The sequence below is a fragment of the Glycomyces terrestris genome, from assembly GCF_003933745.1.
Taxonomy (GTDB): Bacteria; Actinomycetota; Actinomycetes; order Mycobacteriales; family Micromonosporaceae; genus Glycomyces; species Glycomyces terrestris.
This window is the reverse complement of sequence record NZ_RSEB01000009.1, coordinates 55,939-109,372: the sequence shown is the minus strand read 5'-3', so window position 1 is coordinate 109,372 and position 53,434 is coordinate 55,939. Positions and strand designations below refer to the sequence as shown.

Below are 53,434 nucleotides of genomic sequence, written 5' to 3'. Positions count from 1 at the left end.
ACGCCGCCAGCGTTCGTCCTGAGCCAGGATCAAACTCTCCAACAAAAACTTGTCGCGCACCACCCCCATAACGGGAACAGTGACTCACAGTATGTGTCGAAGCATGTCCTGACCGATTTTCACGAGGCACCTCATCAGTGCCCCAAGGAAAAGACAGTCAAAAACAGTACCAACCGAACCATCCAGCGACCTAGCGCCAGACACTCCAGCCAGCCCACACGCTGACCATCCAAACACCCTGTTGAGTTCTCAAACAACACGCACTAATCAGATCTGAAACTTCTTGGAAGTTCCTCTCCGACCGGAGCGGCTCCAGTAACTTACCAGACCGGTTTTCGGGCCGTTTTGGCCCCCCGATCGATTCGTTCGGAGATTTGCCCTTTTGGTTTTCGTCCAGGTCCTTTCGGCTTTCCTGTCCGTTTCCCCCGCGGGCAAGAACAAATTTACGCGACCCTGAACCGGGGTTTGCAAGGGGGGTGCGTGCTCGGCGCCACACCCTTGCAAACCCCGTGTTCTCGCAGGTCAGTGCGCAAATGGGGCCTAGCCGCGGCGGCTCTTGCCCCTCGCTTCCTTCTCTTTGGCGACTCGCTCGAGCAGTTCGGCGCGGCGCTCCTTGCGTTCAGCGAGGCGTTCGTCGGCGCCCTTGCGGTCGCTGACTTCGAAGCGGGCGTCGGTGCCGCGGGGGCCGACGGTCGCGACGATGTTCGGGTCGGTCGGCTGCCACTCGAATTCGTGATCGGCGATCTTGACGATCGAGCCGGGGACCGCGCCCTGTTTGACGAGTGCGTCCTCGACGCCGAGGTTCGCGAGTCGGTCGGCGAGGTAGCCGACGGCCTCTTCGTTCTCGAAGTTGGTCTGGCCGATCCAGCGCTCGGGCTTGGCGCCGGTGACGACGAATTCGACGTCGCCCTCGTAGGCCGGCACCAGCTTCTTGATCTCGAAGCCGGAGTCGTCGACCGCGGCAGGGCGGATGATCGCGCGGGTCGCCTCGACCGGGGGCTGCGCGGCGCGGAACTCCCGCACCTCTCTTGCGAAGGCGAAGTTGAGCTCCTTCAGCCCTTCGTGGCTGACGGCGCTCACGAGGTAGACGGGCCACCCGTACTTCTCGAGGTCCTTGCGCACGTACTCGGCGAGCTCGCGGCCGTCGGGGACGTCGATCTTGTTGAGGACGATGATGCGCGGCCGGTCGGCGAGTCCGCCGTACTCGGCGAGTTCGTGCTCGAGGGCGTCGATGTCGGAGGCCGGGTCGCGGTCCGACTCGAGGTTGGCGCAGTCGACCACGTGGGCGAGGACCGCGCAGCGCTCGATGTGCCGCAGGAACTCGAGCCCGAGGCCCTTGCCGGCGGCGGCGCCCGGGATGAGGCCTGGGACGTCGGCGATGGTGTAGGTCGTCTCACCCGCGGAGACGACTCCGAGGTTCGGGGTCAGCGTGGTGAACGGGTAGTCGGCGATCTTCGGCCGGGCGGCCGACATCGCGGCGATGAGGGAGGACTTGCCCGCGGAGGGGAAGCCCACCAGGCCGACGTCGGCGACGCTCTTGAGTTCGAGGACCACCTCGAGCTCGTCGCCGGGTTCGCCGAGTTCGGCGAAGCCGGGGACCTTCCGCTTGGAGCTGACGAGCGCGCGGTTGCCGCGGCCGCCGCGGCCGCCCTTCGCGACCGTGACCTCGGTGCCGGCGCCGGTGAGGTCGGCGATGACCTCGCCGCCGGAGTAGATGACGGTGCCGTTGGGGACGGAAACCCTGACGGACTCGCCCGTGGCGCCGTCGCGGTTGGAGCCCTGGCCGTGCTTGCCGTTGCCTCCCTGGAGGCGCGTCTGGAAGTGGAAGTCCAGCAGGGTGTGCACGTTGGGGTCGACGACGAAGACCACGTCACCCCCGTGGCCGCCGTTGCCGCCGTCGGGGCCGCCGAGCGGCTTGAACTTCTCGCGGTGGACCGACACGCAGCCGTTGCCACCTTTACCGGCAATGACCTGGAGATTCACGCGGTCTACGAAACTTGTCACCGCTCAAGGGTAGCCACCCCGGGGACCCCTGGAGACGGAGCCCGAAGCACATGCTAAAGTTTCTCCTCGTGCGAGGGACACCGGCGCAAACCGCCGCTGGAACTCAATCACCAAGCGCCGCTAGCTCAACTGGCAGAGCAGCTGACTCTTAATCAGCGGGTTCGGGGTTCGAGTCCCTGGCGGCGCACCACACAGAGGTCCTGGTCACAGGGCCTCTTTTGGTTTTCACGGGAGAAGTTCCCGGCCCTGGCGACGCGGCGCCCCGGCGGCCGAGCGGCCGCCGGGGCGCTCGGTCACTGCTGGTCGACGAAGAGCGCGTCGCCCTGCGCGGCGATCTCGCCCATGCCGGCGAGCACCGATTCGAAGTCGGTCTCGGTGGCGTCGTAGGAGACCCAGAGGGCGATCTCGAGGCTGCCGGTCGCGATCCGCAGGTCGGTCGTCTGGTACGACGGGTCGGAGGCGTCGGTGTAGTGGAACCCGTCGTCCCCGAGCTCGGTGTAGTCGCCGCTCTCGTACTCGGAGTCGGAACCGTAGGTGTCGCGGTAGTAGTCGATCGAGGACTGGGCCTCTTCGGCGGTGTCGTAGTCGTTGAACGTCGCGTTCAGGTAGATGAACTTGTCCGTCGTGTAGAAGGTGCAGTTCACGTACCCGGACGACGAGGAGTTCGAGGTCATGCTGTCGTCGATGGTGTCCCCGACCTCGTCGGCGAAGGCCGAGGGGTCGAACTGGGCGCAGGCGGTGCCGTCGAACGGCGCGGCCTCCATCTCGGTGTAACCGCCGTCGCCGTCGCCGCCGTCACCGCTGCCGCCGTCGGCGGAGTCGTTGTTCTGGGTCTGCTGGACCACCAGCAGGATGACCGTCATGAGGATGATGAGCACCAGGATGATCGATCCGCCGATGAGCCACAGGCTGCTCTGCTGGCGGCCTGGGGGCAGCTGCTGCTGGCCGTACGGGCTCGGGTAGCCGGGCTGCGAGGGGTACGTCATCTGGGTCCGCTCCCTGGGGATCGATCGTGCTTGGGACTCACTCTAACGCCGGTCGTCCAAGGGGGTGCGTCCGGCGTTTGCGTGCGACGCCGGGCGCCACGCGCGCGGCACCCTGCCTCTAGACTGAGACTGCCCGCGACGCGGCTCGCGTCCATCTCTCCGAACCGCGATTGGTCGATCATGTCGAACCCGTTCCACCAGCACCTGGACGAGCTCAATGCGCTGCTGGTCGACATGGCGCGCCGTGTCGGCGCCGCGATCGAGCAGGCCACGGCGGCGCTCCTCGAAGGGGACACGGCGGCGGCCGAGGCGATCGTCGCCGAGGACGAGCTGGTCAACGCGCTCCAGTTCCAGATCGACGACCGGATCATCGAGCTCATGACCCAGTACGACGCGGTGGCCTCGGACCTGCGGTTCGTCCTCGGCGCCGTCCGGATCTCCGTCGACCTCGAGCGGATGGGCGACCTCGCCAAGCACGTGGCGAAGTCGGTGCTCCTGCGCGCGCCGGCCGCGGTCATCCCCGACTCGCTGCGGCTCGACTTCGCCGCCATGGGGGCCGCCGCGGCGCGGATCTCCGAGAAGCTCGTGGGCATCCTGGCCGAGCAGGACTACCTCCAGGCGACGCAGATGAGCCTCGACGACGACGAGCTCGACGCGGTGCAGGACCGCATCCACGCGCAGCTGCCGAACCTCGGGTACGGCTCCGAGACCGCCGGCGACGTGGTGCTCCTCGCCCGGTTCTACGAGCGCTTCGGGGACCACGCCGTGCGCGTCGCCCACCAGGTCGCCTACGCGGTGACGGGCGACATCCACCTCGACCGTTCATAACGGTCCGGTCACGAGGGGGCCGAGACCCGGTTAAACTCCCAGGTCAGCGGCCCGCGTTTTTCGTCTCTTCGACGCTGTTGCGAATCGCGCTCAGTCGTTCACTTCGAATTCAACTCCAAGTCAGCGGGTGAACACCGGCTCTGGGTTTGATGGCTGCGGACAGTGAATAAGCGACCCGGGACTGTTCCGGGAGACGGAGTAGAGACCAGCTGTGAACATGAAACTGAACCGCCGGACCATTTTCGGCACCCTGACCGCGGGTGCGCTTGCGATGAGCATGGCGGCTTGCGGCGGCAGCAGCGATGACGAGGGCGGCGCCGACGGCGAGATGGTGTCCGGCGAGATCACCGGCTCGGGCGCTTCTTTCCCGGACGCGTACTACGCGGCGGCCATCGAGGCCTACGCCGAGGTGAACCCCGACCTCGTCGTCACCTACAGCGCCGACGGCTCCTCCGCCGGCAAGGAGGCGTTCGGCCAGAACCTGAACGACTTCGCGGGCACCGACTCCCTGGTCGGCGACGGCGACGGCCCCGAGCCCGGCTCGTTCCAGTACATCCCCACCGTTGCGGCCCCGATCACGATCTCCTACAACCTGCCGGGTGTCGAAGGTCTCCAGATCGACCAGGAGACGCTGGCCAACATCTTCCAGGGCACCATCACCAACTGGAACGACCCGGCGATCGCCGCGACCAACGCGGACGCGACCCTGCCCGACCTGCCGATCACCATCGCCCGCCGCTCCGACGGCTCCGGCACCACCAAGAACTTCTCGACCTTCCTCGACGAGGCCACCGACGCGTGGACCCTCGGCGCCTCCGACGAGATCGAGTGGCCCGCCAGCTCGGTCGGCGGTGAGAAGAACACCGGTGTCGCCACCATCATCACCCAGACCGAGGGCGCGATCGGCTACGTCGACCTCGCCGACGCCTCCGAGCTCGGCCTCGTGACCGCCTCGATCGAGAACGCCGACGGCCAGTTCGTGCAGCCGACCCTCGACGCCGCGACCGCCGCCCTCGCCGGCGCCGAGGTCGCCGACGACCTCTCCTACAACCCGCTCGACGCCGCCGGCGCCGAGGCCTACCCGATCACCGCGCCGACCTACATCCTGATCCGCACCGAGTACGACGACGAGAACGTCGCCGCCGGTGTCAAGGAGTTCGTGAACTACCTGCTCACGGACGGCCAGGACATCGCCGCTGAGAACAACTACGCCGCCCTGCCGGACGAGCTCCGCCAGCAGGCGATCGACGCCCTGAACGAGACGATTGCCTAGGACCACGGCTCCGACGACCCCAACGGCTGCGACGCCGCTGGGGTCTTCGGCCGTTCCGCTCACGAAACCGGAGACACTCTCTTGACCACTACGGCAACTCCTGAATCGCCCCCGCAGGTGGACCTCGGCGGGGAGGCCCGCTCCCGCCGGACCGACAAGGGCTTCACCGGTCTGGTGACCTTCGCCGGCCTCACCGTGCTCATCGTCCTCGGACTGATCCTGGCCACCACGTCCGTCCAGGCGTGGCCCGCGATCGCGCAGGATCCGGTCCAGTTCGTCACGGGCTCGCGCTGGTCCCCGAGCGACGAGGTGTTCGGGACGCTCTCGTTCCTGTACGGCACGCTGGTGACCTCGGTCATCGGCATGATCATCGCGGTGCCGGTGTCGATCGGGATCGCGCTGTTCATCACCGAGGTGGCGCACCGCCGCAGCCGGAAGTACATCGTCACGGTCATCGACCTGCTCGCCACCGTGCCCTCGGTGGTCTTCGGCCTGGTCGGCAGCCTGGTCGTGGTCCCCTGGATCACCCCCGCGTACCAGTGGTTCGCGGACCTGGTGGAGCCGATCCCGGGCCTGTCGACGGTGTTCGACCAGACCAACACCGGCCGCAACTACTTCACGGCCGGCCTGATCCTCGCCGTCATGTGCATCCCGATCATCACCTCGATCTCCCGCGAGGTCTTCGCGACCGTGCCCGAGATCGACAAGCAGGGCGCGTACGCGCTCGGCGCCACCCGCTGGGAGATGATCAAGGGCGCGATCCTGCCCCACTCCTTCGGCGGCCTGGTCGGCGCGTCGATGCTCGGCCTGGGCCGGGCCATGGGCGAGACGATCGCCGTGTCGCTGGTCATCGGCGGCGCGGTCGGCATGAGCGCCAACGTCTTCGCCCCCGGCAACACCATGGCCGCGGTCATCGCCCAGCAGTGGGGCGAGGCCGGCGACCTCCACCGCGACGCCCTGATCGGCATCGGCGTGCTGCTGTTCGCGATCACCGTCCTGATCAACTTCCTCGCCCGCGTCGTGGTCCGCCGGGCGGAGATCCAGATGAAGGGTGCCCACTCATGACGGCCCTCCACAGCCAGACCCCGCCGGACCTGTCCGGCCGCAACCTGTCGTTCGGGCGCGCGCTCGCCAACCGCACCGCGACGATCGCGATCGGCCTGTGCGTGGTCATCGCCGCCCTGCCGCTGGCGCTGGTCGTGTGGCAGGTCGTCTCCAAGGGCGCCTCGGCGTGGAGCCTCGAGTGGTTCACCGCCGAGATCCCGCGGAACTACCGCACCGAGGGCCCGGGCATGGGCCCGGCGATCGTGGGCACGCTCGCGATCACCGGCATGGCCGCGCTCCTGTCGATCCCGGTCGGCGTGCTCGGCGCGGTGTACCTGAACGAGTACGGCAAGAACAAGCCGCTGGCGCGGTTCATCCGCACCATGTCCGACGTCATGACCGGCGTCCCGTCGATCATGATGGGCCTGTTCATCTACGTCGGCTACGTCATCGTGATCGACGACCAGAACGGCTTCGCCGGGGCGCTCGCCCTCGCCTGCCTGATGCTGCCGATCGTCATCCGCTCCACCGAGGAGATGCTGCGGCTGGTCCCCGACGAGCTGCGGCAGGCGTCCTCGGGCCTGGGCGCGCGCAAGTGGCGCACGACCATGGGCGTGGTGCTCCCGGCGGCCTCGTCGGGCATCACCTCGGGCTCGCTGCTGGCCGTCGCCCGCGCCGCCGGCGAGACCGCGCCGATCATCATCGTGGTGGGCCTGTTCTACGGGTACCGCCCGGACCTGTTCGACGGCTCCAACACCACGCTCGCGGCGCAGATCTTCCGCAACGCGAGCCAGCCGTTCGCGGCCTCGCAGGAGCGCGCCTGGGGCGCGGCCCTGACCCTGATCGCCATCGTCTTCGTGTTCACCATCCTGTCCCGGATCGTCGCGGCGCGCTTCGCCATCGACAAGCGCTAGCGCCCCGCGAGCCTGGTCTCGCACGAACGAAGGGCCCCGCCGATCCGGCGGGGCCCTTCCTCGTTCGCGCCGCGGATCAGCCGAAGCGGCCGGTGACGTAGTTCTCGGTGCGCTCGTCCGAGGGGGTGGTGAAGATGCGCTGGGTGTCGTCGAACTCGACGAGGACGCCGGTGCGGGTGTCGCTGACCTCGTTGACCTCGGTCGAGAAGAACGCGGTCTTGTCGGAGACGCGGGCGGCCTGCTGCATGTTGTGCGTGACGATCACGATCGTGAACTGGCGGGCCAGGTCGACCATGAGCTCCTCGATGCGCGCGGTCGCGATCGGGTCGAGGGCCGAGCAGGGCTCGTCCATGAGGACGACCTCGGGCGAGAGCGCGATCGTGCGGGCGATGCACAGGCGCTGCTGCTGGCCGCCGGAGAGCGCCAGCGCGGACTGCTTGAGCTTGTCCTTGACCTCGTCCCAGAGGGCGGCCTTGCGGAGGGAGTCCTCGACGATGCCGGGGAGGTCGGTGCGCTTGACGCCGTGGATGCGGGGGCCGTAGGCGACGTTGTCGAAGATGGACTTCGGGAAGGGGTTCGCCTTCTGGAAGACCATGCCGATGCGGCGGCGGACCTCGACGGCGTCGACGTCCTGGTCGTAGATGTTCTTGCCGTGGTAGGAGACGGCGCCTTCGACGCGGGCCCCGGGGATGAGGTCGTTCATGCGGTTGAGGGACCGCAGGAGGGTCGACTTGCCGCAGCCGGAGGGGCCGATGAGCGCGGTGATCTCGTTGCGCGCCACGGTGAAGTTGACGTTCTTGACGGCCTTGAAGGAGCCGTAGAAGACGTTGACGTCCTTGATGTCGAAGACGGTGGCGCCCGGGGCGCCGGCGGGGGTGCGCTGGCCGGCGGGCTGGGGCACCGCGCTCAGTCGCCGCGGGTCGACGGTGGGGCGGGCCGCGGGCAGTGCCGGGTCGCTCATGGTTTCTCCTTCTGCAGGGACGCAGGTACGGAAGCACAGCAGGGCTGGGGCGAGCGTAGGCCGGTCGGGTGGCGGCGGCCTCACTCTGCGGTGAACCGGGGGTGAACGGGCGGGCCCGGATTCGAATCGGCGGAAACTGGACGGCGGGGCGCGGCGGCGGCGATACTGGCGGCTATGTTGCGCTTTCTCGTGCGCCTGGTCCTGACGGCGCTGGCCCTGTGGCTGGCGACGGCGGTCGTGGGCGGCATCAACCTGTACGGCGACTCGGCGGGGGCGAAGTTCGTGTCGCTGCTGCTGGTGGCGTTGATCTTCACGCTGGTGAACACGCTGGTGAAGCCGATCGTGATGATGGTCGGCTGCGCCTTGTACGTGCTGACGCTGGGCCTGTTCGGCCTGGTGGTGAACGCGCTGATGTTCTGGTTGACCGGCTGGGTGTCGGAGCGGCTGTCGCTGGGGTTCTTCGTGGACGGCTTCTGGCCGGCGTTCTGGGGCGCGATCATCGTGTCGATCGCGATGTGGGTCATGGACCTGCTGACGCCGCGGCGGGAGGTCGAGGCGCAGCGGTGAGAGGGGCGGCGCGGTGCCGCCCCTCGCCCGGTGCGCGTCTCAGAAGGGCAGTCCGGTGGACGGCCCGGTCGCGACGTCGCGGATGTTGTCGTCGCGCTTGGCCGTCTTGGCGCCCGCGTTGAACGGGATGGGCCCTTGGGGCCCGGGGGCCTTGCCGAGGCGGCGGCGCATGATGTTCAGGTTGTGGAGTCCGGCGAGCGCGTAGGTTCGGACGCGCTCGAACTGCTTGGTCTTCTTGGCGGTCTTGAGTCGCTGGACGGCGCCGTAGTGGAGCTTGCGGGCGCGGTCGAGGGCCGTGGCGGCCTCGGTGTCGCCCACGGAGGCCGGGGCGATCTGGAGCTGCTTCCCGAGGAGCTCGGTCCAGGCCTCGGCGTCCGTCTTGGCCCGGAGCTTTCGGCGGCGTCTGGTCTCGACGAAGGACCGCAGTCCGAGGACCGCTGCGAAGATGAGGACGATCGCGACGATTGCGGCGAACGCGATGGTCGAGGTTTCAATGGCGTCTTTCATCGTCACCCCCCGTGACCAGTGATTGTGGTGTTGGTTTGAATATTATTCCATTCCTGCCCTGCAATTGTGAAAGTCCCCCTGGTTCGGCGATTCCGTGAATTCTCGGGAAAATGCGGCGGAACCGGAGGTCGGTGGAGGCTTCCCCGGAGGCGGCCGGGGTAACCACCGGGGGGTACGGCGGGCGGCGGGGCGGCCGCGGCCGTCGCACTCGATGGAGTGAAAGGGGTTCGCGCCCTTGGAGTGTCGACTTCGGTCGCGCGATTCGCGGCGGCGGGGTCGGTCGCTTCGGGGGTTTCGAAGCCCGGCGGCGTCGGGAGGCGCGGCGGCGCGCTGCGGGTGCTGGGAGAACGGCGGGGCTCCGGGATCGGGTGCGTCCTATTCGATCCGGCGAGTGCGGGGCGGGGTGGGCCGGCGCCGCATCCGCCGACTGGCCGCGCGACTGTCCAAAACCTGATAGTGACGGATAGTCGACGTTTCGCTTGCCATGCGGCGGCTATGGTAAAGCCGTCCTGGGGACTCGAAGGCTCCTTGGAAGGAGGAGATCCATGTTGACCCACACATGGAGGAAGAGCAGCAGGTCAGGTCCGAACGGGGCCTGTGTGGAGGCCAGGCTCGGCGATGAGGGCGTGGAGATCAGGGACACCAAGCTGACGGTGAGCCCGATCCTGCGCGCGAGTCGGGCCGACTGGGCCTCGCTGCTGCGGACATCCGGCAGGTAGGGACGGAGTGAGGGGGCGGCCGCCGGTCTTGGCGGCTGCCCCCTCGCGTGCCGCTAGAGCGACTTCAGGTGGTGGGCCTGGCGCTCGATGAACTCGAGGCTGCGGCCGGGGTCGAGGGCGGCCGAGCGGAGGAAGCCGAAGATCTCGTGGAAGGGCTCGACGTCCTCGCCCTCCTCGTAGACGTCGCCGTTGTGGCCTTCGATGTAGACGACGTCGGGGTGGCGGTAGCCGGGGTCGACCTCGCCGTCGAGCTCCCCGAAGCCGAGGATGGTGAACGAGGAGAGCATGCCGGGGTAGGCGCCGCCTTCGAACGGGAGCACCTGGAGGTGCACGTTCGGGAGCGCGCCGAGTTCGAGGAGGTTCTGGAGCTGGTCGATCATGACCTTGGGGCCGCCGAGGACGCGGCGGATGGCGGCCTCGTCGATGACGTTCCAGATCTTGAGGTCGCCGCGCAGCCGCTGCTGGCGCTCCATGCGCAGGTCGATGCGCTGGTCCATGTAGCGGAGGGAGCGTTCGGGGACCATGCTGAACGTGTGCCGGGCGTACTCGCGCGTCTGGAGGAGGCCGTTGATGATGAGGCCGTCGTAGACGTTCAGGCTGGAGGCGTCCTGCTCGAGGCCGACGTAGGTCGCGTAGGGCGGCGAGATGGTGTCGGAGTAGCGGGCCCACCAGCCGCGCTTGCGGCCGTCGCGGGCCAGGCGCACGAGTTCGTCGACGAGTTCGGCGTCCTGGACGCCGTAGACCTCGACGAGGGCCTGGACGTCGCGGGGCTTGATGCCGACGCGCCCGAGTTCCATCCGGTAGATGGTGGAGCTGGTGACCTCGAGCGCGGCCGCGGCGTCGTCGGCGCCCTTGCCGGACTTCTCGCGGAGGTCGCGCAGGATCCGGCCGGCGCGGCGGCGGCGGACGGTGGGGCTGCCGCTCGAAGGCATCGCCTTGCCTCCCAACTTCTTCGGCAGATCGCTGTCAGCGTTGTCGTTCGATGTGACCATTTGACACCCTGATCTCTCCGGATTCGGTGAGGACGCACCGGCTGGGGAGGACTTCTGGCCGCTCGACCGGTGCGGACTGCTGGGGGGAGGAATCGCCACCCGATCCGGTTATACCTCTTGCATCCAAAATCTGCATGTGCAATTCTACTGTACGGAGGGGCTACCCGCCTCCCCTGACTGTACCGATTCGACACCGCACCTCGGCGACGACCAGGGCACACTGCGGTTCCCCGAGCCCGATCACGCAGGGCCACAAGGGATCCGCCCAGATCCGAAGACCTGAAAGGCAGCCTGCGTTGCGCAGTCCGTACACACTCCAGAATCCCCCGCCGGACGAGCCGCCCAGCGAGGTGCTGGTGCCGAGCCTCTGGCGCGTGCAGGCGCGCTGGTGGAAGCGCCACACCCCCGCGCTCGACCAGCAGGGCGCGAAGCACCCCGTGTGCGGGCACTGCGCCCAGTCCTGGCCGTGCCACTCCTGGGCCTGCTGGGACGGCCAGCTCGGCCAGGCCGTGCACCAGTCCCCGACCCCGGCGCCGGACGCCGACGAGGCCCGCGTGAGCGCCGCGTCCCCGGCCGCCGCCTACGGCGACGCGCTCGCCGCCGGACTCTCCCGGAGCTGAACCCGGCCCGCGGCGCCGCCTCCGGGCGGCGCCGCTTCCCTTCCCCCGGCGCGAAACGCGACGAATCCGAAGATCGCCCGATCCAGTGCGTAGCCTCAGCGGCCTCCGGTCGTTAGACCCCGGAGAGTTCATCCGACGCCCGGCGCGTTTACGGCCCGTGAGCGTCGCCGAGGGGGTGGAGCGCGGTTGGCAGGCTTCGCCGAGGAGGGGAAAGCCGCCCGATGCTGAGCACGCGCAACCTCAAGGCCGGCGATGTCCTGGACGGGCGCTACCGGCTCGAACGCCGCATCGGCGGCGGCGGCATGGGCGACGTCTGGGAGGGCACCGACACGATCCTCTGGCGCACCGTCGCCGTCAAGGTGCTCCTGGCCGACCTCGTCGACGACCGCGGCTTCCGCGAGCGCTTCCGCCGCGAGGCCCGCGCCATCGCCGTCATGCAGGGGCCCGGGGTCGTCGAGGTCTACGACTACGGCGAGATCGAGGACGAGGACGCCCAGCTCGCGTACCTGATCATGGAGTACGTCGACGGCAAGCCGCTCTCGAAGCTGCTCGGCCTGTGGGGCAAGCTCGGCACCGCCGAAACGCTCCAGGTCGTCGGCGGCGTCGCCGAAGCGCTCCAGGTCGCGCACGCCGCCGGGATCGTCCACCGCGACATCAAGCCCGGCAACATCCTCGTCCGCGGCGACGGCTCGGTCGTCCTGGTGGACTTCGGGATCGCCCGCGCCAGCCACAACCTCACGCTCACCACCACCGGGGTGGTCCTGGGCACCGTCACGTACATGTCGCCCGAGCAGGCCGCCGGCGAGAACCTCACGCCCGCATCGGATCTGTACTCGCTCGGGGTCGTCGCGCACCAGTGCCTGGCGGGCGCGCCGCCGTTCCGCGCCGACACGCCGCTCGGGGTGCTCTCGGCACACCTGCGCAACGCCCCGCCGCCGCTGCCGTCCGACGTGCCCTACGAGGTCGCCGAGATCGTGCGGCGCTCGCTCCAGAAGGAGCCGTCGGCGCGCTGGCCCGACGCCGCCGCGCTCGCCGCGGCCTGCCGCGAGACCCGCGGCGCGCTGCTGGCCCAGCGGAACGCGCCCGCGCGCACCCGCGTCATGGACCAGCGCGACATGAACGAGCAGCCGCCGGCGCCGCCGGCCGGGCCCCGCACCGGGGCCCACCGCCGCCCCACGGGCGCGGCCGCCCGCGCGGCCACCGGCCAGCACGCCGCGTACGGCACCGGGCCCCAGTCGCCGTACGTGTCCGGGCAGCACCCGCGCTACGACACCGGCCAGTCGCTGCCGCCGGTCACCGGCGCGCAGCGCGCGGCCCAGCCGCCGACCGGGCCGGCCGCCGCGGCGCCGGCCCCGGTCGAGGAGCGGCCGCAGCGGCGGCGCCTGTGGATCGCGCTCGCCGCGGCGGTCGCCGCGATCGCCGCCGCGGGCCTGCTCATCACGACCGAGCCGTGGCGCGAGGCGAGCGGCGACGGCGCCACGCTCGCGAACGAGTCCGGGGCCGAGGACGCCGAGCTCCAGGGCCAGGACGGCGACGACGGCTTCTGGGTCGGCGGGGACGGCGAGGAGGAGGGCGCGTCCACCCCCGATCCGAGCGAGTCCGCCACGGCCGTACGCGAATCGGACCCGTCCGGCGACCCGGCCTCGCCGGGGCCGTCGCTGAGTCCGACGGGCTCGGCGAGCCCGACCGAGAGCAGCTCCCCCACGCCGCCCGCGAAGGCCACGGTGCCCGGCGTCGTCGGCATGTCCGAGGCCGACGCGCGCGTCCGCACCGAGGAGTCGGGCCTGAGCCCCTCGGTCGACTACGAGGGCGAAGGGGAGGCGAAGTGCGGCGTGGTGCGCCAGTCCCCCGGAGCCGGCACCGAGGTCGATCCCGGCTCCACCGTGCAGATCACGGTCCGGCGGGCCGCCGACGCCGAGGCGTGCAAGTCCGAGTCCGAGGAGTCCGAGCCGCCCGGCGACGGGCAGTAGACGCGACAGCGCCCGGCGGCCATGCGGCCGCCGGGCGCTGCTGTGTCCGCTTCCGTTACTGCCCTGCGGCTTCGCGGGCGGCCGCGAGCTGGTCGAGCGCGGCGAGGAGGTCGTCGAGCGCGCGGCCCTGCTCCTCGTTCGTGCCCGACGCCTGGGCCGCCTCGTACGCCTCCTGGGCGGCGATGACGTTGTCGATCGCGGCCTCGACCTCCGGCGGGTCGGCGGTCGCCGGGGCCTCGGTCGTGGGCGCCTCGCTGGGCGTCTCCGTGGGCGTCTCGGTCTCGCCCTCCTCGCCCTCGGTCTGCTCGGCCTCACTGGGGGCGCCCGAGACGTACTTCTCGACCACCATCGCCACGGCCTCCTCGAACGTCGGCGCGAAGCCGACGTAGCCGCCGTAGCTGATCGCGACGTTCGTCAGCCGCGGCAGGTCCTCGCCCTGGCCGCCCGCCTGCCGGCGCAGGTACATGGGCTCGAGGTAGAGGATGCCGTCGCCGACCGGCAGCGCGAGCAGGTTGCCCCACTCGACGGTGGTGCCCGCCTGGGTCGCGTCGCGCAGCGTCGTCACGACCTCCGAAGTGGACGTGATGATCTGGTGGATCTGCCTGACCGACTGGTCCTCGCCGCCGACGACGTCGTAGACCTTCAGCTGCGGGTCGCCGTTCTCGTCGTAGTAGCCCGACATGAGCGACGCGAGCGCGTTCGGCCGGTTCCGCGGCGTGAAGCTCGAGGTGAGCTGGAAGTACGCCTGGCCCGACTGGTCCGGGTAGGTCGCGTAGACGTAGTACGCCGGCTGGGTGACCTCGGTCGTCTGCGACGGGTCCGAGGGGGTCGCCCAGGCCTCGCCGCCCTCGATGAAGGTGCGGGACTCGTCGACGTGGTAGCGCTGGAGCAGGTTCCGCTGGATCTTGAACAGGTCCTGCGGGTAGCGGAAGTGCGCCTCGAGCGCCTCGGGGGTCTCGTCCTTGGGGATGATGAGGTCGCCGCCGTAGATCGTGTTCCACGCCTGGAGGATCGGGTCCTCCTCGTCGAACTCGTACAGCTGCACCGAGCCGTCGTAGGCGTTCACGACCGCCTTGACCGAGGAGCGGATGTAGTTGATCTCCTCGGACGACTGGTTCGCGACGCCCTGGCCCGAGTAGGTGTCGTTCGTCGCGTCGGCCAGGTTGACCCGGTCGGAGTACGGGAAGTCGTTCGTCGTCGTGTAGCCGTCGACGATCCACACGATCTGGCCGTCGACGACCGCCGGGTACGGGTCGGCCTCCACGGTCAGGAACGGGGCGACCATCTGGACCCGCTCGCGGATGTTGCGGTTGTAGAGGAGCTGCGACTCCTCGTTGATCTGGTCGGAGAGCAGGAAGCGCGGCTCCTGGAACTCCCACGCGTACAGCAGCCGGTTCCCGATCGAGCCGATGTCGACGCCGCCGTCGCCCTCGTAGGTGGTGTAGCGGTCGTCGCCGATCTCCTCGGCGGGCGCGTCGCCGTCGTCCTCGTCGCTGACGGTGACGTCGGTGGGCCGGTCGTACTCGCGGGGCGTCTCGTCCTCGGGGACGCCGACGATCGCGTACTCGTTGTTGAGCAGGCCGTAGTAGATCTGCGGGCGCTCGACGTCGATGATGTCGTTGCTGATCTGGCAGGCGCCGGGGTCGTCGGAGAGGACGCCGGAGGTGAAGCACGGCGCGCCGTTGTCGCTCTCGGTGGTCGAGGCCGAGACGAAGCCCCAGCCGTGCGTGTACACGGTGTGGGCGACGGTCCAGTCCTGCTGCTCGTCGGTGAGCTGGCTCGGGTTGAGCTCGCGCAGGCCCACCACGAAGTCCTGGGTGACCTCGTTGCCGTTCTCGTCGGTGTACGTGTAGCGGTCGACGTCGAGCTTCTCGTTGAAGTCGTAGAAGCTGCGCGGCTGCTGCGCCTGGGTGAAGGCGTCGGAGACGACGAACGGGTCGATGAGGCGGACGTTGCCGATCGTGGGGTTGTCGTCGTTGGGGACCACCGGGTTCTCCGCGGTCGGGTCCGCGAGGCTGTCCGGGTCCGCGAGCTGGGTCGCGTCGGGCTGCGAGGCGACCTGGTACGTGGTCGTCTCCAGGTCCTCCATGCCGTAGGCGTACCTGGTGCCGTCGATCGTGTGCTGGGCGTACTCGCCTTCGCGCTGGGGGCGGTTGGGCTCGACCTGGAAGTTCCGCACCACCGCGGGGTAGATGCCGCCCGCGGCGATCGCGGTGACGACGACGAGGCCGAGGGCCGCGGCCGGCAGCGCGAGCGACCGGGTGAAGCCCCACGAGAAGACGAGGATGACGATCGCCGCGATGACCGAGACCCAGATGAGCGCGTTCTTGGCGTTCATGAGGGCCGTCATCTCGGTGTAGCCGCCGCCGACGATGTCGGTGACCTGGTTCTCCTGGGTGGTGAAGTCGAAGCGGTCGAAGTAGTACGCGACGGCCTTGAGCCCCAGGAAGAGCGCGACGAGGACGGAGAGGTGGATCCGCGCGACGTTGGTCATGCGGTCGCCCTGGCCGGAGAAGCGCAGCGCCCCGTACAGGTAGTAGGCGCTCAGGGAGGCGAGGAGGCCGACGACGATCGCGGCGAACCCGAAGCCGATGAGGAACTGCCAGAACGGGAGCCGGAAGACGTAGAAGCCGGCGTTCATGCCCAGGACCGGGTCGGTCCAGTCGAACTGCCCGCCCTCCCGGAACAGCAGCCAGGTCTCCCAGCGGCTCTGCGCCGACATGCCGGCGAAGACGCCGACGACGATCGCGACGCCGGCGATCCACCAGCCGGCCTTCGGGGAGATGAGCTCGCGGTAGCGCTCCAGGCCCTCCTGCTCGCTGGTCGCCGGCCACGTGTCGGGCCGGAACCGGTAGGCGAGGTAGAGGTTGAGGCCGCACCAGGCGGCCATCGCGAGGGTGAAGACGCCGAACATGCCCAGGCGGGTCCACATCATCGTCGAGAACACCGAGGTGTACCCGACCGACTGGTACCAGAGGTAGTCGGTGCGCAGGCTGACCAGCCAGCCGAGCACCGAGAGCAGGACTATGGCGCCCACGAGGAGGATCAGGACGTAGCGTCCTCGTCGGCTCATCCGTGGTGGGGTGGGCGTCCGGTTCGCCACTGGAGCAACTCCTTCATGTCACGTGGTGCGGCCGGTCTCGGCGGTGCGTCGAGCCGTGGGTTGGCTGGGTCAGCAGGTCGTGACTTCCCCGCCGGCCGCTAGGGACTCGAGCGCCGAGACCGCGTCTGCGAGCGTCTCGACTCTGACAATAGTCATGCCGTCGTGCGGAACGGTGACGGCGTCCGAACAGTTCGCGTCCGGGGAGAGGAAGACGTCGGCCCCGAGTTCGACCGAGGCGGTCACCTTCTGCTGGACCCCGCCGATCGCGCCGACGTTGCCCTCCGGGTCGATCTCGCCGGTGCCCGCGACGACCATGCCGCCGGTGAGGTCGCCCTCGGTGACCCGGTCGACGATGCCGAGCGCGAAGATCAGGCCCGCGGAGGGGCCGCCGATGTCGAGGGCCTCGGTGTCGATCTCGATCCCGTACGGGTCGTCGTGGACGGACTGGAGGTCGGCCTCGCCGAGGACGACGCCGGGCACCTCGACCGGCGCGCCCGCGCGCGTCACGGTGACCGTGGTTTCGCTGTCGGCGTAATCCTCGAGGGCGCTCAGGGAGGTGACGGCGGTCCCGTCCACCGCCGTGACGACGTCCCCGGCGAGGAGGCCGGCGGAGTCGGCCACGACGGAGATGACGGCGGGCTCGCCCAGGTGCGCGAGCGCGGCCTGCTCGGCGTTCGACTGGGACTCGACCCAGTCCGCCTCCTGCTCCTCGGCGATGTCCTCCTCGGACTCGCCGGGCGGGTAGATCAGGTCGCGCGGGACGATGGCGTACTCATTGGACACCCAGAAGCGGAGGGCCTCGGCGAGGGTCACGGACTGGAGGACGCGCACGGTGGTGAGGCGCAGCTGGCCCTCGGAGGGGTACTCGGTCTCGGCGCTGATGATCTGGTGCTCGACGCCGTCGACCTCCTCGGAGCCGAGCACGTCCTCGGTGGGGCCGGGGCTGAAGACCACGTAGGCGACGTCCATCGACAGCGCCTGCCACGTCATCAGGGCCACCAGCACCGCGCCCAACAGGACGGTGATTCCTCGCCTTCGCATGCGGGGAAGCCTACATGCGCACGCCCACGCGCGCTTTCGGCCCGCAGCGAACGGGGGCGCCCCAGATCGCCCAGCCGTGGCCCGCTCCCCCTCCTCTGACGTACGGTTGGCGCATGGGCTCCGACATTCCATTCGGCTTCGGCAACCTGGGCGGCGACCTGCCCGACCCCAACGACCCGCGGGTGCAGCAGATGATGCAGCAGCTGCAGCAGATGATGGCGCAGTCGCTGTCGTCCGGTCCGGTCAACTGGCAGCTCGCCCGGCAGCTCGCCGAGTCCGAGCTGGAGGCCGAGAACACGGTCGGCCCGGCCGACCAGGCGCAGGTCTCCGAGGCGATGCGCCTGGCCGACCTGTGGCTCGACTCGGTCGTGAACTGGCCCTCCGGGGTCACCGCGACCGACGCGTGGACCCGCAAGCAGTGGATCGCGCGCACCGAGGACTCGTGGAAGCAGCTCGCCGAGCCCCTCGCGGCCCAGATGGGCGAGGCGATGCAGACGCTCGTCCCCGAGGAGATGGCCGGGATGCTCGGCCCGATGGCCGACCTCATGAAGGGGGTCGGCTCGGCGCTGTTCGGCGCCCAGATGGGCCAGGCCCTCGCCAAGCTCGCCGGGGAGGTGCTGTCCTCCACGGAGGTCAGCCTGCCGCTCGGGCGCACCGGCGTCGCGGCGCTCCTGCCCGGGAACATCACCGCCTACGCCGAGGGCCTGGAGCTCCCGGTGGAGGAGGTGCGGCTGTTCGTGGCGCTGCGCGAGGCCGCGGCGCACCGGCTCTTCACGCACGCGTCGTGGCTGCGCTCGCACCTGCTGGGCGCGCTGGAGGCGTACGCGCGGGAGATCCGCATCGACGAGGCCGCCATCGAGGAGGCCATGTCGGAGATCGACCCGACCGACCCCGAGGCCGCGGCCACGCTCGACCTCAGCGAGGTGTTCAAGCCCGAGGACACCGAGCAGCAGAAGGCGGCGCTGGCGCGGCTGGCGACGACCCTGGCGCTCATCGCCGGGTGGATCAACACGGTGGTGGCCGAGGCGGTCGGCGAGCGGCTGCCGACGATGGACCGGCTCATGGAGTCCGCGCGGCGGCGCCGCGCCTCCGGCGGGCCGGTGGAGCAGACGTTCGAGGCGCTGGTCGGCCTCCAGCTCGACCAGGCGAAGGTGCGGGCGGCGGAGCGGCTGTGGCAGTCGCTGGCCGAGGCGCGCGGGATCGAGGGGCGCGAGGCGGTGTGGGCGCACCCGGACCTGATGCCGAGCGCGGCCGATCTGGAACACCCGGAGACGTTCGCGACGGTCTCCGAGGCCCTGGAGGACCTGGACCTGTCGATGTTCGACCAGCTCGCGGTCAACGATCCGAAGGACGACGACGAGGAGCCGGGAGAGAAGTAGCGCTCCGGTAGGCGGGAGCGGGCAGGACCGGGCGCCCGGCCGCCGCGGCGGTCGGTCCGGCGGGTCTCGCTAGCGCGGGTCGCTGGCCTCGGCGTCGGCGATGCCCTCGAGGTAGCCGCGGGCGCGCTCGGCCTTGGAGTAGCGGCCGACCATGTCCCAGAACGGCCGCGAGTGGTCGGGGTGGACCAGGTGCGCGAGCTCGTGGAGCAGGACGTAGTCGATGACCCACGACGGCATCATGGTGAGCCGGCGCGAGAGCCGGATCGAGCCGTCGGACGGGGTGCACGAGCCCCAGCGGCGGTGCTGGTTGTCGACCCAGCGGACGCTCTCGGGGGCGGCGCACGCGGGGTGGTCGGGGTAGTAGCGGCGGGCGAGCCTGACGGCCCGGTCCCGCAGGGCGGCGTCAGAGGCGCGGCCGTCTCTGGCCTCGCGCTTCTGGAGCCTCGCGAGCATGTGGTCGATCCATTCGCGCTCCTCGGTCTCGGAGAAGGCGTCGGGGATCATGACGACCACGCGGCCTCGTTCTTCGTAGGCCGCTACGGTGGCACGGCGCCGGGGAGAGCGCCGCACTTCAACGGGGGGATGCACTTTGCGCGCCATGAACGCACACTAATCCGCGGGGGTGACAATCGCCTAACGCAGATGTCTCGATTGCGTCTTGCGTGGTGCTATGCCATGAAAATCCCCTCGCCGATCTCCCGCATCGTGGGATCAAGCGAGGGGCGGGACCGTGCGGTCAGCGATCACGTGGCCTTGCCGAGGATCCGATTCATCTTCGTGCCGCACACCGGGCACGTCCCCTTGGCCATCCGGCGGCCCGAGTCCGAGACCACGACGGTGCCCTCGAAGTCGCGCTTCTCGCGACACTTGACGCAGTACCCGTTGTACGTCTCCGTAGCTGTAGCCACTGGTACCCCCCATGTAGCGGCGGTCACACTCTGCGACCTTTCAGCCTCAGAATGCCACAGATTTCACGCGTGTAAGCCCCGCCGCGCCGCTTCACTCCTGCGGGTGACGCCTGCGCGCGGTCGCGCCGCAGGTGGGGCGGCGTGCGCGCTCGGACTCCGCGAACGCGCCGGTCCGTGAGAGCATTGGGAACGTGAGCGACAGGCATGGACCCGCCCATTCGGGTGACGACCTCCCCCGCCGGGCGATCGTGCGGGGCATGAAGCTCGCCTCGCTCCCGCTGGGGCTGGCGGGCCGGGCGACGGTGGGACTCGGCAAGCGCGTGACCGGGCTGGCCGACGAGATCCTCAGCGAGCAGGCGCAGCGGCGCACCGCCGAGCACGTCTTCAGCGTGCTGGGCCAGCTCAAGGGCGGCGCGATGAAGCTCGGCCAGGCCCTCTCGATCTTCGAGGCGGCCCTGCCCGAGCACCTGGCCGCGCCGTACCGGCAGGCGCTGACGCGGCTCCAGAACGCCGCTCCCCCGCTGCCGGTGGCGAGCGTCCACGGCGTCCTCGAACGGCAGCTCGGCGCGGACTGGCGCGACCGCTTCGCCGAGTTCGACGACGCGCCGGCCGCGGCCGCGAGCATCGGCCAGGTGCACCGCGCGGTGTGGGCCGACGGGCGGCCGGTCGCCGTCAAGATCCAGTACCCGGGCGCGGGCGACGCGCTCCGCTCGGACCTCCGCCACCTCTCGCGCATCGCCCCGATGTTCAAGGTGCTGCAACCGAACTTCGACGTCAAGAGGATCACCGTCGAGCTGCGCGAGCGGCTGCTGGAGGAGCTCGACTACGAGCTGGAGGCGGCGACGCAGCGGCAGTTCGCCGAGGCGTTCGCCGGGGACCCGCTCATCTCGGTCCCCGCGGTCGTCCACGCCAGCCCCGAGGTGCTCGTCACCGAGTGGATCGCCGGGCGGCCGCTGGCCGACGTCATCGCGAACGGCACCCAGGCCGAGCGGGACGCGGCCGGGCTGCGCCTGTGCACCCTGCACTTCTCGGCGCCCAGGCGCGCCGGGCTCCTGCACGCCGATCCGCACCCGGGGAACTTCGCGATCGGCGAGGACGGGCGGCTCGTCGTCTACGACTTCGGGGCGGCCGCGCGGCTGCCCGGCGGGATGCCGGTGCAGGTCGGGCGGCTCACTAGGCTGACGCTCGACGGGCGGGCCGACGAGGTCGTGGCGGGGCTGCGCGGCGAGGGCTTCGTGCCGCCGGACCTGGAGATCGACGCGAAGGCGATGCTCGACCTGCTGGTGCCGATGCTCGAACCGATCGCGGGCGCGGAGTTCCGGTTCTCGCGCGAGTGGCTGCGCAAGGAGAGCACCCGCCTGACCGGCCAGGGCTCGGAGGCCGCGAAGCTGAACAAGCAGCTGAGCTTCCCGCCCGCGTACCTGCTCATCCACCGCGTGACGATGGGCTCGATCGGCGTCCTGTGCCAGCTCGGCGCGGAGGCGAACTGGCGCGAGATCCTCATCGAATGGCTGCCGGGCTTCGCCGACCCCGAGGGGACCGACCCGAACCGTCGGAGCTGAACCGGCAGCGCTCTACCGGCAGCGCTGAACCGCACCGGGCGGCCCTGTCGCACCAGTGCGGCACTGTTGATCCGGGGGCGGCTCCGGATGTCCGCTATGCGACGACCCTCCGCGACACACCCGTTTCACATTCCTTGCGGCGCAACGGAAAGGGCCCGTCCCCCCGATCGGGGGGACGGGCCCTTTCAGCCAACGCGGTCACTGCGCGGTCAATGCCTGCGGCGGCGGTGCTTTCCGCCCTTGAGCACGACTCGCTGGTAACCGGCTTCGGTCCAGAGGCTCCGCATGCGGAGTCGTCCGAACATCTCGGTCGTCGGCGCCAGCGGCCGGACCGCCTCGACCTCCTCCGTCAGGGAGGGTCCGAGGTCTTGAACGCCGACGTCACGCTTCAGGTGGCGGCTCAGGTAGTCGACGGTCATGACACCGCCACCCCCGCGAGGGCCAGTTCCCTCGTGCGCGCGGCGAGCTCCGCCTGCGCGGCCTGCTCGATGAGCGCGGCGTCCTTCCGGGGGCGGCCGCGGGGCCGCTTGCGGGCCACGACGTTCCCCTTCTCGAAGATCTCGCCGCCCCAGACGCCCCAGGGCTCGTGGCGCTCGAGGGCGCCGGTGAGGCACTCCAGGCGCACCGGGCAGTCGGCGCACAGGGACTTGGCGAACTCGAGTTCGGTGGGCTGCTCCGAGAACCACAGGTCCGCGTCGTACTCGCGGCAGGGGAGGTCGCTGCCGATCTGGGCGGCCTGCTCGCGCAGCTCAGGCCCGATGAGGGTGTCGGTCATGGACTCGGTCTCCTCTCTCATGTCGATGGTCGGTCGCATCAGTGCTGTCTGAGGACTCAATTGCTTCGCAATCTGTCTCGTCTGTTCTTCTACTGACGGGCCGCGACCTGGCGTTTCACGCCAAACAAAAAGGCCGCGATCCCGGTTGCGGGATTCGCGGCCTCGAGAGTTCCGAGTCGGGCTTTCTCCTGTAAGCCCAACCGGTGGTGATCTCGAGGCGGTCTCCCGCGGGTGGCGCCGTGACGCTTCTTGGAGCCGGAAACCGGCTGCCAACCGAGGCCGGCGACTGCACGGCCACGTCCGCGAAGGGTCTCGGCGCCCATATCGGTGGTGTTGTCAATCGTGTTGACGGTGCTCGGAGCCGTGGTCGTCAGGACGGCAACGGGCAGAGTGGTGCCACGGAGCTGGGCGAAGACGGGCGCGATGTGCCGATACACGGCGATAGCCGACTCACGCGTGGTCGCGCCGAGGTCGGTCTGCGTGGATTCGCTGAGCAGCAACATCGTCTACCCCTCCTTTCCAGGTTCCATGGGTGCCATTGATCTTCATCTCCTACGGGCCGGGGGTCTGAGGCGCACACCTCTCCCGGCTTGAGCAACGCTACGCCCGTCCTCCATGGGAGCGCAACGTATTTTCCGGGGGTTTTGAAAGAAAGTTTTTGCGGTCGGTCGGAGAAGTCAGGAGCCCTCGGTGCACATCGCCACCGCGTCCTCGACGGCACCGCCGTTGACCAGGTGCAACACCGCCGGCCCGTACTTGTCGAGCTTGGACTTCCCGATGCCGTGGAGGGACGCCAGTTCGCTGTCGGATGCCGGACAGCGCTCCGCGATGGCGATGAGCGTCACATCCGTGAAGACGGTGAAGGCGGGCTTGGCGTCGTGCTTGGCGACGCCGATGCGCCATTCGCGGAGCCGCTCGAACAGCTCTTCGTCCATAGTGGCCGGGCAGTCGGGGCAGTGGCCCAGCTTGCGGTCGCGGGCGTCGGTGAGCGGCTTGCCGCAGCCGGAGCAGTCGAGGACCTTCGCGGTCTTCTTCGACGAGCGTGGCCTGCCGGCGCTCGGCTCGGGGGCCTTCGGGAAGCCGCCGAGGCCGAGCGGCGCGAGGAAGCGGCACAGGCGCCGCTCGCGGCCGCCGGAGGTGCGGGCGAGGCCGTAGGAGAGCTGGAGCCGCTCGCGGGCGCGGGTGATGCCGACGTAGAGCAGGCGCCGCTCCTCTTCGAGCGCGGCCTCGGTGCGCGCGAACGTGGTCGGGAGCGTGCCGTCGGCGAGGCCGACGAGGAACACGGCGTCCCATTCGAGGCCCTTGGCCGCGTGCAGGCTCGCGAGGGTGACGCCTTCGACGGCCGGCGCGTGCTGCTCGGCGGCGCGGCGGCCGAGCTCGGCGCAGAACGCCTCGAGGTCGGGATCGGGCCCGTCCCGGTCGGGGTCGGCCCGGTGGTGGTCCAGGAACTGCTCGGACAGCGCCACGAGCGCGGCCACCGCCTCCCACGCTTCGCGCTGGGCCCCACCGGAAGGCGGGGCGTCGGCGCGCCAGCCGACGGCGTCGAGCGCGGTGGGCACGGCCTCGGCGAGCGGCAGCCGGCCGATGTCGGTCTTCGCGGCCGAGCGCATCGCGATCACGGCCTGGCGCACCTCGGGCCGGTCGAAGAAGCGGGCCGCGCCGGTGACGACCGTGGGCACGCCGTAGGAGGCGAGCGCCTCCTCGTACGCCTGCGACTGGGCGTTGGTGCGGTAGAGGACCGCGATCTCGGAGGCGCTGGTGCCGTCGGCGATGAGCTGGCGGCAGCGGCGGGCGATCATGTCGGCCTCCTCCGCCTCGTCGGCGAAGACCTCGGCGGTGACCTCGGGGCCGCTGGGACGCTGCCCGACGAGCTCGAGGCGCATCTTCGCCTCGCGCCCCTTGGACTCGCCGATGATCTGGTTGGCGAGGCCGACGACCTGCGGGGTGGAGCGGTAGTCGCGCACGAGGCGCACGAGCGCCGCGTCCTTGTGCCTGCGGGTGAAGTCGAGGAGGTACTTCGAGGTGGCGCCGGTGAAGGAGTAGATGGTCTGGCTGGCATCGCCGACGACGGTGATGTCGTCGCGGTCGCCGAGCCAGGCGTCGAGGAGGCGCTGCTGGAGCGGGGTGACGTCCTGGTACTCGTCGACGACGAAGAAGCGGTACTGGCTGCGGATCTGGTCGGCGGCGGACTCGACGTCGGCGATGAGGTCGGCGGTGTAGGCGAGGACGTCGGCGAAGTCCATGACCCCGGCGCGGCGCTTGGCCTCGATGTAGGCGGCGTAGACCTTCGCGACGTCCTCGGGGGCGGCGGGCGCGTCGCGCCCGAGCGCGGCGACGGCGCTGACGTAGTCGTCGGGGCCGATGAGGGACGAGGCGGCCCACTCGATCTCGGTGGTGAGGTCGAAGTTCTTGGCGCGGGAGGTCTGGAGGCCGGCGCGGGCGGCGGCGATCGCGGTGAACTTCAGCGTCGAGTCGACCAGCTCGGGCAGCTGGCCGCCGAAGCGGCGGGCGCCGAAGTAGCGGAGCTGGCGCAGCGCGGCGGAGTGGAAGGTGCGGGCGTTGACGCCGGAGACGCCGAGGCCGCGGAGGCGGTCGCGCATCTCCCCGGCCGCGCGGGCGGTGAAGGTCACGGCGGTGACGTGCTGGCCGCGGATGTCGCCGCGCAGCACGCGGTACGCGATGCGGTGGGTGACGGCCCGGGTCTTGCCGGTGCCGGCGCCGGCGAGGACGCAGACGGGTCCGGGGTCGGCGGTCACCGCCTCGCGCTGCTCAGGGTCGAGTCCGGAGAGGAGCAGGTGGATGGCCTCGTCGCGCGTGCTCATCCCGACAGTCTCCCAGAGCCCTCCGACGAGAACCCCGGGACCGTTCACCCTCAAGGGGATCGACGTGAGGAGGACCACGATCGGGCGGAATGACCCGGGGCGCCCCCGCGTTACTGTCGGTTGGAGAAGGAGGATCGATGATCACCATGTACAGCACCACCTGGTGCGGCTACTGCAGGCGGCTGAAGTCGGCGCTCGACCGGGAGGGCCTGGCCTACGAAGAGGTCAACATCGAGGAGGACCCGGCGGCCGCCGAGTTCGTCATGGGGGTCAACGGCGGCAACGCCACGGTGCCGACCGTGCGGTTCGCCGACGGCTCGGCGCTCACGAATCCCTCTCTGGCGCAGGTGAAAGAGAAGCTCGCGGCTTGACCTGTGCCACATGCCGAGACTATGGTCACGTTTAGGACACAAAGCCGGTACGATGCCCTATAGTTGACTCGTCAAGCTTGCTTAGCGACTTCGAGGGGTGGTCGCTAAGCATTCAGGCCCGGGATGGATCCGTCCCGGGCCTTTTCTCTGCCCTCGGAGCGGGTGTACCGTTCGGGCGGCCCCTCAACCGATCCCGCGCGTCGGCCGCGGCCCGGAACCCCAGGTCCCGGACCGTCCCCGGCACCGCCGCGCCCTGTCCGCCGGTCGACCCGTGGAGCCCTGCCATGACCTCACCGCGCGCCGCCCTCGGCGTCTCGCTCGTCCTCGCCGCCTCGCTGTTCTTCGGCGTCTGCGGCCCCTTCGGCAAGGTGGTCATCCAGGCCGGGCTCACCCCGATCCAGGTGACATGGCTGCGTATCTGCGGCGTCGGCCTCCTCGCCCTCGCGGTCGCGGCCGTGCCGCTGGTGCGGACCCTCCGCGGCGGCACGCGCCTGCCGTGGGGCGCGCTGGCGCTGTTCGGCCTCACCGCGATCGCCGCGGTGCAGGCGTTCTACTTCATCGCCGTCGAGCGGCTCCCGGTCGGCATCGCGCTGCTGCTGGAGTTCATGGGCCCCATCGTGGTCGCGGCCTGGGTCCGGTTCGTGCGGCGCACCGTCCTCCCGCGCTCCGCCGTCATCGGCGTCCTGCTCAGCATCGTCGGCCTGTGCATCGTCGTCGAGGTCTGGTCGGGCCTGCGCCTCGACGCGGTCGGGCTCATCGCGGGCTCGGCGGCCGCGGCCTGCCAGGCGACGTACTTCCTGTCCGGCGAGAAGCTCACCGCGCGCGTCGACGTGCGGGTGCTCCTCGCGGTCGGCTTCGCCGTCGGCGCCGCCGTGCTCGCGCCGCTCGCGGCCCCGTGGGCCCTCGACTGGGCGGCGCTGTCGTCGCAGGTGGTCCTCGGCGGCATCGCGACCACGGGCTGGGTGAGCGTCTCCGCGCTGGTGCTGTGCACCGCCGCCGCGTACGGCCTCGGCCTGAGCGGCCTACGGTTCGTGTCCGCGCCGGTCGCCGGCGGCATCGGCTACGCGGAGGTCGTCATCGCCTCGCTCGCGGCCTGGGCCCTGCTCGGCGAGGCGCTGACGGTGCCGCAGATCGTGGGCGGCCTCGTCGTCATCGCCGGCGTCTTCACCGCGCAGCGCGCGGTCTCGGCCAAGCGCAGCGACGCCGAGGAGGCCGAGGCGGCCGCCGTCACGAAGGTCTAGGCGGCCCTCTGCGACGCCCTATGCGACCTCGGCGAGCCAGTTCTCGATCAGGAAGCGCGCCACGGAGATCCGCACCGCGCTCGGCGTCGAGTCGGCCGTCTCCACCCACATCTGCCGCACCTCGTCGGCGGTGAACCAGCGCGCGTCCGCGATCTCCTCGGCCTGGAGCGCGAGCGGCTGCGCGGCGTCGGCGGTGGCCCGGTAGGCGAGCATGAGCGAGCGCGGGTACGGCCACGGCTGGCTCGAGACGTAGTCGAGGCGGTCGAGCTTGATGCCGACCTCCTCGGCGACCTCGCGGTGGACGGCGGCCTCGGCGGACTCGCCCGGCTCGACGAAGCCCGCGATGCACGCGTACCGGCCGCTGCGCGTCGACTGCGCCGCCGCCCCGATCGTGTTCTGCGCCACCGCCGGCTTCGGCTGGCCGCCGTAGCGCTGGTGCTGGGCGAGCAGGACGCGGTCGGCGCCGTCGTCGATGAGGACGATCACGGCCGGGTCGGTGCGCGGGAAGACCGGGCGGCCGTTGGCGCCCGCGAGCTCCCAGCCGGCCATCCGGGGGCGCAGCGGCTCGCCGGTCGTCGGGTGGAACCGGTACGTGGCGTGCCAGTGCCCGATCCCGATGGCCTCCACGGCGATCGCGAGGTCGCGGCGCTCCCAGGTGGGCTTGATCCAGCGGCCGGGGAGCCCGTCGGGGAGGTCGGCGAAGACGGCGAACACGGGCGGGTGCTCGCCGCCGAGGTAGACGCGCTCGCCGTCGGGGGCGGTGGCCGCGTCGTAGTAGCGCAGGCCGTCCTCGTCGGCGTCGATGTGCTCGCGCTCGGGGTCGCAGACGACGATCTGCGCGCGCTGCCACGCGTCCTCGAGCCACGCGTCGTCGCCGCGGTGCGCGGCGAACCGGTCGACCTCGTCGACCGCCAGGGGCGGGTGCATCATGGGGCCGCGATCTCCCCCAGCTCGGCGAGCGAGTCGCGGATCTCCGCGCCGTCGCCCAGGACGACGGTGACCGCGCGGTCGGGGTCGAGCTCGGCCGCGGCGACGCGCTGGACGTCCGCGGGGGTGACGTCGCGGAGGCGCTCGGAGTGCTCGGCGAGCCACGACAGCGGCAGGTCGGCGGCGGCGAGCACCGAGATGTAGTTCGCGACGCCCGCCTGGGTGGCGGTGGCGAGCTTGATGGAGCCGAGCGCGTACCGGCGGGCCAGGTCGAGCTCCTCCGCGGCGGGCGGGTTCTCCGCCATGCCGCGCAGTTCGGCGCGGACCTCGGCGAGCGCGAGCGCGGTGACCTCGGTGGCGACGTCGACGGCCGCGAGCTGGATCGAGCCGGCCGGCGAGTGGTCGACGCGCGAGCGCGGCGAGTACCCGTAGCCCTTCGTCTCGCGCAGGTTCATGACCAGGCGCGAGGTGAAGTAGCCGCCGAAGACGAGGTTGGTGAGGTGCTGGGCCGCGTTGTCGGGGTGGGTGCGGACCACGGCCGGGTAGGCGACGCGGATCGCGGACTGGACCGAGCCGGGCCGGTCGACCAGGACGAGCGGGCCGGGGACGGGCTCGGGGAGCGGCTCCATGGCGCGCGTCTCGCCGGCGCCGTTCCAGTCGCCGAGGGCCTTCTCGACGGCCGCCGCGGTGGCCTCGGGGTCGATGTCGCCGACGATGACGAGGCGGGCGCCGGTCGGGTGGACGCGGGAGGCGTGCAGGGCGAGCACGGCCTCGCGCTCGACGGCGGCGACCTCGGCGGCGGTGGGCTGCTGGTGCCCGTACGGGTGGTCGCCCCACAGGCGCGCGTCGAGGACGCGGTTGACCTGGAAGTCGGGCTGCTGCTCGGCGACGGAGAGGCTGTCGATGATGCGGGAGCGCTCGACGTCGAAGGGCGCCTCGGGGTACTCGGCGGCCTTGAGGACGTCGCCGAGGGTCTCCAGGAGCTCGGGGAGGCCGGTCGCGAGGCTGTTGCCGGACACGGCGATCCGGTCCGGGTCGGCGCCGGCGCCGAGCGCGCCGCCGACGCTCTGGAGGCGGCGGGCGATGGCGGTCATCGAGGCGTTCTCGGTGCCGGAGAACAGGGTCGAGGCGAGCAGGTCGGCCGCGGCGAGGTCGGTGTGCGCGGCCGGGATCGACAGGCGCACCTCGGCGAGCGGGACGCCGGGGCGGCGCGCGAGCAGCACGCGGAGGCCGTTCGGGAGGGTCCGCTCGACGGGGACCGGCAGGGTCAGCGGGACCTCGGGTGCGAGTCCGGGCACGGGGATCTTCACTGGGCGCCTCCGGGGACGACTTCGAGGACGGCGCGGCGCCGCGGGGTGAGCGCGGCGGCCGCCTGTGCGACGGACTCGGCGGTGACCTCGCCGAGGAGCCCGGCGAACCGGGTCGACATGGCGGCGTCGCCGTGGAAGATCTCGGCGGTCGCCAGGCGGCGCGAGCGGCCCATGACCGAGTCGTCGCCGCGCAGCAGCTGGGCGGCGACGCGGGCCTTGACACGGTCGAGCTCGTCCTCGTCGACGCCTTCGGCGACGCGGGCGAGCTCCTCGTCGACGGTGCCGAGGACGGCCTCGACGGCGGTGCCCGGGGGCAGGAACGCCTGCACGAGCATGACCGTGGGCCCGCGCGAGGCGAACGGCTCGGCCATGAACGTGCAGTGCGCGGCCACGGCGGTGGCGCTGCGGTCGGCGTGGACGAGGCGCTCGACCAGGCGCGAGGCGTCGCCGTCGGTGAGGAGCTCGCCGAGGACGACGTACGGGAGGAACGCGTCGAGCTCGGTGACCGGGTCGGGCACGCGCCAGGCGGCGGCGACGGCCGGGAGGGTCGCGCGCTCGTCTACGTACGAGACGCGGCGTTCAGCGCTCAGGTCGGGTTCGTCGAACGAGGGGTGGACGGGCGCGGGGCGCGCCTCGACGTTCCCGAAGTGGCGTTCGACGAGCTCGCGGGCCTGCTCGAGGTCGAAGTCGCCGGCGACGGAGAGGACCGCGTTCGAGGCCGGGTAGTAGGCGTCGAAGAACGAGCGGGCGTCGTCCACGGTGGCGGCGTCGAGGTCGACGAAGGAGCCGTAGCCGTCGTGGGAGTTCGCGAAGGTGTCGAACATGACCGGCGGGAGCTTGATCCACGGGAAGCCGCCGTAGGGGCGGTTGAGGACGTTGACCCGGATCTCCTCCTTGACGACGCTCACCTGGTTGGCGAGGTTCTCCTCGGTGATCGCCGGGCCGCGCATGCGGTCGGCCTCGAGGAAGAGGGCCAGTTCGAGGCCGTTGGAGGGGAGGAGGTTGAAGTAGTCGGTGTAGTCGATGTGGGTGGAGCCGTTGAAGGTGCCGCCCGCGGACTGCACGTGGCGCATGTGCTCGGCCTTGCCGACGTTGTGGGAGCCCTGGAACATCATGTGCTCGAACAGGTGGGCGAAACCGGTGCGCCCTTCGGGCTCGGACCGCATCCCCACGTCGTACACCACGGCGACGCCGACGACGGGCGCTCCGGGGTCCGGCGCGAGGACCACCCGCAGGCCGTTGGCGAGTCTGAACCGCTCGATCGCGAACGCCGGGGCGGGAATCGTCGCAACAGTCATGGCGGAACCCTATCTCAGCTCGGTGTCATACCGGTGACGCGGCGTTCGTCACAGGCGCTTGGATTCGGCACGAACTCCTGCTTGACTCATAGGCTATGACCGCACAGCACCTCGAACGCCTCAGCGACGCCCGCCGCGTCGCCGCGTCGTGCTGTCGAATGTGCGCCTGCTGAGGGCTCCCGCACCGCCGCGCCCCGAAGCGGCGATCTCCCCCAGCGAAAGCGACCTTTCCTTCCCATGGACTCCAGTCCCAGCATCCGCCTGTCCGGTGTGACCAAGCGCTTCGGCGAGCTCACCGCCCTCGACGACGTCTCGCTCGACGTCGCCTCCGGCGAGATCTTCGGCATCCTCGGCCGCTCCGGCGCCGGCAAGTCGACGCTCCTGCGCACCGCGAACCTCCTCACCCGCCCCGACGCGGGCACCGTAGAGGTCGCCGGCCGCGACCTGACCGCGCTCCGCGGCCGCGAGCTGCGTGAGGCCCGCTCGCACACGGCGATGATCTTCCAGCACTTCAACCTGCTATCCAACCGCAATGCCGCGTCCAATGTGGCCCTGCCGCTGCGGTTCCGCGGCGTCCGGCGCGCCGCCCGGCGGGAGCGGGCCCTGGAGCTGCTCGACCTGGTCGGCCTGTCCGACAAGGCGACGTCCTACCCGGGGCAGCTCTCGGGCGGCCAGCGCCAGCGCCTGGCGATCGCGCGGGCGCTCGCGTCCGAGCCGGCCGTGCTCCTCTCCGACGAGGCCACCAGCGCGCTCGACACCGACACGACCGACGAGATCCTCGACCTGCTCGCGCGCCTGAACCGCGAGCTGGGGCTGACCGTCCTGCTCATCACGCACGAGCTGGAGGTCATCACCCGGATCTGCCACCGCGCCGCGGTGATGGAGGCCGGCCGGTTCGTGGAGGTCGGCCCCGTGCCCGAGCTCCTGGCCGACGCCGACTCGCGCCTGGGCGGGCAGGCGCGCCGCCTGGCCGCGCGGCTCCTCGGCGAGGAGGTGGCGCGGTGAACTCCGGTGACCGGCTCGTCGAACTGCTCACGGAAGCGTTCTGGGAGACCCTGCACATCGTCTCGGTCGCGGGGCTGTGGACGCTCGCGGGCGGGCTGCTGCTCGGCACCGTCCTCTACATCACGTCGAAGACGGGCCCGAGGCCGATCGCGGTGCTGAACGCGCCGCTGGGCCTGGTCGTCAACATCGGCCGCAGCGCGCCGTTCGTGCTGCTCATGGTCGCGGTCGTCCCGCTGACGCGGCTGATCACGGGGACGAGCATCGGCACGGAGGCGGCGATCGTGCCGCTGACGGTGGCGTCGATCCCGTTCTTCGCGCGCCTCGTGGAGGGCGCGCTCCTGGAAGTCCAGCCCGGCCTCATCGAGGCGGCCCGGGCGATGGGCGCCTCGACGCCGGCGCTCGTGTGGCGCGTCGTCCTCCCCGAGGCCACGCCCGGCCTCATCCGCGGTTTCACGGTGACGCTCGTCGCCGTCGTCTCGTACTCGGCGATGGCCGGGATCGTGGGCGGCGGGGGCCTGGGCGACCTCGCGTACCGCTACGGCTACCAGCGCTTCGAGACCGAGTACATGATCTGGCCGCTCGTGATCCTCGTCGTGCTCGTGCAGCTGTTCCAGATCCTCGGCGACCGGTGCGCCCGCACCCTCGACCGCCGATAACGCACTGCAATCCCACTACCTTTCCTTTAGGAGCAGACCATGTTCAATCGCCGTGCCCTGATCGGGACCTCGGTCGCCGCAGCCGCCGCTCTGACCCTCGCGGCCTGCGGGAACGACTCGGGCGGGTCCGAGGCCACTGAGACGAACGGCACCGTCGTCGTCGCCGCGACCCCGGTCCCCCACGCCGACATCCTCAACTTCATCGCCGAGAACCTCGCCGACGCCGCCGGCCTGACGGTCGAGGTGGAGGAGTTCACCGACTACGTCCAGCCGAACGTGGCGACCTCCGACGGCTCGGTGGACGCGAACTTCTTCCAGACCGAGCCCTACCTGGAGGAGTACAACGCCGCCAACGGCACCGACCTGGTGACCGTGGCCGCGGTGCACATCGAGCCGCTGGGCCTGTACTCGAACTCCTTGGCCTCGGTCGAGGAGATCCCTGACGGCGCCCAGATCGCCATCCCGGGCGACGGCTCCAACGGCGGCCGCGCGCTCGCCCTCCTGGCCGACGCGGGCCTGATCACCCTCGCCGAGGGCGTGGACGCGACCCTCGCCACCGAGGACGACATCGCGGAGAACCCGAAGCACCTCGAGTTCGTCCCGCTCGAGGCCGCCCAGCTCGCCCTCTCCCTGGAGGACGTCGACGCCGCCGTCATCAACGGCAACTACGCCCTGGAGGCCGACCTCAGCCCCGCCGAGGACGCCCTCCACTCCGAGTCCCCCGACGGCAACCCGTACGCCAACTACCTGGTGACCACCGCCGCCAACGCCGAGAACGAGGACGTCCAGAAGCTCGCCGAGCTCCTCCAGTCCGACGAGGTGAAGCAGTTCATCCTCGACACCTGGTCCGACGGCTCCGTCGTCCCGGCCTCCTGACCAGGCCCGACATCACCGCCAACCCGGTTGCACCGGCTGAACCCCGCCACGTAAGATAGTTGCGGCCAGCCGGGCAACGGGCTGGCGAAGGAGTGTGGCGCAATTGGTAGCGCATCGGTCTCCAAAACCGAGGGTTGCAGGTTCGAGTCCTGTCACTCCTGCAATAAGACACAGGTCAGGCCCGGGTTTCAGAACCCGGGCCTGACCTGTTTCTACATCTGGAACGGATGCAGAACGGATGGGAACGGAAGCTCACCCGCCCTGCGCCATCGCGGCGTTCCACCCGGCGTCGACGCCGGCGGCGACCTCGTGCAGGAACTCGCCAACTTCGCGGCTGCGCCGCTCCACCCGCTCCAGCTCCCTGTGCAGCGAATCCGAGCCGTCGTAGATGCCGATGAGTTCCAGCAGCGCTTGGACTTCGTCGAGTCGGTCAGCGATCTCGGCGACCAGGGCCGTGACGCCGTCGAGTTCGGCGGCGACGGCGAGGGAGTCGATCCGGCCCCGGTCAAGCACGTCGGCGACCTTCCAGATCTCGTCGTCCCACAGGTGCATGTAGGTCTTCAGCGTCTCCGTGGGCGAGGCGTGGCCGAGGAGCTTCTGCACCCCCAGGACAGTCGCCCCGGCCCGGATCGCCAGGCTCGCCGCCGTGTGCCGAAGCTTGTGCGGAGTCAGCGCCGCGGGCAGGCCGAGGAGGCCGCGGGCGATATTGAAGATCCGGTTGCGCCAGTTCCGCAGCCGGATCGGAAGCCCGCCGATGCTGAACACCAAGTCGTCCTCGGACTTGCCCTCGCACAGCGCCGCGAACCCGGGCACCAGCGAGGCGGCGATCGGCACGTCGCGGGACTCGTTGCTCTTGGGGTCCTGGAAGTAGATCTCGCCCGTGCGGTCGTCCTCCACGAGCGTCGCGCGCACTTGGAGGACCGGCCGCGCGAGTGCGTGCTTCACGTGCTGCACCCGCAACGCCAGGGCTTCGCCGGCGCGCAACCCGGTGTAAGCGAGGGTGCGGATCAGCATGCCGTGGACGCCTTCGACGACGCCGACGGCCGGCCGCGCCCGCTTGGTGAGCAGTCCGTCGCATAGGTCGGCGAGCGCTTCGATCTCGGGGTAGTCCAGGTAAGCGTGGTGGTGCACGTGGTTCGGCTTGGGCCGCTTGATCTTCTTCTTGTCCTGCATCGGATTCGACGCGATCAGATCGGGCACCGCCCAGTCGAAGATCGAGTTGGCGACCGTGAAGACGGTCCGGCGCTGGCTGGCGCCGAGCTTCCCCTTGTCGATGTCGGTCACCCCGCCGCCTCGCTTGAGGCGGGTCATCCAGCCGGCCAGGTCCCGGGCCGAGATCGCTCCGATCGGGACTGGGCCCCAGCGGGGAAGGATGTGCGTGTCGAGCGCGGTGCGGTACCGGTCGTGGGAGGAGCGCTTCACGTCCCGGGCCGCCCACCACGACTCGGCGACGGTCTTGAAGGGCGTGTTGCGGGCGTCCGGGTCGATGTATACGGCTCCCGCGTCACCGTTGAGCTCGCGCTCCATCTTGCGACGCCACCAGTGCGCAGTGTCCTCGCGCTCGCCGTCATCGGCACCGAGGGTGCGGAAGGTCTTGTTGCGCTCCTTCCCCTCCGGATCGATTCAATGGACTCGCCATCGCCCCGGTGGTGTCCGCCTGGCCGCCTTCGCCTTCCGCACCGCCTCCTGATAGTCCTTGTGCCTGCTCCGGTCGGTGATCCAGACCCTCTTGTCCGGCATCGTCATCTCCAGGGGACTGCGAGAAAGGCGGCCCCGGGCCGGTCCCCACTGGCCCGGGGCCGCCGTGCCTAATTAAGCCGACGCGGCCCGAGCTGCTGGCTGGGGATCGACGGAGCGTCGGTTCCGAGGATCAGGTTCCGGTTGTGCGCGACCTCTTGGAGGATCGCCTGCTGGCATTCCTCAAACTGCACCCGGTGGCGGTGCAGCCCTTCGACAGAGCGACACAGCTTGTCCAGCCGAGCGATGAGTTGCGCGTGGCGTTCGGTCAGGGTCTCGTTGATGACGTACACCTCCTGTTGGAATCGGTCGACGCGTGCATCGGCGAGGCGGTCGCGTTCGACGAACTGCTGGCGGACGACTTGCACGGCGCACCACAGCCACACGGCGAGCGAGATGTTGCCGCAGTAGACGGCGATCCCGAACAGGAGTCCTTGGTGGCTGTGGGGGACGTACGGGGCGAGGATCTGCCAGAGGACGGCGATGGCGGCGGCTGCGAGCGGGATGGCTCCGTAGATGAAGTGGCGAACGGCGTTCTTGCCGAGGCTTGTGGCGTCGGTGGCCCTGGTTGCGACAACTGCTACGCGCTGACCATGGCGAAGCGGCTCAAGGCCATGGGGTCCGAGAAGTACCAGACCGACGGGGACCCGCGCACGTCCGGTCCTGGATTCGGCGTCGCCGTCCACTACAACGCACTGTCGATCCCGCTGCGGTGGCGCAAGCCGCGGACCGTGTTCGTGAACTCCATGTCCGACCTGTTCCACCCGAAGGTCGACGACCACTTCATCGCAGGCGTCTTCGCGACCATGGCCGCCACTCCGCAGCACACCTACCTGATCCTCACCAAGCGCGCCCCACGGATGCGATCCCTGCTGAACAACCCCGACTGGGTCTCCAGCATCTACAACCCGCAGGGAATGTGGCCGCTGCCGAACGTCTGGCTGGGCGTTTCCGCCGAGGACCAGGAACAGGCCGACCGTCGAATCCCCGAGCTCGTCAAGACCCCGGCCGCCGTCCGCTTCGTCTCCGCAGAACCCCTGCTTGGATCGGTGGACCTCTCCAAGTGGCTGGGCGTCGAGTGGTCCGACATGGGCATGTGGACCGTTTCCGGCCGCGGGTCCCTCCTGGACTCGGTGATCGTCGGCGGCGAGTCCGGGCCCGGTGCCCGCCCCATGCGGCAGGAGTGGGCGACCAGCCTGGTCGAGCAGTGCCAGGCCGCCGCGACCACGGTGTTCGTCAAGCAGATGGGCTCGGTGTGGGCCGCTGGGCTCAGAAACCCTAAGGGTGGCGACCCACTCGACTGGCCTGAACACCTCCGCGTCCGCGAGATGCCCGCGCCAGCCGACGAAGCGCTTCCAAATGAGCCGCACCAGTCACACGACTGCGAGGTAGATGACGGCCGTCAGGAGTGCTCACCCGCAGCGAACGCCGAATCCAGCAACGGCTCGCTGCCGAGGGAGCCCTGCGACCTCCAATCCGCACAACCATGAGCCTCCGGCGAGGAGCGAGACGCCTGGACAAGTAAAATGCGAGTGCATGGCGATTGTCAGTATTCAGTTTCCGCCGTCGCTGTCAGTGACATCTTTAGTTACACGACATGGGAATAGGAATGCAGCGATGAGCCAGTCAGCAAAGGGAGACTCTGTTAAGTTCACGCTGAGCAAGAGGGCACTTCGTCAAGCACGCTGATTGAAAGCCTTTGCTTACGTCCGATCGGACTTCGAAGTCCCCCGTGCAACGTCAATGTTCGGCGACCGACATTCATTCACACAAGCAACGACTAACTCTTAGAGCGACGCTGCATCAGCTTTCGAACTCGTTTTGGCGCGCATGCCCAAATGCTCTATGTAAGTCTTAATCTTCACTCAGGCCCATTGCAGCGAAAAGAGACAGCTGATTGGGGTCGAGCTCCGGACGGTAGACCGGGAATCCTGGCCCATCGCCGTCAGCGCGTCGCCAAGAGAGCTGCTCCACCGAAAACCCGAACTCGCCACCGAAGAGGACTGCAATTCGAATTATCAGTCGAATGGAGCCATCCGCCCTGACTGCGCGAGGAATCTTTGTCAATTCTATTGTCCAGCCCGGGTCAGGCTCAAACGACTCAGGAAATTCGGCCTCAAACTCTACGTTGTAATCGACCGCATATTCGACCAGAGAGGTCCCGTCAGGGGTATCTGACCTGCGAATAACTTCAAACAGACCGCCCCATTCAACATCAATAATTTCGCAATGGTACGGGGTCCATCTGAACCCCAAGTCCTCGATATCTGGATAGATCTCCGATTGGAAGTCCGAATTAACGAAATACTCCCAGAACTGTTCGTCACGGCCTTGAGCGATTGCGGATCTGAGATCATCGACTTGCCACGGCACCTCCGAGATCAGCCATGAAGGAAAATCACGAACAAGCTCAACCGTACCCGCTAGGGGCGCGATCTCAGCTTCAAGCTCTGATGAAAGCTGTCCATCACTGCCAGCAAAGGCTTTGTCGAGTGACACGAGTGCAACATCGTGGCCCTGCTCCGCGAGTTTTACGACATCGGCCCATATAAGCGAGTCTCTGTAGCCACTGCCACGCTCATCAAACGGCCGTGACCGTTGAACAGCCCGCTTGACCAGATCCTGGTGAGAGACTTGCGGCCAAGGTAGTACGGTAATACCAAGTTGGTCGTCGAATCGCTCACTGAGGTAGGAGCGGTAGTCGAAGTCCGCATCGGCGAGCTCGATCGGTGGAAGCCCAAGGCGGCGCCGCGGCTTCGTAAGCTGCGCAACCTTCGAGCGCATGTCCTCCAATGCTCGCTCATAGTTTGCAACGGTCTCCTCGAACACCACCGCTGATACGCATACGCTCCAGACCGAGGCAGGCATGTGGTACAGCAGTTGATACGGCAGACCCGTGCAAAGAAAGTCACGAGCCAACTCATTCGCGTCCAGGAGAACTGTCTTCACATTGCAAGATTCTATGCTATCTGGTAACGACCATGGCTGCCCACGGGCAGCTCACGACAGCATTCTGGCCATGCATCCCCTTGTGCAACAACGACACCAGGAGGCACACAGCCCTCCTTCCATATCCGCAACTGGCCATTGACACATGCACGTGAACTCACCAGATTGGTTCACGGCTCGATCGAATCCTTCCTAGTTTGGCTCCCTCAGATACGGGCTCCGTTGAGGCCCTGGGCAAGGCTGATCATCGGCTCGCCCGTTCCAAGCCACACGTGGAGTTATTTTCATGGGGCTACCGCCGCTACGCAGCCATGCAGCGCCCTAACCAGGGGAAATAGATTCCTATAGGCCTCGATGATCCCTGCAACATGAAGAAAGGCCCGGACCTTGTGGTCTGGGCCTTCTGGTTTTGAAGGGTTGAGCTCAGTTCAGGCCGCGCGCGGCTCGGCTCTGGTCCTCATAAGGGACGCAAGGTAGTCCTGGGTTTCAGGATCGGACGAGTACAGGATCGTGCCCCGCAGCCCGCGTGTGAGCAGCACCTTGTACGTGTTCCGGATGAGTCGGTAGGCCTCGGCGTCAGTGACCTTCTTGGTAATCGCCGGGTCGCGGTTTGCGGCGCGGTCGGTGGTCAGGCGGCCGTTGCGATAGATGAGGTCGGGACCGATGATCACACCGTTGTAGTCGTACTCGAACCCTTGGGCGGTGTAGACGCAGCCGACCTGGCCGAAACCGCCCTCGTGCGTGGCCCAGAGGGCGGACGGGGGCGCGGTTCCCACCGAGCGATCGCCGTTGACGTTCCACGGCCTGGACCAGTCACCGATCTCCACATCGTGTACGAGCGTGCCGTCGGTCTTCGGTTTCGACCACTTCCAGCAGTAGCCGGCAGTCATACGCGCGGAATAGTCCCCGTCAAGGTGCAGTGAGAGCCGGGACTCCAGGGCATGCGGGGTTCCCACAGTTTCGACGGTGAAGTTCTCGTCGCCGAACCACGCCTCGGGTTGTCGGCCCCCCAGCTCGAGTAGTCCGAGCACCCAGTTCTCGTACAGGCGTGATCCGCCGCAGCGATACTGCGCGTCGAGTTCGACCTCGTGGACGTCCAGGCCCCGCGCGATCGCGTGGGCGCGGATGTCGCCCACCGTCCCGAGTTCGCCCGGGCGGACGATCTGGTGCTCGTCGAGCAGGAACACCGGTACGCGCGCAGCTGAGATCAACTCGTCCAGCTGCCGTCGGCCCGAACGATCCTCGGCGCGGGTATAGCGGTTCGCAGAGGTCTCGCGGATTCGGTGCGCTTCATCGTTGATGAGCACATCGAGGTCGTTCGGGGTCGCCTTCATGAAGCTGTTGAAGTACTTGAACAAGTTCTTGGTCCTGGTCGATCCTCGTGCCGCATAGCGGCGCATCGTCTCCGTGAAGGACTTGGAGCCGGTGGCGTGCACCGCGGCGTAACCGCGGGCGGCCATGTCTGCGAGTAGGGACAGGGCAATGACGCTCTTGCCGGAACCCGGACCCCCGGTGACGATCACCACGGTCTTGTGGTCAGCGCGTCGCGCTTTCTCCACAGCATGGCGGACCAGCTCGAATGCGAGACGCTGCTCATCGAGCAGAACGAAGTGGTCGCGCCCCTTCAGCACCGGCGCGGCGTGCCGGAGCAACTGCTTCGTGGGCCTGATACGGGCCGCCTCAAGCCGATCCGCCGCAGCCGCGCCCGAAATCGGCGCGAACACACTCGCCAGATATTTCAGGAGCTCTCCTCGGCGGCTGGCGGTGAACATCCGCGTCGGGGCGGCTCCCGTATCGCCCAGGAGGTCGAACACATCCCCGTCCTGCGCGTAGTGGAGGTAGGCGATGCTGTCGACCTGCGAGGATTGCAAGCCTTCTGTGAAGTCGAGCAGGTAGTCCCGGTAGGTGTTCGCCTGCAATGCAGGGTGCAGCTTCGGCCCACCGCGCATACCGGGGACGAGTACCAGATGCGGATCGTCCTCGAACAGCTCAGCCGAGCTCCACTGTTTGAGTTCCACGATGACGTAGCGGTCTTCGCCGCCGTGCCCGATCCCCGCCAGGATGACGTCGGCGCGTTTCGCTGTGAGCGGCAACCGGTGTTCGATCATGAGCTCGACGCCGTCAAGGCCGGCGTCGGCCAGGTCTTGAACGAGCATGGGAATACTGCGCTCCCAGGATCTGACCTCGCCCTTGTTGGGCTTCGCCCCGCAATGACGAAGGTACTGGTCCGAGATCACCACGCTGAGTTGAGGACCGGGCAGGAACGCAGGGTCGACCGGAGTCAGGCTCTTCACGGACCGTCGCAGGATCGCCAATGGACTTCCCCCAGGCACACGAGAAACTCGTGCGGGATGGGGGCATGTCCGCCCGTTCTCGGCGGAAGCCCGGCGGGCCGCAACTTAGGTACCGCGACATCGTAACCGGCAGCTGCCCAACATGGTCGACGCCGAGGAGCGGTCTCTGTTGCCGCCGAGGCAAGTAGCAACGGGAACTGGTGAACGCGTCAGGTCGACCACTGCGACTCAGCAGCGCGGCGAGTCGGGTGCTCACCCCATCGGACCTTTCCTGCATCGAAGCCACACGGCCCAGCAACGCAAGCCTGAGAAAATTAGCATCGACATGCCGATAATCTTGGTATCGATCGCATGATAATCTTGGTATTGTTCCGCCATGAACAGGGATTATATTGCCCGCATCGCAGATCATCTGGTCGATGAACTCATGGAGGCATTTCCGGCCGTGCTCATCGTCGGACCACGTGCGTGCGGCAAGACGACCACGGCTCGGCGTCACGCGCGAACCGCGATTCAGCTTGACCGTGATGCCGAGGCGGCGGTCGTGCGCGCCGATCCTGAAGGGGCCCTTGACGTGGACCGGCCGGTGCTGCTGGACGAGTGGCAGGTGGCTCCAGAGGTTCTCGGTGCCGTGAAACGTGCGGTCGACGCGCGACCCGGGCCGGGGGCGTTCCTCATCACCGGTTCCGTCCGTTCAGATCTGGAAGCCGAGGGGTGGCCGCTGACCGGGCGTGCGATTCGGGTCGCGATGTACGGACTCGTGCAGAGGGAGATCGAGGGAGCTGCGGACCTGGCTCCGCTGTTCGATCGCCTGCGGTCTGATCCTCAGGGCACGCTGGGAGGCACGAGGACAGAGCTGAGCCTCAATGACTACCTGGATTACGCGATCCGCGGTGGGTATCCGGACTCCGTCCTGGCTTCGAGCGCGTCAGCGAGGAACCGGTGGCTCAGGGCATACGTCGATCAGGTGGTGTCGCGGGACGCCGAACTCGTCGACAGCGGGCGGGATCCGATCAAGCTGCGGCGGTATTTGCACGCTCTTTGTCTCAACACCGCCGGGGTCACGGTCGCGAAGACCTTGTACGAGGCCGCAGGCATCAACAGCAGGACCGCGCAGGCGTACGACCGCCTGCTCGGCAATCTTCTGCTCGTCGAAGAGGTGCCGGCATGGTGGAGCAACCGCCTGAAACGCCTCGCGAAGACGCCGAAGCGATACGTCATCGATCCGGCCATCGCGGCCGCCGTCCTCCAGGTGGACCGCCAGGGCCTCCGCCGCGACGCCGACATGGTCGGGCGGATGCTCGACACCTTCGTCGCCAGCCAGCTCCGCGTCGAGGCCCGCCTGGGCGAGTCAGATCCGGTCCTGCACCACCTGCGCACGAACGACCAGCTCCACGAGGTGGATCTTCTCGCCGAGTACCCCGACGGCAGCGTGTTCGCCTTCGAGATCAAGTCGTCATCGGCGGTCACGACGAAGGACGGTCGGCATCTGGCCTGGCTTCGCGACGAGCTCGGCGACCGATTCCTCGGAGGCGCGGTCCTTCACACCGGTCCACGTTCATTCACGCTCGGCGACCAGCTGGTCGCAGCTCCGATCGCCGCGCTCTGGTCCCGCCCAAGCACCGTGTAGATCAGACGGTTCCCGTCGGGCGCGCATCGCGCCGACCCGCAAGCACGAGCTCGTGCATGCCCCGATGATTCCTGCAAGAAAAGGCCCGGTCCAAACGGTCCGGGCCTTTTCTCGGTGTTGCGGCGTATTTCTTAGGGCGTGGGTGGGGGCTCGGGGAGGGTGAGGGCGGTGTAGGCGGGTCTGGGGGTTGGGGTGGGGAGGGTGGCGAGGGTTTGGAGTCTTTTGTTGCGGTCGTTGAGGGTTTGAGCGGTGGTGGGGAAGAGGGCGGCGGAGCCGTGGGTGATGAGGGATTGGTTGGCGGTGACGAAGGGGCGGGTGGTGTGGTCGTAGGCGGTGAGGGCTGCGGTGTGGGTGGGGTGGGAGGCGAGGGCGTGGGCGAGCATGTAGGCGCCGACGAGGGCGAGGCTGGTGCCTTGGCCGGTGAGGAAGGAGGGGGCGTAGGCGGCGTCGCCGACGAGGGCGGTTCGGCCGGTGGACCAGGCGGGCAGGTGGATCTGGGCGACGGTGTCGGTGAAGAGGTCGTCGGCGCGGCCCATGGCGTCGATGATGTCGGGGATCTGCCAGGCGGTGTCGGTGAAGGCCGAGGTGATCAGGTCGGTGTCGGGTTCCGCGGACTCGCGGCGGGCGGGGAGTTCCGGCTCCCCGTCCGCTGCCGTGCCTTCGGGGGCGTGGAGGTTCAGGAACGCGTGGAGGTCGTCGTCGCGGGTGCCGGTGGCGTAGAGGGCCGCTGACCTGCCGGGGGCGTTCCACATGAGGAGTTCGCGGGAGAGGCCCAGGGTGTTGGGCATGGTGAAGACGGCGAAGCGGAAGCCGAGGTGGCGGTGGAAGCGGGATTCGGGGCCGAACAGGAGGTTCCGGGTGTGGGAGTGGATGCCGTCGGCGCCGACGACGAGGTCGAAGGTGCGGTGGACGCCGCTGCGGAAGGTGACGTCGACGCCGTGGTCGGTCTGGTCGAGGGTGTCGATGGAGTCGTCGAAGCGGAACTCGACGTCGTCGCGGACGGTGTCGTAGAGGATCGCGGTCAGGTCGCCGCGGCGGACTTCGAGGTCGCGGCCTTCGACGCTGCCGGCGAGGGTGTGCGGGGCGAGGGTGGTGATCTCGGCGCCGTCGGGGTCGAGGAAGGTGATCCGTTCGGTGTGGACGTGGGCCGCTTGCAGGCGCGGGAGGATGCCCATGTGCGCGGCGACGTCGATCGCGGTGCCGCGCACGTCGATCGGGTAGCCGCCGCTGCGCGGGGCGCTCGCCTTCTCGACGACGGTGACTCGGAATCCGTACCGGTGGAGCCAGTAGGCCAGAGCGGGTCCGGCGATGCTGGCTCCTGAGATCAGCACGTTCCGGGTGCGCGAGTTGCCAGAGGTCATGACTGGGTTCCCTTCTTCATGGCGCGGACGGCGAGGAGTGACGCGGCGGCGATGAGGCCGGCGGTCACGAAGCCGGTGGTGAAGGACGATTCGGCGGGCAGGCCGGTGGCCGGGTCGGTGCCGGCGTCGAGGATCGCGCCGGCGGTCTGGGCGCCGATGGCGACGCCGATGACGCGGGTCACGACGAGCAGGCTGGTGGCGATGCCGGTGTCCTTGGCGTCGACGGCGGTGGCGGTGCCGGCGAGGAGGGCCACGGCGCTGACGCTGACGGCGAAGCCGATGAGCGCTCGGGCGGCGACCAGCTGCCAGGTCGCGTCGTGGAGCGGGCCGAGGGCGATCAGGGCTGCGGCCGTGGCGGCGGCGCCGGCGGTGACGACCGCGCGGGGGCCGAACCGCCGTGCGGCGATGCCGGCGACGGTGCCGGCCACCACGCCGGCGACGGTCGCGGGCACGAGGAAGACGCCGATCTCGGACGGGTCGGCGCCGAATCCGTATGCCGACGCCGGGGCCGAGAGCAGCTGCGGGACCAGGTAGACGGCCATGCCGAGGCCGAGGCTCATGAGGAGGGTGACGACGCCCGCGCTCCACACGGCCGGCATGGCGAGCATGCGCAGGTCGACCATGGGCGAGGCCGCCCGGCGTTCGACGAGGACCCATCCGGTCGCGAGGGCGGCCACGACCACGATGACGCCTGCGCTCGCCAGCGGCGGCAGGCCGCCGCCGGTGACCGCCGTGAATCCGAGGACGAGGCCGACCAGGGTGCAGCTGAGGAGGATCACGCCGAGCCAGTCGATGCGGGCGTCCGACTCGGCGGGCGGGTCGTCGGGCATGAGGCGGGCGACCGTCAGCGTCGCCGCGATGATCGCGATCGTCGGGATCGCGAACATCCAGTGGCGCGAGAGGTGCTCGGCGATCGGCCCGGCGCTGAGCATGCCGACGAGGCCGCCGCCGGTGAAGAGGCCGCTGACGACGCCGACGGCGACCTGCGTCCGGCCGGGCGGGAGGTGCTTGCGCACCAGGATGAACGAGAGCGGGAGCGCGCCGACCATCGCGCCTTGCAGGACCTGGCCGAGGAGCAGCACCGGGAGGTTCGGGGCGACGCTGGAGAGCAGGCCGCCGGCCGAGACGGCGGTCATGAGCACGACGAGCACTCGTTTGCCGCCGTAGCGGTCGCCGAGCTTGCCCGCGATGGGGGCGACGACGGCGCCGGTGATGAGCAGGGTGATGAAGATGAGCGAGCCGGCGGCGGGGCCGATGCCGAGGTCGTGCTGGAGCATCGGGAGCGAGGGCTCCACCACCGCTTGCAGGGTGCCGAGGGCCAGGGCGAGGGCGCCGAGGGCCCCGATCGCCGCTTTGCCGATCTTGGCCTGGGGTTCGAGCGTTGCGACCATGACGTCCTTTCGTCGATGGCGGGCGCGGCCTCGCCGGGCGCGGCGGCTCGTGTGAGCCGATGGTCAAGCGCCGGAAGCGATCTGAGGACCGCCGCGGACCGTGCCTTCCGGATTTTTACACTACACGGTGTAGTGCAATCTCAGGGGTCGCGCGGCCTGCGACCGCCAGGGGGCCCCGCGCGAAGTCCGTTAGGATCTGCCTATGCCGACGGAGAAGACGCTGCGTGCGGGGTCCACGCAGAAGCGGACCGCCATCCTCTCCGCGGCTCGTGAGTTGTTCCTCACAGAGGGGTTCGACCGGTCGAGCGTGGACGCGGTGGCCGCTCGCGCGGGCGTGTCCAAGCGAACGGTCTACGACTACTTCGGGGACAAGCAGACGCTGCTGCACGCGGTCTTCGACGAGGTGGGCCAGTCGCTGCTGGCGACGGTCGAGCGCACCCTGGCCGACACCCTCGACGGCCTGACCGACGCCGCCGAGCTCGAACCCGCCCTGGTCGACTTCTCGATGCGGATCGCGACCGACATGCTCGACTCCGCGGAGTACACGACGCTGCAACGCTTCGTGCGCACCGCCTCGGGCCACCTCCCCCACCCCGACGACCGCGCCCTGACCGACACCCCCGAGGAGTCCATGGGCGAGCGGTTCGCCGCGCTCGCCCGGGCCGGGCTGCTCGACGTCCCCGATCCGCGGCTCGCGGCCGACCACTTCATCGCGCTGACCTTCGGCGTCACCCTCAGCCGGCTCGGCTCCGCGAACGCGGTGAAGGACCCCCGGGTGCGGCCGCTCATCGTCGCGGGCGTGCGGGCGTTCCTCCGGGCGTACCGCAGCGCCTGACGCCGGGGCCCGGGCGCGGCGTCGAGAGTGACGAGCTTTTCGTGCCTGAACGCCCGACGGCTGCGGATTCGGGGCCGCGACCGGATACCGTTGAGGGATGGCCTACAGCTATTACTCCCAGGACGACGCTACGGCCGCACTCCGGTCCACGCTCGCGCACGCGGAGCGCCTCCCGGCACTGTCGGAGCTGCTCGACGGCGACCTGCTCTGGGACAGGTCGGCCCACCAGCTCGTGTTCATGGTCGACTCGTGGATCGAGGGCACCGGGTACGGGCGTCGCATGCACACCTGCGCCGACCGGCGCGTCACCGAGGACAGCGATCTCGCGCGCGGGTTCGCCAACGGCACCCGGACCGCCGAGCCCGCGCTCGTGGCCGCGGCGGCCGACGAGGTGCTCGACATCATCGGGGCCGGCATCTCGGCGGTCGACGGGTCCGCGGCCGCGGTCGCGGTGACCGCGGCGCTGCACGGCGGCCTCACCGAGTCCCCGACCCGCAAGCCCATGTTCACCGCGTTGCGGGCGAGGCAGCTCGAACGCACCGCCCAGATCCAAGGCTGACTCAAAGGCCCGGACCGAACGGTCCGGGCCTTTTCTGTGGCTGCGCGCTTCTATGCCTGCGCGGTGGTGCGCAGGGAGGCCTCGTACTGGGCGCGGTCGAAGACGAACGGCCGGAGGGCGGTGTGGTCCCAGTGCGGCCGGTGCTCGTTGCGGAAGTCGCGCCAGGTGACCGTGGCCGGGGTGAGGTCGACCCGGGCGGAGAGGGGCCAGCAGCCCCAGTCGCCGCACTCGCAGCCGAGGAGGACGGTGGTGCCGTCGATGCCGGGGAGGGCCGGGGCGTCGAGGAAGTGGCGGCTGGGCCAGCGGACGGCGTCGGTGCGGGTGAGGCCGGCGTAGGCCCCGGCGAGGTCCGCCTGGCCGTCGGCGCGGGCGGAGGCGAGTTCGGCGCGGCGGAGGTGCGCTTCGAGGCGGACGCCGTCGACCGTGATCTGGAGCGGGCCTCCCGCGGGGTCGAGGAGGAATTCGACGCGGTTCATCTCCGCATCGTAGGGCGCGGGCCCGCGAAGGGCGAGCCGATTGGGGCGCGCATAACGCGTTGTGCGGGCGGGCCGCGCGCCGGGATACTGCTCGGATGAGCGGACACGTCTGGCCGAAGGGCACGCTCGGGCTGAACTACCCGAAGTTCTTGCAGCGCTACGGTCTCGAGGCGCGGGGCGAGCCGGCGCCGCTGACCGGCGGGGAGGACAACCGGCTGGCGCGGATCGCGACCGACCGGGGCGACGTGGTGATCCGCGAGTACCTGCACTCCCGCCACCGCAAGGTCAGCGCCGAGGTGGCGCTGCTGGAGCACCTCGCGGACGGCGGGTTCCCGACGCCGAAGCCGATCCACCCTTTGCTGGGCGAGCGGGTGGCGCTGCTCGCGGGGAACCCGGTCGTGGTGTTCCCCTTCGTGTCCGGGGCCGTGCCGGAGGCGATGACCGAGGCGCTGGCGGTGCGGTGCGGGGCGCTGCTGGCGCGAATGCACACGGTCACCGCGGGCTGGGCCGACGAGCGGATCCCCGTGATCGACCGCCGCGGCATCCTGGAGCAGGCGGCGGCGAGCGACGTGAAGCTGGCCGGGGCGCGGTTCTGGCGGGTGGAGGCGCGCGGGTTCCTCGAACGGCACGCGGCGGCGCTCGAACGGCTCGCGGCGCTGCCGTCCGGGCCGCTGCACCACGACCTGCACCGGCAGAACCTGCTGGTGGACGGGGACGAGGTCGTCGCGGTGCTCGACTTCGACGAGCTCAACCACGGCCCGCTCGTCCTCGACCTCGCCCGCTGGTGCCACTATGCCGCCGTCGAGCAGGAGGACCTGCGGCTCCCGGCCGGGCTCGCGGCGGCGCTCGTGGCCGGATACGAGCGCGTCAGGCCGCTCAGCGCGGCCGAGCGGGAGCTGCTGCCGCTCGCGTTCGACCTGGTCGGGATCGTCGACGCGTCGAGCTTCCTCATGTGGGCCGCACCGTATCTGGACATCGAGTCGGTCGGCGGCTGCCGCAGCTGGAAGGCGTACCTCGCGAACCGCGGCGGGGCGGCCCTCACTCCGCTGTAGACGCTGGTGGCCGGACTCGCCGTCCTCGGCGGGCTCGATGGCGCGGGAGCCCGGGACGGCGTCAGCGTCCCGGGGACGACGCGTGCCCCGCGGCGCGGTATTCGGCCGTGACCTCGATCGGGCCGACGATGTGGCGGTTGAACTCGTCGAGTTCCTCCGCGGGGACCCAGAGTTCGAGGATGGTGCGGCCGCCGGCCTGCCGGACGGGGTAGCGGGCGGCGAAGTCGGCGTCGAGTTCGAAGCGGGTCACGTAGCCGACGCCGTCGCGGGGCGCGTTCCAGTCGCGGGCGATCTTGATCGCATACTCCTCGTTGAGGACCGGATAGAAGATCGGCTGGTCGGGCAGGCGGGGCGGCCACGCCTGCCAGTCGGCGGCGCGGACGAGGTCGAGTTCGGCGGGGCCGCAGGGGCGCCACAGGGTGAGGGTCGGCTTGGTCATGGTGCTTCCGTTCCGGTGGGGGCCACTGCGACTGTGGCACACCGGGAGCGGGGGCGCATCCGGATTGCGGGTCAGCCGGGGTCGACGGCCTCGAAGCGGATCGTCTTCATGAAGAGCGTCCACGGGGTGCGGAAGGCGGTGCGGCCGGTCTCGGTGAGGTCGTCGAAGGCGTCGAACGGGGCCCGCGGGAAGTCGTAGTTCAGGAAGCGGCCGGCGGGGCGCAGGACGCGGGCGATCTCGGCGCCGCCGGTCTCGGGGTCGGACCAGTGGTGGGAGCTGTAGGTGCTGACGACGAGGTCGAAGGCGCCGTCCTCGAACGGCAGGGCGGCGACGTCGGCGGCGCGGAGGTCGGGGCGCGCCGGGAGGTCGGCGAGGTTGCGTTCGGCGTGGGCGACCATGTCGGCGGCGAGGTCGACGCCCGCGAGGCGCAGGTCGGGGCGGAGGTCGGCGAGGTTGCGCAGGAGCAGGCCCGGGCCCGTGCCGACGTCGAGGACGGCGGCGTCCTGCGGTGCGGCCGAGGCGATGTCGGCGGCGATGCGGCGGTACTGGGCCTTCGCGAAGAGGCGGGCGAACCGGTTGTAGCGGTCGCTGTGGCGGCCCTCGATGGCGCCGCCGTGGCGGTGGTGGTGGTCGTGCGGCATGACTCCCCCTCGATAGTTGCACACTACAACTTTCCGTCGAGTCTACGATACTCGGTTGTACGATGCAACCGAGAGAAGGGGCGACATGGACGACGCGCACCACCTGCACCACCTCCTCATGGACCTGGTGCGCACCGCCGAGGCCTCGCTCATGGAGCACGTGGTCCCCGGGCGGGCGCTGTCGATGTCGCAGCTGTTCGCGCTCCACGAGCTCGACCACCGCTCCGGGATGTCGCAGCGCGAGCTCGCCGAGCGCCTGGCGCTCGAGAAGAGCAGCGTCAGCCGCCTCGTCGCCGACCTCGAGTCGGAGGGCCTTGTGACGCGCGAGCGCGACCCGGAGAACCGGCGGCTCTACCGGCTGGAGATCACCGCGGCCGGGCGTCGCCTCCACCGGCACGCGGCCGGCGTGCTGCACGAGCGGTACGAGCACTGGGCCGCGGCGATGACCGCGAAGGAGCGCGAGGGCCTCGCGGCGGGCCTGCCCGCGCTGCTGCGCGTCATGCGCGCCCACCGGGCCGACTAGGTCAGCCGCCGGGGCACTCGGAGTCGCCGCCGCTGCGCGGGATGCACTGGCCGGGATCGACCTCGTGCTCCTGCGCCGGCGCGTCGTCGCGGAGCAGGTCGCGGGCGATCTCGCGCGCGAAGTCCTGCTGCGACAGCCACACCGTGAACGCGAGCGCGAGGGCCGCGTAGACCGCGCCCGTCTTCGGCATGCCGAGCGCGAACGGCAGGAGCGCGAGCACCGCGAGCGAGACGAGGACCGCGACGAGGACGATCTGCCACTCCTGGTCCCGGGTCAGGCCCTCGTCGTCGAGCTGCCGGCAGGTCTGGTCGTCGAGGCAGAAGCCCGAGGCGAACGCCCAGCCGACGAGTCCGCAGGCGAGCGCGAACCAGCCGACGGTGCTGAGGACGAGGGCGGTGCGCTTGCCACCCGCGCGGGCGGGCCGGCCGGCGGGTGCGGGCTCAGGGGAGGCAGGTGTCATGCGGCCAGTGTCGAGCCCGTGTCAAATGCGGGAACGGGCGAATCGGACGCGTTTCGTGGGGCCCCGACAGCGCTGCGCCCGGTTCGTCCGCTCGTGTCGGGCGGAAATTCGTGGGTTCCACCAAGCGGGTCACTCGATGCCGAGGCGCAGGCGCTCGGCTTCGAGGGCGCGGTCCTCGACGGGGACGCGGTCGTCGTCGAGGCGGTCGGCCTCGCTGGTGCGGGCGTAGTGGTCGAACAGGAGCTCCTTGCCCTCCTGGACTTCGCGGATGCGCTCGTCGATGGAGTCCTTGGCGAGGAGGCGGTGGACCTGGACGCGGCGCGACTGGCCCATGCGGTGCGCGCGGGCGATCGCCTGGTCCTCGGTGCTCGGCTTCCACTGCGGCTCGCAGATGACGACGACCGAGGCCGACTGGATGTTCATGCCGACGCCGCCGGCCTCGATCTGGGCGAGGAGGACCGCGGGCCGCTCGGTGCGGGCGAAGCCGGTGATGAGGCGCTGGCGGGCGCGCGGCGGGACGCTGCCGTCGATGGTGCCCGCGACGAGGTCGCCGAGCTTGTGCCCGACCGCTTCGAGGACTTCGAGGAAGTAGGTGAAGACGACGACCTTGTGCCCTTCGCCGGTGGACTCCTCGACGAGTTCGGCGAGGCGTTCGAGCTTCTCGGAGCCGGCGACGGCGGAGGCGGCCAGGCGCATGCCCATGAGGTTGCCGGCCTTGACCTCGGCGCGGTAGCGGGCCGGGTCGGCGAGCTGGACCCAGTCCTCGACGTCGATGCGCTCGGGGAGCTCGGCGAGGACGTCCTCCTGGTTGCGGCGCAGGTAGACCGGGGCGACGAGGCGGCGGAAGACCTGGGCGCCGGCGATGGCGCCGCCCGCCTCGATGCGGTCGGCGAGGTCGGGGCGCAGGTAGGAGACGAGGCTGCGGAACTCCTCGACGCGGTTCTCCATCGGCGTGCCGGTGAGGTAGATCGTGGTGTGGGCGCGGTCGCCGAGCTCGGTGACGGCCTCGGAGCGCTTGGCTTGCGGGTTCTTGATGAAGTGGGCCTCGTCGACGATCATCGCGGAGAGCTCGGCGTGCGGGGCGCGGTCGAGGAATTCGAGGCGGTGCAGCGTGTCGTAGGTGGTGACGGCGACGCCGCCGTCGCGCAGCCACTCCTCGCCGGCCTCCTCGCGGTGGGGGCCGTGGAGGCTGAACGGGCGGAGCGTGGTGTGCCGGCGGATCTCGTTCATCCAGTTGGTGTGGACGCTCGCGGGGCAGACGACGAGCGAGTGGCGGCGGCCGGTCGAGGCGAGGTGCCCGCACACGGCGAGCGCCTGGATCGTCTTGCCGAGGCCCATCTCGTCGCCGAGGATCGCGCGCCGCTGCTGGAGGGCGTACTTCGCGCCGAAGCGCTGGTATTCGCGCAGCGTGCTGCGGAGGTGGGAGACGTCGAGGTCGGTGGCCTCGACGCGGCGGCGCTGGTCGGGGTCGACGAAGTCCTCCAGGGCGCTCGCGTCGGCGACGTCGGTGCCGGTGATGTTGGCGAGCGCGGTCGTGTAGTACGCGGCGTCCTCCTCGAACTCGCGCCACACGTCCTCGGGCCGGTACGCGTCGAGGTCGGCGAGCGGCTCGGCCGCTTCGATCGCGGCGGCGAGGTCGCGGGCCTCCATGCCGTCGGCGGCGGCCTCGACGGCGAGGTACGCCTTCATGACGCGTTCGCGGCGGCGCCGGCCGATCCAGAACATCCGCCAGCGGCTGGCGGCGCGCTCGGCGACGGGCAGGTGCGCGTCGAGCTCCCGGTCGTAGCGCGCGAGCGGGCCGCGCACGGCTTCGGCGGCGCGGCGGACGGCGCGCTCGGCGACGAGGGCGGTGAGCAGTTCGGTCTCGGCCTCGGGCCGGGCCTCGGGGTCGAGTTCGATGCGGGTGGCGGCGGCGACCTCGTCGGTGAGGTTCGCGATGGCCTTGCGGACCTCCTGGACGGTGCGCCTGGCGACGCCGCGGACGGCGAGGAGCCGGCGGTCGGTCGCGTCGTCGAGGTCGGCGACCGTGGCGTACCCGGCCTGTTCGAGCGCGGGGACGCCGGTGCCGGGCGCGGTGAGCTTGGTCAGGTCGCCGACGGGGATCGCGGCCAGGCGGCTTCGGATCGCGCGGACGGCGAGGGCTTCGGCGCGGCGCTCGACGGTGCCGCGCAGGCGCGCGGGCGCGGCCAGCAGGGCCGAGCCGCGGCGCGAGATCTCGCGGGCCCGGTCCAGCGTGCGCTGGGCGTGCGCGCCGATCTTCCGCTTCTCCACGTTCGCCGGTTCGAGTGCCACGCGCGCCTCCTGTCGTCGGAGAGCTCAGGTTCCCCGCGGCGGCGATTTGATTCGGCGATCGACCGGATTTCTGCGGCTCAGGCGCGGTACGTGAGGCGGCGCAGCAGCAGTTCGGCGGGGCCGCGGTGGCCGCGGCGGCGCATGGCCTCGGCGAGGGCGAGCGACAGCAGCCAGGTGAGGACGGCGACGGCGGCCGCGCCGAGGAACCCGGTGCGGCCGCCGAGGCCCGCCGTGAACGGCGCGAAGACGGCGAGGAAGACGACCGACTGGAACATGTAGAACGTGAGGCTGCGCTGGCCGAGGGCGGCGATCGCGGTCGCGGCCGGGCCGCGCCGCGAGCGGCGGGCGGCCAGGGCGATCGCCGCGATGGCGCCGATGCCGCCGGCGAGGCCGGTGACGGCGTGGAGGGCGCCGGCGGCGGCCGCCGGGAGCGTCGGGGTCTCGATGAGGCGGCTGGAGACGAGCGCCCACGGCAGGCCGCCCGCGACGGCGAGGCCGATGCCCCACGCGGCGGTGCGGCGCAGGAGCGGCAGGTGCTCGCCGGGTGCTTCGAGGATGCGGCGGCGGGCCGCCCAGATGCCGATCGCCATGGCGGGCAGGACCTGCCAGCCGAAGGCGACGACGACGAACGCCCACCCGGCGAACCGCGAGGAGGCCATCACGGCGGGGTCGGTCGCGCCGGCCGCGGGGTCGAAGGCCATGAGGGCGTCCGAGGAGTGCTCGCCCGCGGACATCGCGAAGAAGAACGCCGCCAGCGCGAGCGTCGTCCAGCCCGCGACGTGCAGCAGCGCGCGGTCGGAGCGGGTGAGGAGGCCCGCGAAGCAGAGCAGGGCGAGGCCGTACACGGAGATTATGTCGACGCCGATGACCGCGGCGTGCGCGAAGCCGATGAGGAAGAGCCAGCGGCCGCGGCGGCGCAGGAGCGGGCGCACGGCGGCCCGGTCGGCGCCGCGGGATTCGAGGCGGGTGGCGAGCTGGACGAGGCCGTAGCCGAACAGGAGGAAGAACATGGGGCGGGCGCGGTCGTCGACGAGGAGTTCGCGCACGAGGACGGCCGCCTGGTCGACGGGCCCGGGCCGGTGATCGGCCGCGTAGAGCAGCAGGTGCGCGTGGGCGAGCGCGATCGCCAGGAGCATGAGGCCGCGGCCGAGGTCGGGCGCGAGGGTCCGCTCGGTGGCCGCGGCGGGACGGACGTCGAGGGCGGTCATCCCTCGACCGTAGGAAGAACGAAGGTTCCGCGGATCGGGCGGCGGTAGCGGGCCGGGGTGACGGAGGTATCCGGTTCCGGGGGCGTTCCCCGACGAAAGTCGGCGGCCTCCTCCCCTGGTCCTAGTCCCCGGCGAGCGCGGCGTACGCGGTGAGGGCGCCGACGACCGTGGCGACCGCGACCCTTCCGGCGTAGAGCGTGAGTGGGAGCCACAGGAGCCAGCGGGCGGCGGCGCCGTGCGGGGCCGTCGCGGCGGCCAGGGCGCGGACGAGGTCGCGTCGGGGCATGGGAACCGCCTCGGGTGGTTCGATCATCGAAGCACCCGGGTATCCCGTCGGGCCGTTGGGGAACCCGGTCCCGCGGGGTGGCGCGGGACCGGGGGTGCAGGGGTTGCACGCGGGGCCTAGACGCGGGTCCACTTCTGGTTGGCGCCGCTCCAGCACGAGTAGAGCTGGACGGCGGCGCCGTTGGCGCTGCTGTAGACGTCCAGGCAGAGGTTCGTGCCGGTGTTGCGGACGGTGCCGTCGGCGCCGAAGGTCCACTTCTGGGTGTTCGCGCCGGAGCAGGTGCTGATCTGGGCGAGGGCGCCGTTGGCGGTGCCGGAGGGTTCGAGGCACTTGCCGAGGACGCGGAGCTCCTGCGCGGCGGTCACCGTGAACTGCTGGTTCGCGCCCTCGTAGCAGGTGTAGAGCTGGACGCGGGTGCCGTTGGCGGTGCTGCCGCCGGGCACGTCGACGCACTTGCCGGCGGAGTCGGAGCGGAGCAGGTCGGTGCCGGTGCCGCCCCCGCCGCCGCCTCCGCCGCCCGTGCCGGGGGCGACGGCCTGGCCGGTGGTCGGGGAGATCATGCCGGCGCACAGGCCGCGGGCGCGCAGGTTGGCGGCGATCTGCGGGATCGCGTTGATCGTGTTCTGGTAGGCGTCGTGCATG

General features: G+C 70.1%; 49 protein-coding genes, 2 tRNA genes and 1 pseudogene (1 of these 52 cut by a window edge). 23 read left to right on the top strand and 29 right to left on the bottom strand.

Annotated features, from left to right (window positions below; translation table 11 throughout):
* Positions 1-540 precede the first annotated feature (540 nt).
* On the bottom strand, positions 541-2,004 hold the full coding sequence (gene obgE / locus EIW28_RS23585; protein WP_125250162.1) for a GTPase ObgE: 1,464 nt from the start codon (positions 2,002-2,004) through the stop codon (positions 541-543).
* A gap of 114 nt (positions 2,005-2,118) precedes the next feature.
* Here obgE and EIW28_RS23580 point away from each other — a divergent pair.
* Positions 2,119-2,194 (top strand) — tRNA-Lys (locus tag EIW28_RS23580).
* A 103-nt stretch (positions 2,195-2,297) separates the two neighbouring features.
* Here the strand turns inward: EIW28_RS23580 and EIW28_RS23575 are convergent.
* Positions 2,298-2,990, bottom strand: a complete 693-nt coding sequence (locus EIW28_RS23575) for a hypothetical protein (protein ID WP_125250161.1) — start codon at positions 2,988-2,990, stop codon at positions 2,298-2,300.
* 180 nt (positions 2,991-3,170) lie between these two features.
* Here EIW28_RS23575 and phoU point away from each other — a divergent pair, with 180 nt between their 5' ends.
* The 4 genes from phoU to pstA all read left to right on the top strand — a co-directional run bounded on the left by phoU (position 3,171) and on the right by pstA (position 7,049).
* Positions 3,171-3,818 (top strand): phosphate signaling complex protein PhoU, encoded by a 648-nt coding sequence (gene phoU / locus EIW28_RS23570; RefSeq protein WP_125250160.1) that lies wholly within the window; start codon positions 3,171-3,173, stop codon positions 3,816-3,818.
* Between the two features lie 271 nt (positions 3,819-4,089).
* On the top strand, positions 4,090-5,091 hold the full coding sequence (gene pstS, locus EIW28_RS23565; RefSeq protein WP_232014184.1) for a phosphate ABC transporter substrate-binding protein PstS: 1,002 nt from the start codon (positions 4,090-4,092) through the stop codon (positions 5,089-5,091).
* Positions 5,092-5,172: 81 nt separating this feature from the next.
* Positions 5,173-6,156 carry a phosphate ABC transporter permease subunit PstC gene (gene pstC, locus EIW28_RS23560; RefSeq protein ID WP_232014183.1) on the top strand — a complete coding sequence of 328 codons (984 nt, stop codon included), beginning with the start codon at positions 5,173-5,175 and terminating at the stop codon, positions 6,154-6,156.
* The gene (pstA, locus tag EIW28_RS23555) at positions 6,153-7,049 is read left to right on the top strand and encodes a phosphate ABC transporter permease PstA (RefSeq protein WP_125250159.1); all 897 of its coding nucleotides are present in this window, start codon (positions 6,153-6,155) and stop codon (positions 7,047-7,049) included. The genes pstC and pstA overlap by 4 nt, the downstream gene beginning before the upstream one ends.
* 76 nt (positions 7,050-7,125) lie before the next feature.
* Here pstA and pstB read toward each other — a convergent pair whose 3' ends face one another.
* Positions 7,126-8,010 (bottom strand): phosphate ABC transporter ATP-binding protein PstB, encoded by an 885-nt coding sequence (pstB, locus tag EIW28_RS23550; protein ID WP_125250158.1) that lies wholly within the window; start codon positions 8,008-8,010, stop codon positions 7,126-7,128.
* 174 nt (positions 8,011-8,184) lie between these two features.
* Here pstB and EIW28_RS23545 point away from each other — a divergent pair, with 174 nt between their 5' ends.
* A complete protein-coding gene (locus EIW28_RS23545; protein ID WP_125250157.1) occupies positions 8,185-8,577 on the top strand; it encodes a phage holin family protein in 393 nt (130 codons plus the stop codon).
* A 39-nt stretch (positions 8,578-8,616) separates the two neighbouring features.
* Here the strand turns inward: EIW28_RS23545 and EIW28_RS23540 are convergent, their stop codons facing one another.
* Positions 8,617-9,084 (bottom strand): hypothetical protein, encoded by a 468-nt coding sequence (locus EIW28_RS23540; protein ID WP_125250156.1) that lies wholly within the window; start codon positions 9,082-9,084, stop codon positions 8,617-8,619.
* Positions 9,085-9,629: 545 nt separating this feature from the next.
* Between EIW28_RS23540 and EIW28_RS23535 the strand changes: the two genes are divergently transcribed.
* Positions 9,630-9,803, top strand: coding sequence for a DUF397 domain-containing protein (locus EIW28_RS23535; protein WP_125250155.1), 174 nt, complete (start codon positions 9,630-9,632; stop codon positions 9,801-9,803).
* A 53-nt stretch (positions 9,804-9,856) separates the two neighbouring features.
* On the opposite strand, the gene EIW28_RS23530 is transcribed toward EIW28_RS23535, so the two are convergent.
* Positions 9,857-10,795: a helix-turn-helix domain-containing protein gene (locus EIW28_RS23530; RefSeq protein WP_125250154.1), complete on the bottom strand. Its 939-nt coding sequence runs from the start codon at positions 10,793-10,795 to the stop codon at positions 9,857-9,859.
* A gap of 296 nt (positions 10,796-11,091) precedes the next feature.
* On the opposite strand from EIW28_RS23530, the gene EIW28_RS24440 reads away from it, so the two are divergent.
* Together EIW28_RS24440 and EIW28_RS23525 are read left to right on the top strand one after the other, a co-directional pair.
* Positions 11,092-11,415 carry a hypothetical protein gene (locus EIW28_RS24440; protein WP_158630521.1) on the top strand — a complete coding sequence of 108 codons (324 nt, stop codon included), beginning with the start codon at positions 11,092-11,094 and terminating at the stop codon, positions 11,413-11,415.
* A gap of 221 nt (positions 11,416-11,636) precedes the next feature.
* Positions 11,637-13,385: a serine/threonine-protein kinase gene (locus EIW28_RS23525; RefSeq protein WP_125250153.1), complete on the top strand. Its 1,749-nt coding sequence runs from the start codon at positions 11,637-11,639 to the stop codon at positions 13,383-13,385.
* Between the two features lie 55 nt (positions 13,386-13,440).
* Here the strand turns inward: EIW28_RS23525 and EIW28_RS23520 are convergent, their stop codons facing one another.
* Together EIW28_RS23520 and EIW28_RS23515 are read right to left on the bottom strand one after the other, a co-directional pair.
* Complete coding sequence (locus tag EIW28_RS23520) at positions 13,441-16,458, bottom strand: UPF0182 family membrane protein (protein WP_125250152.1); 3,018 nt, start codon at positions 16,456-16,458, stop codon at positions 13,441-13,443.
* A gap of 99 nt (positions 16,459-16,557) precedes the next feature.
* The gene (locus EIW28_RS23515) at positions 16,558-17,529 is read right to left on the bottom strand and encodes a YlbL family protein (protein WP_158630520.1); all 972 of its coding nucleotides are present in this window, start codon (positions 17,527-17,529) and stop codon (positions 16,558-16,560) included.
* Positions 17,530-17,642: 113 nt separating this feature from the next.
* Here EIW28_RS23515 and EIW28_RS23510 point away from each other — a divergent pair, with 113 nt between their 5' ends.
* Positions 17,643-18,908 carry a zinc-dependent metalloprotease gene (locus tag EIW28_RS23510; protein ID WP_125250150.1) on the top strand — a complete coding sequence of 422 codons (1,266 nt, stop codon included), beginning with the start codon at positions 17,643-17,645 and terminating at the stop codon, positions 18,906-18,908.
* A 69-nt stretch (positions 18,909-18,977) separates the two neighbouring features.
* Here the strand turns inward: EIW28_RS23510 and EIW28_RS23505 are convergent, their stop codons facing one another.
* Positions 18,978-19,508 carry a M48 metallopeptidase family protein gene (locus EIW28_RS23505; protein WP_125250149.1) on the bottom strand — a complete coding sequence of 177 codons (531 nt, stop codon included), beginning with the start codon at positions 19,506-19,508 and terminating at the stop codon, positions 18,978-18,980.
* Positions 19,509-19,651: 143 nt separating this feature from the next.
* The gene (locus tag EIW28_RS24565) at positions 19,652-19,816 is read right to left on the bottom strand and encodes a DUF5679 domain-containing protein (RefSeq protein WP_187350653.1); all 165 of its coding nucleotides are present in this window, start codon (positions 19,814-19,816) and stop codon (positions 19,652-19,654) included.
* Positions 19,817-20,073: 257 nt separating this feature from the next.
* Between EIW28_RS24565 and EIW28_RS23500 the strand changes: the two genes are divergently transcribed.
* Positions 20,074-21,378, top strand: coding sequence for an ABC1 kinase family protein (locus tag EIW28_RS23500; protein ID WP_125250174.1), 1,305 nt, complete (start codon positions 20,074-20,076; stop codon positions 21,376-21,378).
* Between the two features lie 209 nt (positions 21,379-21,587).
* Here the strand turns inward: EIW28_RS23500 and EIW28_RS23495 are convergent, their stop codons facing one another.
* The 4 genes from EIW28_RS23495 to EIW28_RS23480 all read right to left on the bottom strand — a co-directional run bounded on the left by EIW28_RS23495 (position 21,588) and on the right by EIW28_RS23480 (position 24,975).
* Positions 21,588-21,797, bottom strand: coding sequence for a hypothetical protein (locus EIW28_RS23495; RefSeq protein WP_125250148.1), 210 nt, complete (start codon positions 21,795-21,797; stop codon positions 21,588-21,590).
* Positions 21,794-22,153 (bottom strand): WhiB family transcriptional regulator, encoded by a 360-nt coding sequence (locus EIW28_RS23490; RefSeq protein WP_125250173.1) that lies wholly within the window; start codon positions 22,151-22,153, stop codon positions 21,794-21,796. The genes EIW28_RS23495 and EIW28_RS23490 overlap by 4 nt, the downstream gene beginning before the upstream one ends.
* 89 nt (positions 22,154-22,242) lie before the next feature.
* Positions 22,243-22,656, bottom strand: coding sequence for a hypothetical protein (locus tag EIW28_RS23485; protein WP_125250147.1), 414 nt, complete (start codon positions 22,654-22,656; stop codon positions 22,243-22,245).
* 174 nt (positions 22,657-22,830) lie between these two features.
* Positions 22,831-24,975: an ATP-dependent DNA helicase UvrD2 gene (locus EIW28_RS23480; protein ID WP_125250146.1), complete on the bottom strand. Its 2,145-nt coding sequence runs from the start codon at positions 24,973-24,975 to the stop codon at positions 22,831-22,833.
* Positions 24,976-25,112: 137 nt separating this feature from the next.
* Here EIW28_RS23480 and EIW28_RS23475 point away from each other — a divergent pair, with 137 nt between their 5' ends.
* Both EIW28_RS23475 and EIW28_RS23470 read left to right on the top strand, forming a co-directional pair.
* Positions 25,113-25,346 (top strand): mycoredoxin, encoded by a 234-nt coding sequence (locus EIW28_RS23475; RefSeq protein WP_125250145.1) that lies wholly within the window; start codon positions 25,113-25,115, stop codon positions 25,344-25,346.
* A 284-nt stretch (positions 25,347-25,630) separates the two neighbouring features.
* Complete coding sequence (locus EIW28_RS23470; protein ID WP_125250144.1) at positions 25,631-26,587, top strand: EamA family transporter; 957 nt, start codon at positions 25,631-25,633, stop codon at positions 26,585-26,587.
* Between the two features lie 18 nt (positions 26,588-26,605).
* Here EIW28_RS23470 and nudC read toward each other — a convergent pair whose 3' ends face one another.
* The 3 genes from nudC to EIW28_RS23455 are packed head-to-tail and all read right to left on the bottom strand — an operon-like array spanning position 26,606 to position 30,122.
* Positions 26,606-27,517, bottom strand: coding sequence for an NAD(+) diphosphatase (gene nudC, locus EIW28_RS23465; protein WP_125250143.1), 912 nt, complete (start codon positions 27,515-27,517; stop codon positions 26,606-26,608).
* Positions 27,514-28,824 carry a M16 family metallopeptidase gene (locus EIW28_RS23460; protein WP_125250142.1) on the bottom strand — a complete coding sequence of 437 codons (1,311 nt, stop codon included), beginning with the start codon at positions 28,822-28,824 and terminating at the stop codon, positions 27,514-27,516. Before EIW28_RS23460 ends, nudC begins: the two co-directional genes overlap by 4 nt.
* Positions 28,821-30,122 (bottom strand): M16 family metallopeptidase, encoded by a 1,302-nt coding sequence (locus EIW28_RS23455; protein ID WP_125250141.1) that lies wholly within the window; start codon positions 30,120-30,122, stop codon positions 28,821-28,823. Before EIW28_RS23455 ends, EIW28_RS23460 begins: the two co-directional genes overlap by 4 nt.
* Positions 30,123-30,359: 237 nt before the next feature.
* On the opposite strand from EIW28_RS23455, the pseudogene EIW28_RS23450 reads away from it, so the two are divergent.
* The 4 genes and pseudogenes from EIW28_RS23450 to EIW28_RS23435 form a co-directional block, all read left to right on the top strand.
* Positions 30,360-31,070, top strand: a pseudogene (locus EIW28_RS23450) (methionine ABC transporter ATP-binding protein); the annotation flags it as partial.
* Between the two features lie 53 nt (positions 31,071-31,123).
* Entirely contained in the window at positions 31,124-31,783 is a 660-nt protein-coding gene (locus EIW28_RS23445; RefSeq protein WP_125250139.1) for a methionine ABC transporter permease, read from the top strand.
* A gap of 39 nt (positions 31,784-31,822) precedes the next feature.
* Entirely contained in the window at positions 31,823-32,659 is an 837-nt protein-coding gene (locus EIW28_RS23440) for a MetQ/NlpA family ABC transporter substrate-binding protein (RefSeq protein ID WP_125250138.1), read from the top strand.
* 88 nt (positions 32,660-32,747) lie between these two features.
* Positions 32,748-32,820: transfer RNA gene (locus EIW28_RS23435), tRNA-Trp, on the top strand.
* A 91-nt stretch (positions 32,821-32,911) separates the two neighbouring features.
* Here EIW28_RS23435 and EIW28_RS23430 read toward each other — a convergent pair.
* Positions 32,912-34,186: a tyrosine-type recombinase/integrase gene (locus tag EIW28_RS23430; RefSeq protein WP_125250137.1), complete on the bottom strand. Its 1,275-nt coding sequence runs from the start codon at positions 34,184-34,186 to the stop codon at positions 32,912-32,914.
* Positions 34,187-34,542: 356 nt separating this feature from the next.
* Here EIW28_RS23430 and EIW28_RS23425 point away from each other — a divergent pair, with 356 nt between their 5' ends.
* Positions 34,543-35,886: a DUF5131 family protein gene (locus EIW28_RS23425; RefSeq protein ID WP_232014181.1), complete on the top strand. Its 1,344-nt coding sequence runs from the start codon at positions 34,543-34,545 to the stop codon at positions 35,884-35,886.
* Positions 35,887-36,250: 364 nt separating this feature from the next.
* Here EIW28_RS23425 and EIW28_RS23420 read toward each other — a convergent pair whose 3' ends face one another.
* The gene (locus EIW28_RS23420) at positions 36,251-37,345 is read right to left on the bottom strand and encodes a PIN domain-containing protein (RefSeq protein WP_158630519.1); all 1,095 of its coding nucleotides are present in this window, start codon (positions 37,343-37,345) and stop codon (positions 36,251-36,253) included.
* A 428-nt stretch (positions 37,346-37,773) separates the two neighbouring features.
* On the bottom strand, positions 37,774-39,639 hold the full coding sequence (locus EIW28_RS23415; RefSeq protein WP_197717441.1) for a DUF2075 domain-containing protein: 1,866 nt from the start codon (positions 39,637-39,639) through the stop codon (positions 37,774-37,776).
* A gap of 376 nt (positions 39,640-40,015) precedes the next feature.
* Here EIW28_RS23415 and EIW28_RS23410 point away from each other — a divergent pair, with 376 nt between their 5' ends.
* A complete protein-coding gene (locus EIW28_RS23410) occupies positions 40,016-41,269 on the top strand; it encodes an ATP-binding protein (protein ID WP_125250135.1) in 1,254 nt (417 codons plus the stop codon).
* A 131-nt stretch (positions 41,270-41,400) separates the two neighbouring features.
* Here EIW28_RS23410 and EIW28_RS23405 read toward each other — a convergent pair whose 3' ends face one another.
* The gene (locus EIW28_RS23405) at positions 41,401-42,630 is read right to left on the bottom strand and encodes an FAD-dependent monooxygenase (protein WP_125250134.1); all 1,230 of its coding nucleotides are present in this window, start codon (positions 42,628-42,630) and stop codon (positions 41,401-41,403) included.
* Complete coding sequence (locus EIW28_RS23400) at positions 42,627-44,021, bottom strand: MFS transporter (RefSeq protein WP_125250133.1); 1,395 nt, start codon at positions 44,019-44,021, stop codon at positions 42,627-42,629. The genes EIW28_RS23405 and EIW28_RS23400 overlap by 4 nt, the downstream gene beginning before the upstream one ends.
* 202 nt (positions 44,022-44,223) lie before the next feature.
* Here EIW28_RS23400 and EIW28_RS23395 point away from each other — a divergent pair, with 202 nt between their 5' ends.
* Positions 44,224-44,856: a TetR/AcrR family transcriptional regulator gene (locus tag EIW28_RS23395; RefSeq protein ID WP_125250132.1), complete on the top strand. Its 633-nt coding sequence runs from the start codon at positions 44,224-44,226 to the stop codon at positions 44,854-44,856.
* A 97-nt stretch (positions 44,857-44,953) separates the two neighbouring features.
* Positions 44,954-45,415: a hypothetical protein gene (locus EIW28_RS23390; RefSeq protein WP_125250131.1), complete on the top strand. Its 462-nt coding sequence runs from the start codon at positions 44,954-44,956 to the stop codon at positions 45,413-45,415.
* Between the two features lie 50 nt (positions 45,416-45,465).
* Here the strand turns inward: EIW28_RS23390 and EIW28_RS23385 are convergent, their stop codons facing one another.
* A complete protein-coding gene (locus tag EIW28_RS23385) occupies positions 45,466-45,891 on the bottom strand; it encodes a hypothetical protein (RefSeq protein WP_125250130.1) in 426 nt (141 codons plus the stop codon).
* Positions 45,892-45,986: 95 nt separating this feature from the next.
* On the opposite strand from EIW28_RS23385, the gene EIW28_RS23380 reads away from it, so the two are divergent.
* Positions 45,987-46,943 (top strand): phosphotransferase enzyme family protein, encoded by a 957-nt coding sequence (locus EIW28_RS23380; protein ID WP_125250129.1) that lies wholly within the window; start codon positions 45,987-45,989, stop codon positions 46,941-46,943.
* 61 nt (positions 46,944-47,004) lie between these two features.
* On the opposite strand, the gene EIW28_RS23375 is transcribed toward EIW28_RS23380, so the two are convergent.
* Together EIW28_RS23375 and EIW28_RS23370 are read right to left on the bottom strand one after the other, a co-directional pair.
* Positions 47,005-47,382 (bottom strand): ADP-ribosylation/crystallin J1, encoded by a 378-nt coding sequence (locus tag EIW28_RS23375; RefSeq protein ID WP_125250128.1) that lies wholly within the window; start codon positions 47,380-47,382, stop codon positions 47,005-47,007.
* A 71-nt stretch (positions 47,383-47,453) separates the two neighbouring features.
* Positions 47,454-48,023: a class I SAM-dependent methyltransferase gene (locus tag EIW28_RS23370; protein WP_125250127.1), complete on the bottom strand. Its 570-nt coding sequence runs from the start codon at positions 48,021-48,023 to the stop codon at positions 47,454-47,456.
* A gap of 85 nt (positions 48,024-48,108) precedes the next feature.
* Between EIW28_RS23370 and EIW28_RS23365 the strand changes: the two genes are divergently transcribed.
* The gene (locus EIW28_RS23365) at positions 48,109-48,546 is read left to right on the top strand and encodes a MarR family winged helix-turn-helix transcriptional regulator (protein WP_125250126.1); all 438 of its coding nucleotides are present in this window, start codon (positions 48,109-48,111) and stop codon (positions 48,544-48,546) included.
* Position 48,547: 1 nt separating this feature from the next.
* On the opposite strand, the gene EIW28_RS23360 is transcribed toward EIW28_RS23365, so the two are convergent.
* The 5 genes from EIW28_RS23360 to EIW28_RS23345 form a co-directional block, all read right to left on the bottom strand.
* On the bottom strand, positions 48,548-49,006 hold the full coding sequence (locus EIW28_RS23360; RefSeq protein WP_125250125.1) for a hypothetical protein: 459 nt from the start codon (positions 49,004-49,006) through the stop codon (positions 48,548-48,550).
* Positions 49,007-49,135: 129 nt separating this feature from the next.
* Complete coding sequence (locus EIW28_RS23355) at positions 49,136-51,298, bottom strand: DEAD/DEAH box helicase (protein ID WP_125250124.1); 2,163 nt, start codon at positions 51,296-51,298, stop codon at positions 49,136-49,138.
* Positions 51,299-51,375: 77 nt separating this feature from the next.
* Positions 51,376-52,506 (bottom strand): DUF418 domain-containing protein, encoded by a 1,131-nt coding sequence (locus EIW28_RS23350; protein WP_125250123.1) that lies wholly within the window; start codon positions 52,504-52,506, stop codon positions 51,376-51,378.
* 121 nt (positions 52,507-52,627) lie between these two features.
* Positions 52,628-52,792 (bottom strand): hypothetical protein, encoded by a 165-nt coding sequence (locus EIW28_RS24435; protein ID WP_158630518.1) that lies wholly within the window; start codon positions 52,790-52,792, stop codon positions 52,628-52,630.
* Between the two features lie 116 nt (positions 52,793-52,908).
* Positions 52,909-53,434, bottom strand: partial view of a polysaccharide deacetylase family protein gene (locus tag EIW28_RS23345; RefSeq protein WP_125250122.1) — the end only. The gene runs 572 nt beyond the window's last position; only the last 526 of its 1,098 coding nucleotides appear in the window; its start codon lies beyond the right edge, outside the window — the gene reads right to left on this strand; it ends in the stop codon at positions 52,909-52,911.

Excerpts from the sequence above, each read along its gene's own strand:
- EIW28_RS23575 (WP_125250161.1), bottom strand. The coding sequence starts at position 2,990 with ATGACGTACCCCTCGCAGCCCGGCTACCCGAGCCCGTACGGCCAGCAG.
- phoU (WP_125250160.1), top strand. The coding sequence starts at position 3,171 with ATGTCGAACCCGTTCCACCAGCACCTGGACGAGCTCAATGCGCTGCTG.
- pstS (WP_232014184.1), top strand. The coding sequence starts at position 4,090 with ATGAGCATGGCGGCTTGCGGCGGCAGCAGCGATGACGAGGGCGGCGCC.
- pstA (WP_125250159.1), top strand. The coding sequence starts at position 6,153 with ATGACGGCCCTCCACAGCCAGACCCCGCCGGACCTGTCCGGCCGCAAC.
- pstB (WP_125250158.1), bottom strand. The coding sequence starts at position 8,010 with ATGAGCGACCCGGCACTGCCCGCGGCCCGCCCCACCGTCGACCCGCGG.
- EIW28_RS23545 (WP_125250157.1), top strand. The coding sequence starts at position 8,185 with ATGTTGCGCTTTCTCGTGCGCCTGGTCCTGACGGCGCTGGCCCTGTGG.
- EIW28_RS23540 (WP_125250156.1), bottom strand. The coding sequence starts at position 9,084 with ATGAAAGACGCCATTGAAACCTCGACCATCGCGTTCGCCGCAATCGTC.
- EIW28_RS23535 (WP_125250155.1), top strand. The coding sequence starts at position 9,630 with ATGTTGACCCACACATGGAGGAAGAGCAGCAGGTCAGGTCCGAACGGG.
- EIW28_RS23530 (WP_125250154.1), bottom strand. The coding sequence starts at position 10,795 with ATGGTCACATCGAACGACAACGCTGACAGCGATCTGCCGAAGAAGTTG.
- EIW28_RS23525 (WP_125250153.1), top strand. The coding sequence starts at position 11,637 with ATGCTGAGCACGCGCAACCTCAAGGCCGGCGATGTCCTGGACGGGCGC.
- EIW28_RS23520 (WP_125250152.1), bottom strand. The coding sequence starts at position 16,458 with ATGAGCCGACGAGGACGCTACGTCCTGATCCTCCTCGTGGGCGCCATA.
- EIW28_RS23515 (WP_158630520.1), bottom strand. The coding sequence starts at position 17,529 with ATGCGAAGGCGAGGAATCACCGTCCTGTTGGGCGCGGTGCTGGTGGCC.
- EIW28_RS23510 (WP_125250150.1), top strand. The coding sequence starts at position 17,643 with ATGGGCTCCGACATTCCATTCGGCTTCGGCAACCTGGGCGGCGACCTG.
- EIW28_RS23505 (WP_125250149.1), bottom strand. The coding sequence starts at position 19,508 with ATGGCGCGCAAAGTGCATCCCCCCGTTGAAGTGCGGCGCTCTCCCCGG.
- EIW28_RS23500 (WP_125250174.1), top strand. The coding sequence starts at position 20,074 with ATGAAGCTCGCCTCGCTCCCGCTGGGGCTGGCGGGCCGGGCGACGGTG.
- EIW28_RS23495 (WP_125250148.1), bottom strand. The coding sequence starts at position 21,797 with ATGACCGTCGACTACCTGAGCCGCCACCTGAAGCGTGACGTCGGCGTT.
- EIW28_RS23490 (WP_125250173.1), bottom strand. The coding sequence starts at position 22,153 with ATGACCGACACCCTCATCGGGCCTGAGCTGCGCGAGCAGGCCGCCCAG.
- EIW28_RS23485 (WP_125250147.1), bottom strand. The coding sequence starts at position 22,656 with ATGTTGCTGCTCAGCGAATCCACGCAGACCGACCTCGGCGCGACCACG.
- EIW28_RS23480 (WP_125250146.1), bottom strand. The coding sequence starts at position 24,975 with ATGAGCACGCGCGACGAGGCCATCCACCTGCTCCTCTCCGGACTCGAC.
- EIW28_RS23475 (WP_125250145.1), top strand. The coding sequence starts at position 25,113 with ATGATCACCATGTACAGCACCACCTGGTGCGGCTACTGCAGGCGGCTG.
- EIW28_RS23470 (WP_125250144.1), top strand. The coding sequence starts at position 25,631 with ATGACCTCACCGCGCGCCGCCCTCGGCGTCTCGCTCGTCCTCGCCGCC.
- nudC (WP_125250143.1), bottom strand. The coding sequence starts at position 27,517 with ATGATGCACCCGCCCCTGGCGGTCGACGAGGTCGACCGGTTCGCCGCG.
- EIW28_RS23455 (WP_125250141.1), bottom strand. The coding sequence starts at position 30,122 with ATGACTGTTGCGACGATTCCCGCCCCGGCGTTCGCGATCGAGCGGTTC.
- EIW28_RS23440 (WP_125250138.1), top strand. The coding sequence starts at position 31,823 with ATGTTCAATCGCCGTGCCCTGATCGGGACCTCGGTCGCCGCAGCCGCC.
- EIW28_RS23430 (WP_125250137.1), bottom strand. The coding sequence starts at position 34,186 with ATGGAGCGCGAGCTCAACGGTGACGCGGGAGCCGTATACATCGACCCG.
- EIW28_RS23410 (WP_125250135.1), top strand. The coding sequence starts at position 40,016 with ATGAACAGGGATTATATTGCCCGCATCGCAGATCATCTGGTCGATGAA.
- EIW28_RS23405 (WP_125250134.1), bottom strand. The coding sequence starts at position 42,630 with ATGACCTCTGGCAACTCGCGCACCCGGAACGTGCTGATCTCAGGAGCC.
- EIW28_RS23400 (WP_125250133.1), bottom strand. The coding sequence starts at position 44,021 with ATGGTCGCAACGCTCGAACCCCAGGCCAAGATCGGCAAAGCGGCGATC.
- EIW28_RS23395 (WP_125250132.1), top strand. The coding sequence starts at position 44,224 with ATGCCGACGGAGAAGACGCTGCGTGCGGGGTCCACGCAGAAGCGGACC.
- EIW28_RS23390 (WP_125250131.1), top strand. The coding sequence starts at position 44,954 with ATGGCCTACAGCTATTACTCCCAGGACGACGCTACGGCCGCACTCCGG.
- EIW28_RS23385 (WP_125250130.1), bottom strand. The coding sequence starts at position 45,891 with ATGAACCGCGTCGAATTCCTCCTCGACCCCGCGGGAGGCCCGCTCCAG.
- EIW28_RS23380 (WP_125250129.1), top strand. The coding sequence starts at position 45,987 with ATGAGCGGACACGTCTGGCCGAAGGGCACGCTCGGGCTGAACTACCCG.
- EIW28_RS23375 (WP_125250128.1), bottom strand. The coding sequence starts at position 47,382 with ATGACCAAGCCGACCCTCACCCTGTGGCGCCCCTGCGGCCCCGCCGAA.
- EIW28_RS23370 (WP_125250127.1), bottom strand. The coding sequence starts at position 48,023 with ATGCCGCACGACCACCACCACCGCCACGGCGGCGCCATCGAGGGCCGC.
- EIW28_RS23365 (WP_125250126.1), top strand. The coding sequence starts at position 48,109 with ATGGACGACGCGCACCACCTGCACCACCTCCTCATGGACCTGGTGCGC.
- EIW28_RS23360 (WP_125250125.1), bottom strand. The coding sequence starts at position 49,006 with ATGACACCTGCCTCCCCTGAGCCCGCACCCGCCGGCCGGCCCGCCCGC.
- EIW28_RS23350 (WP_125250123.1), bottom strand. The coding sequence starts at position 52,506 with ATGACCGCCCTCGACGTCCGTCCCGCCGCGGCCACCGAGCGGACCCTC.
- EIW28_RS24435 (WP_158630518.1), bottom strand. The coding sequence starts at position 52,792 with ATGCCCCGACGCGACCTCGTCCGCGCCCTGGCCGCCGCGACGGCCCCG.